The organism is Robinsoniella peoriensis (assembly GCF_000797495.1).
Lineage (GTDB): Bacteria > Bacillota > Clostridia > Lachnospirales > Lachnospiraceae > Robinsoniella > Robinsoniella peoriensis.
The window spans coordinates 411,201-468,871 of sequence record NZ_JTGN01000001.1 but is presented as its reverse complement, the minus strand read 5'-3'; the positions used below and the strand labels follow the sequence as shown (position 1 = coordinate 468,871).

50 protein-coding genes, 1 tRNA gene and 1 other annotated feature (2 of these 52 cut by a window edge) are annotated in these 57,671 nt (G+C 41.1%); of the genes, 45 read left to right on the top strand and 6 right to left on the bottom strand.

The genetic code is table 11. From position 1 onward, the window contains the following. The 16 genes from QR40_RS01995 to QR40_RS01920 all read left to right on the top strand — a co-directional run. Window positions 1-468: the 3' portion of an alpha-mannosidase gene (locus QR40_RS01995; protein ID WP_044293105.1), read on the top strand. It extends 2,667 nt beyond the left edge of the window; the window shows 468 of its 3,135 coding nt (coding positions 2,668-3,135); the start codon falls outside the window, past its left edge; its stop codon occupies window positions 466-468. A gap of 53 nt (window positions 469-521) precedes the next feature. Continuing rightward, a complete protein-coding gene (locus tag QR40_RS01990) occupies window positions 522-1,202 on the top strand; it encodes a hypothetical protein (RefSeq protein WP_044293103.1) in 681 nt (226 codons plus the stop codon). Window positions 1,203-1,318: 116 nt separating this feature from the next. Continuing rightward, window positions 1,319-3,058: a sensor histidine kinase gene (locus tag QR40_RS01985; RefSeq protein WP_044293101.1), complete on the top strand. Its 1,740-nt coding sequence runs from the start codon at window positions 1,319-1,321 to the stop codon at window positions 3,056-3,058. Continuing rightward, complete coding sequence (locus tag QR40_RS01980; RefSeq protein WP_242858433.1) at window positions 3,033-4,562, top strand: response regulator transcription factor; 1,530 nt, start codon at window positions 3,033-3,035, stop codon at window positions 4,560-4,562. Before QR40_RS01985 ends, QR40_RS01980 begins: the two co-directional genes overlap by 26 nt. A 141-nt stretch (window positions 4,563-4,703) precedes the next feature. Continuing rightward, window positions 4,704-5,648, top strand: a complete 945-nt coding sequence (locus QR40_RS01975) for an ABC transporter permease (protein WP_027293543.1) — start codon at window positions 4,704-4,706, stop codon at window positions 5,646-5,648. A gap of 12 nt (window positions 5,649-5,660) precedes the next feature. Next, window positions 5,661-6,620, top strand: coding sequence for a carbohydrate ABC transporter permease (locus tag QR40_RS01970; RefSeq protein WP_044293097.1), 960 nt, complete (start codon window positions 5,661-5,663; stop codon window positions 6,618-6,620). 74 nt (window positions 6,621-6,694) lie between these two features. Then, window positions 6,695-8,200, top strand: coding sequence for an ABC transporter substrate-binding protein (locus QR40_RS01965; RefSeq protein WP_027293545.1), 1,506 nt, complete (start codon window positions 6,695-6,697; stop codon window positions 8,198-8,200). A 193-nt stretch (window positions 8,201-8,393) separates the two neighbouring features. Beyond that, window positions 8,394-10,829 carry a beta-mannosidase gene (locus tag QR40_RS01960; protein WP_044293095.1) on the top strand — a complete coding sequence of 812 codons (2,436 nt, stop codon included), beginning with the start codon at window positions 8,394-8,396 and terminating at the stop codon, window positions 10,827-10,829. A gap of 129 nt (window positions 10,830-10,958) precedes the next feature. Further along, complete coding sequence (gene sigG / locus QR40_RS01955; protein ID WP_027293547.1) at window positions 10,959-11,735, top strand: RNA polymerase sporulation sigma factor SigG; 777 nt, start codon at window positions 10,959-10,961, stop codon at window positions 11,733-11,735. A gap of 45 nt (window positions 11,736-11,780) precedes the next feature. Continuing rightward, window positions 11,781-13,223 (top strand): FAD-dependent oxidoreductase, encoded by a 1,443-nt coding sequence (locus QR40_RS01950; RefSeq protein WP_027293548.1) that lies wholly within the window; start codon window positions 11,781-11,783, stop codon window positions 13,221-13,223. A 19-nt stretch (window positions 13,224-13,242) separates the two neighbouring features. Further along, a complete protein-coding gene (locus QR40_RS01945) occupies window positions 13,243-14,163 on the top strand; it encodes a tocopherol cyclase family protein (protein ID WP_044293093.1) in 921 nt (306 codons plus the stop codon). A 186-nt stretch (window positions 14,164-14,349) separates the two neighbouring features. Further along, entirely contained in the window at window positions 14,350-15,948 is a 1,599-nt protein-coding gene (locus QR40_RS01940) for an amidohydrolase (RefSeq protein WP_044293090.1), read from the top strand. Between the two features lie 304 nt (window positions 15,949-16,252). After that, window positions 16,253-17,593 (top strand): TrkH family potassium uptake protein, encoded by a 1,341-nt coding sequence (locus QR40_RS01935; protein ID WP_027293551.1) that lies wholly within the window; start codon window positions 16,253-16,255, stop codon window positions 17,591-17,593. A 13-nt stretch (window positions 17,594-17,606) separates the two neighbouring features. Next, window positions 17,607-18,260 carry a potassium channel family protein gene (locus QR40_RS01930; protein WP_027293552.1) on the top strand — a complete coding sequence of 218 codons (654 nt, stop codon included), beginning with the start codon at window positions 17,607-17,609 and terminating at the stop codon, window positions 18,258-18,260. Window positions 18,261-18,311: 51 nt separating this feature from the next. Continuing rightward, window positions 18,312-19,739, top strand: a complete 1,428-nt coding sequence (locus QR40_RS01925; RefSeq protein WP_044289292.1) for an ATP-binding protein — start codon at window positions 18,312-18,314, stop codon at window positions 19,737-19,739. After that, window positions 19,729-20,421 (top strand): response regulator, encoded by a 693-nt coding sequence (locus QR40_RS01920; RefSeq protein WP_027293554.1) that lies wholly within the window; start codon window positions 19,729-19,731, stop codon window positions 20,419-20,421. Before QR40_RS01925 ends, QR40_RS01920 begins: the two co-directional genes overlap by 11 nt. A 7-nt stretch (window positions 20,422-20,428) precedes the next feature. Here the strand turns inward: QR40_RS01920 and QR40_RS01915 are convergent, their stop codons facing one another. Then, on the bottom strand, window positions 20,429-20,686 hold the full coding sequence (locus tag QR40_RS01915) for a YlmC/YmxH family sporulation protein (protein ID WP_027293555.1): 258 nt from the start codon (window positions 20,684-20,686) through the stop codon (window positions 20,429-20,431). A 250-nt stretch (window positions 20,687-20,936) separates the two neighbouring features. On the opposite strand from QR40_RS01915, the gene nrdR reads away from it, so the two are divergent. Further along, complete coding sequence (nrdR, locus tag QR40_RS01910; RefSeq protein WP_027293556.1) at window positions 20,937-21,386, top strand: transcriptional regulator NrdR; 450 nt, start codon at window positions 20,937-20,939, stop codon at window positions 21,384-21,386. A 92-nt stretch (window positions 21,387-21,478) separates the two neighbouring features. On the opposite strand, the gene QR40_RS01905 is transcribed toward nrdR, so the two are convergent. Next, window positions 21,479-22,168: a phosphatase PAP2 family protein gene (locus QR40_RS01905; protein ID WP_044293089.1), complete on the bottom strand. Its 690-nt coding sequence runs from the start codon at window positions 22,166-22,168 to the stop codon at window positions 21,479-21,481. Between the two features lie 286 nt (window positions 22,169-22,454). Here QR40_RS01905 and QR40_RS01900 point away from each other — a divergent pair, with 286 nt between their 5' ends. The 12 genes from QR40_RS01900 (at window position 22,455) to QR40_RS01845 (ending at window position 38,956) form a co-directional block, all read left to right on the top strand. Further along, window positions 22,455-26,003 carry a DUF5717 family protein gene (locus tag QR40_RS01900; RefSeq protein WP_044293088.1) on the top strand — a complete coding sequence of 1,183 codons (3,549 nt, stop codon included), beginning with the start codon at window positions 22,455-22,457 and terminating at the stop codon, window positions 26,001-26,003. A 12-nt stretch (window positions 26,004-26,015) separates the two neighbouring features. Beyond that, a complete protein-coding gene (locus QR40_RS01895; protein WP_027293558.1) occupies window positions 26,016-27,185 on the top strand; it encodes a DUF5716 family protein in 1,170 nt (389 codons plus the stop codon). Window positions 27,186-27,200: 15 nt separating this feature from the next. Next, complete coding sequence (locus QR40_RS01890) at window positions 27,201-27,998, top strand: hypothetical protein (protein ID WP_027293559.1); 798 nt, start codon at window positions 27,201-27,203, stop codon at window positions 27,996-27,998. 698 nt (window positions 27,999-28,696) lie between these two features. Next, window positions 28,697-29,620: an amino acid ABC transporter substrate-binding protein gene (locus tag QR40_RS01885; RefSeq protein WP_044293086.1), complete on the top strand. Its 924-nt coding sequence runs from the start codon at window positions 28,697-28,699 to the stop codon at window positions 29,618-29,620. Between the two features lie 73 nt (window positions 29,621-29,693). After that, window positions 29,694-30,344, top strand: a complete 651-nt coding sequence (locus tag QR40_RS01880; RefSeq protein WP_044293085.1) for an amino acid ABC transporter permease — start codon at window positions 29,694-29,696, stop codon at window positions 30,342-30,344. A 103-nt stretch (window positions 30,345-30,447) separates the two neighbouring features. Then, complete coding sequence (locus tag QR40_RS01875) at window positions 30,448-31,203, top strand: amino acid ABC transporter ATP-binding protein (protein ID WP_027293563.1); 756 nt, start codon at window positions 30,448-30,450, stop codon at window positions 31,201-31,203. 133 nt (window positions 31,204-31,336) lie between these two features. Further along, window positions 31,337-32,041: a phosphoribosylaminoimidazolesuccinocarboxamide synthase gene (gene purC / locus QR40_RS01870; protein ID WP_027293564.1), complete on the top strand. Its 705-nt coding sequence runs from the start codon at window positions 31,337-31,339 to the stop codon at window positions 32,039-32,041. Between the two features lie 191 nt (window positions 32,042-32,232). Beyond that, the gene (gene purF / locus QR40_RS01865) at window positions 32,233-33,678 is read left to right on the top strand and encodes an amidophosphoribosyltransferase (RefSeq protein ID WP_044293482.1); all 1,446 of its coding nucleotides are present in this window, start codon (window positions 32,233-32,235) and stop codon (window positions 33,676-33,678) included. 42 nt (window positions 33,679-33,720) lie between these two features. Further along, on the top strand, window positions 33,721-35,154 hold the full coding sequence (gene purB / locus QR40_RS01860) for an adenylosuccinate lyase (RefSeq protein ID WP_044293084.1): 1,434 nt from the start codon (window positions 33,721-33,723) through the stop codon (window positions 35,152-35,154). Window positions 35,155-35,285: 131 nt separating this feature from the next. After that, window positions 35,286-36,602, top strand: coding sequence for a Na+/H+ antiporter NhaC family protein (locus QR40_RS01855; RefSeq protein ID WP_081820213.1), 1,317 nt, complete (start codon window positions 35,286-35,288; stop codon window positions 36,600-36,602). Window positions 36,603-36,680: 78 nt separating this feature from the next. Further along, on the top strand, window positions 36,681-37,586 hold the full coding sequence (locus QR40_RS01850; protein ID WP_044293083.1) for a LysR family transcriptional regulator: 906 nt from the start codon (window positions 36,681-36,683) through the stop codon (window positions 37,584-37,586). A gap of 92 nt (window positions 37,587-37,678) precedes the next feature. Next, on the top strand, window positions 37,679-38,956 hold the full coding sequence (locus QR40_RS01845) for an adenylosuccinate synthase (protein ID WP_027293569.1): 1,278 nt from the start codon (window positions 37,679-37,681) through the stop codon (window positions 38,954-38,956). A gap of 101 nt (window positions 38,957-39,057) precedes the next feature. On the opposite strand, the gene QR40_RS01840 is transcribed toward QR40_RS01845, so the two are convergent. After that, on the bottom strand, window positions 39,058-39,660 hold the full coding sequence (locus QR40_RS01840) for an HAD family hydrolase (RefSeq protein WP_044293082.1): 603 nt from the start codon (window positions 39,658-39,660) through the stop codon (window positions 39,058-39,060). A 291-nt stretch (window positions 39,661-39,951) separates the two neighbouring features. Between QR40_RS01840 and QR40_RS01835 the strand changes: the two genes are divergently transcribed. Next, the gene (locus QR40_RS01835; protein ID WP_044293081.1) at window positions 39,952-40,590 is read left to right on the top strand and encodes a VTC domain-containing protein; all 639 of its coding nucleotides are present in this window, start codon (window positions 39,952-39,954) and stop codon (window positions 40,588-40,590) included. A gap of 59 nt (window positions 40,591-40,649) precedes the next feature. On the opposite strand, the gene QR40_RS01830 is transcribed toward QR40_RS01835, so the two are convergent. After that, a complete protein-coding gene (locus tag QR40_RS01830) occupies window positions 40,650-40,877 on the bottom strand; it encodes a hypothetical protein (protein ID WP_027293572.1) in 228 nt (75 codons plus the stop codon). 171 nt (window positions 40,878-41,048) lie between these two features. Here QR40_RS01830 and QR40_RS01825 point away from each other — a divergent pair, with 171 nt between their 5' ends. The 4 genes from QR40_RS01825 to QR40_RS01810 all read left to right on the top strand — a co-directional run bounded on the left by QR40_RS01825 (window position 41,049) and on the right by QR40_RS01810 (window position 44,780). Beyond that, the gene (locus tag QR40_RS01825) at window positions 41,049-42,074 is read left to right on the top strand and encodes a threonine aldolase family protein (RefSeq protein WP_044293080.1); all 1,026 of its coding nucleotides are present in this window, start codon (window positions 41,049-41,051) and stop codon (window positions 42,072-42,074) included. Window positions 42,075-42,097: 23 nt separating this feature from the next. Beyond that, the gene (locus QR40_RS01820) at window positions 42,098-43,420 is read left to right on the top strand and encodes a sodium-dependent transporter (RefSeq protein ID WP_027293574.1); all 1,323 of its coding nucleotides are present in this window, start codon (window positions 42,098-42,100) and stop codon (window positions 43,418-43,420) included. Between the two features lie 109 nt (window positions 43,421-43,529). Further along, window positions 43,530-44,060: a hypothetical protein gene (locus tag QR40_RS01815; protein WP_044293079.1), complete on the top strand. Its 531-nt coding sequence runs from the start codon at window positions 43,530-43,532 to the stop codon at window positions 44,058-44,060. Window positions 44,061-44,273: 213 nt separating this feature from the next. After that, complete coding sequence (locus QR40_RS01810) at window positions 44,274-44,780, top strand: SEC-C metal-binding domain-containing protein (protein WP_027293576.1); 507 nt, start codon at window positions 44,274-44,276, stop codon at window positions 44,778-44,780. Between the two features lie 159 nt (window positions 44,781-44,939). On the opposite strand, the gene QR40_RS01805 is transcribed toward QR40_RS01810, so the two are convergent. Together QR40_RS01805 and QR40_RS01800 are read right to left on the bottom strand one after the other, a co-directional pair. Then, window positions 44,940-46,505, bottom strand: a complete 1,566-nt coding sequence (locus tag QR40_RS01805) for a response regulator transcription factor (RefSeq protein WP_044293078.1) — start codon at window positions 46,503-46,505, stop codon at window positions 44,940-44,942. Between the two features lie 9 nt (window positions 46,506-46,514). Next, window positions 46,515-48,251 (bottom strand): sensor histidine kinase, encoded by a 1,737-nt coding sequence (locus QR40_RS01800; RefSeq protein WP_027293578.1) that lies wholly within the window; start codon window positions 48,249-48,251, stop codon window positions 46,515-46,517. Window positions 48,252-48,521: 270 nt separating this feature from the next. Between QR40_RS01800 and QR40_RS01795 the strand changes: the two genes are divergently transcribed. The 11 genes from QR40_RS01795 to QR40_RS01745 all read left to right on the top strand — a co-directional run. Beyond that, entirely contained in the window at window positions 48,522-49,868 is a 1,347-nt protein-coding gene (locus tag QR40_RS01795; protein ID WP_044293077.1) for an ABC transporter substrate-binding protein, read from the top strand. Window positions 49,869-49,943: 75 nt separating this feature from the next. Further along, window positions 49,944-50,840, top strand: coding sequence for a carbohydrate ABC transporter permease (locus QR40_RS01790; RefSeq protein ID WP_044293480.1), 897 nt, complete (start codon window positions 49,944-49,946; stop codon window positions 50,838-50,840). Further along, window positions 50,837-51,709 (top strand): carbohydrate ABC transporter permease, encoded by an 873-nt coding sequence (locus tag QR40_RS01785; RefSeq protein ID WP_152614150.1) that lies wholly within the window; start codon window positions 50,837-50,839, stop codon window positions 51,707-51,709. Before QR40_RS01790 ends, QR40_RS01785 begins: the two co-directional genes overlap by 4 nt. A 261-nt stretch (window positions 51,710-51,970) precedes the next feature. Next, window positions 51,971-52,714, top strand: coding sequence for a YdcF family protein (locus QR40_RS01780; protein WP_044293076.1), 744 nt, complete (start codon window positions 51,971-51,973; stop codon window positions 52,712-52,714). 56 nt (window positions 52,715-52,770) lie between these two features. Beyond that, window positions 52,771-52,967 (top strand) — a binding site (T-box leader). Between the two features lie 214 nt (window positions 52,968-53,181). Continuing rightward, window positions 53,182-55,134: a threonine--tRNA ligase gene (thrS, locus tag QR40_RS01775; protein ID WP_044293477.1), complete on the top strand. Its 1,953-nt coding sequence runs from the start codon at window positions 53,182-53,184 to the stop codon at window positions 55,132-55,134. Window positions 55,135-55,211: 77 nt separating this feature from the next. Further along, complete coding sequence (locus tag QR40_RS01770) at window positions 55,212-55,526, top strand: DUF1540 domain-containing protein (protein WP_027293584.1); 315 nt, start codon at window positions 55,212-55,214, stop codon at window positions 55,524-55,526. A gap of 310 nt (window positions 55,527-55,836) precedes the next feature. Next, window positions 55,837-56,334: a translation initiation factor IF-3 gene (gene infC, locus QR40_RS01765; protein ID WP_027293585.1), complete on the top strand. Its 498-nt coding sequence runs from the start codon at window positions 55,837-55,839 to the stop codon at window positions 56,332-56,334. A gap of 51 nt (window positions 56,335-56,385) precedes the next feature. Then, window positions 56,386-56,583 (top strand): 50S ribosomal protein L35, encoded by a 198-nt coding sequence (gene rpmI, locus QR40_RS01760; RefSeq protein WP_027293586.1) that lies wholly within the window; start codon window positions 56,386-56,388, stop codon window positions 56,581-56,583. Window positions 56,584-56,608: 25 nt separating this feature from the next. Continuing rightward, entirely contained in the window at window positions 56,609-56,965 is a 357-nt protein-coding gene (gene rplT, locus QR40_RS01755) for a 50S ribosomal protein L20 (protein WP_027293587.1), read from the top strand. Window positions 56,966-57,095: 130 nt separating this feature from the next. Further along, window positions 57,096-57,167, top strand: a tRNA-Asn gene (locus QR40_RS01750). Window positions 57,168-57,535: 368 nt separating this feature from the next. Then, window positions 57,536-57,671, top strand: the 5' portion of a protein-coding gene (locus QR40_RS01745; protein WP_027293588.1) for a hypothetical protein. It continues 56 nt past the right edge of the window; only the first 136 of its 192 coding nucleotides appear in the window; its start codon is at window positions 57,536-57,538; its stop codon lies off the right edge, out of view.

Here is a 57,671-nt window from a genome sequence, read left to right as displayed (position 1 = left end):
TACGGTTACGATGTAAAGGATAATATTTTAAGAATCACGCTGCTTAAGGCGGCTACCCATCCGGATCATCTACAGGATCAGGGGTTGCATGAATTTACTTATGCACTTCTGCCTCATAGGGGTGATTGTATAAATGGCAGGGTGATTCAGGAAGCCCACCGGTTAAACCGTCCGTTAGAGTTAAGAAAAGGTACGGCAAAACTTCCCTATGAGAGTTTCCTTGTATTTGACTGTGACCATGTGGAGGCCGATGCCATTAAGAAATCAGAAGACGGCAATTACCTGGTGGTGCGTTTCCATGAATTCGCTGGTTCCAGATGCCAGGCAGCTATAAAGCCTGGATTCCAGTTTACCGCTTGGGCTGAAGGAGATCTGAGAGAACGACCGATTCAGGAATTTTGCAGTGAAACCGAAATCTCCATAATGTTAAAGCCATTTGAAATTAAAACAATTCTATTTAAATGTTAGAGTTTTTTCAGACACGCTCTAACTAAGGCATGCCGGTAAAAGGAGGAAAAGAAATGCAGCATGATATTTTTAACTGGGAGCGGATTATGAATTTTTTTAGCAGGATATATTATTTCCTGGGAATAAATTTTCTGTTTATCATATGTAATCTGCCGGTTTTGTTATTTTTACTATTTGTAGGTATCAGCCGTGCCGGAACTTTTCTGCCGCTATTTCTTTTGTGCCTCCTGCCGGCAGCACCTGCATTTTCAGCGGTACTCTATTCCATGGGCAGATTCGTATCCGGAATCGAAGCCGGTGCAGTCAGAGATTATCGGAAAGGATATGAAAAATACTTTAAAAAGGCAGTAAAATCAGGGGCTCTTCAGTTAACAGCCATCTTTATGATATGGACCAACCTGAATTTTTTCACCAGAATAGTTCCGGTGTTTTTACTGGCGGTTTTATTTATGCTGTTGTTTCTTGTTGTATTGCTGTTAACGCCAAATCTGTATTTTCTGACGGTAAATACTGAATTAACCTCCCCGGATGTGTGCAAACTGGCACTGGCTTATACATTGGGCAAGCCAGTGGCTGCCATCGGCAATCTGGCTGCTTTCGGTATCATACTTTTGGCTTTTGAACTTTCCCCGGGTACAACGGTTTTATTTATGGGCAGTTTCTACGGTTTTCTGGTTGCTTTTATGAACCGGCGGATTATATCGGAAATGAAAGAAAAATACGGTAAAGCCTAAAGCGTCCCTTTCGCGGGCAGCTGCCTGTGTATTAAGGAGTATAGAAGTGCGTTCAGGTCTTCTATACTCCTTTTTTTGCTGTATATTATATAATAATCATGGGGGTGATGTGAAATATGAATAAGAAAACACCAAAGCAGCTTTACCGGAAATTATTCCGTACATATACACTGATCAGTGTGGGCATAGCAGCAGCACTGGTCGTTTATTTTATTATAAATACCAAAGGACAGATACAGGAAAAGAGTTTGAAATACATGCAGAAAGTGGGGGAGGATGCTTCGCGGGAAATTCTGCGTTCTTCGGATAAAGCAGATAATATGCTGGCGGATTTGTATAAATCCAATACAGAACTCCAGGATGTGATATCTTATCTTACGGAAGATATTACTGCTTATTTAAAACACAGGCTGGATGCATTCTCGGCTTCTTCATCTGCCAGCTATAACGGGATTGATGATTTTGCATTTAATGCCATGGAAGAAAGCCCGCAGATCAAAAGCATTCGCTTCGTCAGCTACCCAAAAGAAGAACTGACCGTATACACCCCGGATGGCAAAGTTTCACGCCGGGAAGTGTCAGGGTATTTAAGGAATCAGTTAGATGAAAAACGAATGGAACAGCCCCTGCAGTATGAATTTTTAAAAGAAATCCGTGATCCGGTGACGCTGGAGAATATCGGATGCATGATTGTCTTCTTTCAAAATGCAGGGCTTGCCGATGCATGGGAATATTTTGAGCGGTGTGATCTGTTGGTTTTCAGCAATTTTGGAAATCTTGTGTTCGATTCCAGCGGCAGGGGTGATGCAAAGAAAATGCTGTTGTTGGAGGATACCAGGCAGATGGAAGAAGAGCTGAAAGCCTTTGTCAATTACCGCCAGGTCAAAGATTTCCATGTAGCTGCCTCCATCGGTAAGTCCCGGGCGGATAAAATGCCGGCGGGGCTGTGGGCTACTATTATTCTAATCGGGCTGTCTATTGTTACCCTTGGTATTGTGTTTATCCATTTTTATCTGATCAAGCTGACCGGCAGACTGGATGGGATATTAGATGGAATGGAACGGGTTACAAAAGGAGATCTGGATGTCCGGCTGAAAGTAGATGAGGAAAAAGATGAACTGGATGTAATTGCAGAGCATTTCAATGAAATGTGTGTGGAACTGAACCATTACATTCAAAAGAGTTATCTGGCACAGATTGAGCAGAAGAATGCGGAGATGGCGGCATTGCAAAGTCAGATCAATCCTCATTTTCTATACAATACGTTGGAGTCCATCCGTATGAAGGCCATATGCAACGGCGACAGGGAGGTGGGGAAGATGCTCTACGGTCTTGCCGTCATATTCCGCAGCCAGATTAAAGATACCGACATTATCACGCTGGCAAAGGAACTTCATTACTGTAAAAAGTATCTGGAATTATTTGAATTCCGATATCAGAATAAGTTCCAGTTTGAGATTGACTGTCCGGAAGCATTTGTGAATATACCGGTCATTAAATTTATCATTCAGCCTGTGATCGAAAATTACCTGGTACATGGTATCCGCCTGGAGGATAGTGACAACCGGATCTGTATTGAAATAAAAGAGGATAGCGATGATATGCTGATTGTGGTCTCGGATAACGGATATGGCATGAAGGATGAGGCAATTACAGATAAAAACAGGGAATTAAATTGTCTTTGTGAAGAGTCAAAGGGTTCAATCGGAATACAAAATGTAAATCTTCGCATGCGGGCGGCATATGGCAAGGGTTATGGGGTTCTTTTAGAGGCAAACCAGCCAGCCGGTCTGCGGGTAAATTTACGTTTTCCATTAAAAGGAGCAGGTTATGATGAAAAAAGTAATGTTAGTTGAAGATGAAGAATTTATTCTGCAGGGAATCAAAAATATAATAGACTGGGAAGCTTTGGAAATGACCATTGTCCATATGGCTCATGATGGTATTGATGCACTTGCCTGCTGGGAAAAGGAGGAAGTGGATATTGTGGTATCCGATATCTCCATGCCGAGAATGAATGGACTTGATCTGATGGAGCGGCTGAGGGAGAAAAGTAAAAGGGTCCGCTTTATTATTCTTACGGGATACGATGAATTTGAATATGCCAGGGCAGCAATTCACCTTGAAGTAGAAAACTATATTTTAAAGCCCATAGATGAAGAGCAGCTGGAAAAATCTCTGCAGTCTGCAGCAGCGAGGCTTAAGGAAAGAGAAGAGGCAGATATGGCGCAGATTGATGGTAAGACAGATTTTATGCGATTCTTAAACGGTAAAATGAATTACGATGAACAGGTACATTATATGACGCAAACCGGCTTATCTGCCACGAAACCCTATACATATGCGGCGGTAATGAAACTTAAGCTGGACAGCCTGGGTGAGTTTAAGATTACCGATGTAATGAGCTGGCTTGGGCAAATAGTGACAGAAGAAGAAATACGCGTATATCATTTACCGCCTGACAGCATTCTTCTGACTTTATCCAGCCAGTCAGATAGAGCAAGAGAAGTCAGAAGATATCTGACGGATATGCAGAACCAGATTGAGAAGAGATTTGGCATTCACATTTTTACCAGCATCAGTTCTCCTTTTATGGAATTTACGGAAATGCCCCAGGCGTACCGGGAAGCGCTTTCCAATCAGAAATATCTGGTTATTGATGGATATGGAAGCTGTGTTGATCAGGAGTATATCAATAACAGGAAATCTAGGGATATTTCCGTAGATGCAGAACGGTTTCAGCGGCTGATCATCCAAAAAGATAAAGCGAGTGCACTCAGTTATCTGGAAGAATTGTTTATAAATCATGTAAACAGGGATATGGAGGTAGACGTATTATTACAAATGTGCCTGAGAATAGCCGGTATCATTCAGGATATACGGGAAGAATACAAACTATTGGACAGCGGCGGAAAGCATCGCTTATATCATATAATTGAAGAAATTAATCAGGCAGAGGATATCATTTCCGTGAAGACCGTCTTTCGCGAAGAAATTATAAATATGATTGACAGCCTGCACACAGAAGAATCCTATTATACGCCTGTGATCAAGCAGATTCTTGCAGAAGTCAGGGAAAACTACAGGGAAGATATGAACCTGAAGACCCTCGCCCATAAATATCACATGAATACATCCTATCTGGGGCAGATTTTTCAAAAAGAGGTGGGGTGTTCATTCGCGCAGTACTTGAGCAATACAAAAAACAGCAGGGCGAAAGAACTGATTCTAAGTACCAACATGCGCATTAATGATATTGCAAAGGAAGTAGGGTATCCGGATACCAGTTACTTCTATCGAAAATTCAAGCAGTGTTATGGGGTGTCACCTGCCACACTGCGGGAAATGAAAAAATATTAACAGGGCAGACCACTGCGCCATATTTTTTTACTTGCTGTTTGTCCAGCTAGAAAATGTACAAGAAACCTAAAAGTTTTCAACTATATTCCAATTTTGTTAAATGATATAGTAAATGTATCAAATAACAAGGGAGGGAATAAAATGGGAAACAAAAATGGAAAATTTTTAAGCCGTTTAAAAGCGAATAAAGAACTGTTGTTTTTAAGTCTGCCGGGCGGCATATGGTTCCTGTTGTTTACCTATCTGCCGCTGTTTGGAATTTTAGTTGCTTTTAAAAAATTCCGGATAGCAGACAACGGCGGATTTTTCAAAAGTCTGATAGAGAGTGAATGGGTTGGATTTGACAATTTCAAATTCCTGTTCGCAAGCGGGGATGCAGCCAGAGTATTTTTAAATACAGTCTTGTATAATCTGGTATTCATCATACTGGGAGTGGCGCTTCCGGTTCTGGTTGCCCTGCTGCTCAATGAGATCCGGAACAAAGGCATGGCAAAGATCTATCAAAGCGCTATGTTTCTGCCATATTTTTTATCCTGGGTTGTGGTTAGTTACTGTCTATTCGCATTCTTAAACCCGGAAAAAGGTTTTGTCAATAATGTTCTGCAGCAATATGGAAAAGAGGGGATTTCCTGGTATACAGAAAAATCCTGGTGGCCATTTCTGATTATCCTGATGAGCCAGTGGAAAGGAATCGGTTATAATACGGTGGTTTATCTTGCCTCTATCTGCGGAATTGATAAAACATATTATGAGGCTGCAGTCCTGGATGGGGCAACAAAGTGGCAGCAGATCAAATTCATTACTTTACCACTTCTGAAACCGGTTATAACTATTTTACTGATCATGTCAATTGGAAAAATATTCAATGCAGACTTCGGTCTTTTCTACCAGCTGCCTAAAAATTCTGGTGCGTTGTTCGATGTGACGAATGTTCTGGATACCTATATCTTCAGGGCATTGCGTGCCAATGGAGAGATCGGGATGAGTTCTGCAGCAGCATTGTTCCAGTCAACGGTAGGATTTGTATTGATTATGGCTGCTAATAAAATCGTATCCAAAGTGGACAGCGATAATGCACTATTTTAAGGAGGGAATGGAATGTTTGCCGGATATAAAGAAGCAAAACTTGAGAAAAAGCTTCAGAAAATAGAAGCAGAACAGTGTAAATATAACAAGGTAAAAAAACCGACCAATGTGATTTTTAACATTATTTTAAGTGCACTTTCGCTGTTTTGTGTAATCCCATTTATTTTTGTTATGATCATTTCATTTACGGATGAAAAAATCCTGGCTGTGAATGGCTATCAGTTCTTTCCTGAAAAACTGAGCTTTTACGCATACCAGTACATTATCAATGCCGGAGATAATATAATCCGCAGCTATGGAGTTACCATTTTTGTTACTCTTACCGGAACGGTCATTGGACTCTTGCTGACAGGTACATACGCATATGCCCTTTCCAGAAAAACCTATGCCTACCGAAAGTTATTTACTTTGGTAATTACAGTGCCAATGTTATTTAGCGGAGGTATGGTTGCAAATTATTTAGTAGTTTCCAAATTCCTCATGCTGAAGGATACGGTCTGGGCATTGATTTTACCACTATGCCTGAACACCTTTAATGTAATTGTGCTTCGGACCTTTTTCAAAACCAGTATTCCGGATGCAGTCGTAGAATCAGCGAAAATAGACGGCGCATCCGAATGGAAACTTTTCTTTAAAATTGTAATTCCAATGGCATTGCCGGGGCTTGCCACGATAGGTTTATTTCTTACGCTTGCATACTGGAATGACTGGTTTTGCGCCATGATGTATCTGGACGGAAAAGAAATTTTGCCGCTGCAATACCTGCTAATACAGATAGAAAATTCCATTGACTGGCTGGCAAGCAATAAATCCATGATGGGCGTTGATGGGATACAGGCTGCGGCTAATCTGCCAAAAGAGACTATTAAGATGGCGATAGTGGTAATCTCCACTTTGCCAATTGTCTTTGCATATCCATTTTTCCAAAGGTATTTTATCAATGGGTTAACGATTGGAGCAGTAAAAGAATAGGTGAGAAAGAGAATATATGCATCTATTAAAAAAGTAACCGCAATAGTTGTGGAAATGAAGAAAGGGAACGGATTATGAAATTTAATAAAATAAAAAAAGCAGCAGCACTCATCACTGCAGGTGCACTGATTCTGGGAATGGCATCTGGATGCGGAAGTAAGGAGACGGCAAAGGGGACAGATGGGGAAGAGGTGGTAACACTTATTTGGTATCAGGATGGTGATGCGCAGAAAGATACCCCTCAGGTTCTGGAAAAAATCAATGAGTATACAAGAGAAAAAATAGGAGTGGAGATCAAAATTAATAATATCGGCTGGGGTGATTATAATCAGAAGATGCAGGTGGTAATTAATACCGGGGATAACTGGGACTTGGCATTTACAAGTTCCTGGGCAAATGATTACTTACAGATGGCTCAAAAAGGAGCATTCCTGCCTCTTGACGATTACCTTCAAAAAGAAGGAAAGGAAATGTATGAGAAAATTGACAAGCGTTTCTGGGATGCGGCGAAGATCGGAGGCGTGACCTATGGGGTACCAAATGAAAAGGAGATCGGCAGTTATCCAATGTGGGTATTTACCAAAGAATATGTGGATAAATATGATATTCCGGTTTCGGACATCCACACATTAGAAGATCTGGAACCATGGCTGCAGCTGATCAAAGAAAAAGAACCGGACGTAGTGCCCTTATATCTGATTAAGAGCTTTACTGCGCCAACCTATATGGATAAAATACAGGATCCCGTAGGAATCGAATATGGGGATGAATCATTGACGGTGAAAAACCTGTTTGAAACGGACCAGATGAAAAATACCCTGAATACCATAAGAAGGTATTATCTGGCTGGATATATCAATAAAGATGCGGCAACCGCAACGGATGACAAATCGGTGAAACGGTTTGTGACAAAAGGGGATGGACAGCCCTATGCAGATGTCGTCTGGGGAAAAGACCTTGGATACGAAGTGGCAATCTCTCCCATTATGGATATGCAGGTAACCAATGCTTCAGCCAGAGGTTCCCTGACTGCAATATCAAAGAACTGCAAAAACCCAGAGAAAGCGGTGGCGTTTTTAAATCTGGTAAACACGGATGAATATTTGAGAAATCTTCTAAACTATGGAATCGAAGGCGTACATTATGAAAAAGTTCCGGTATCGGCTGAAGAGAAAGAGGCCGTGAAAGGAAAGCCATATGTATATGACACTAAAGTGAAGCTGATTGAGGAAAAAAGAAAAGATTACTCCGTTCCGTACTGGATACAGGGGGGCTTGTTCAATACTTACGTGCAGGATACGGAACCGGCAGATAAATGGAGTACGTTTAAAGAGTTTAACGATCAGGCTGTTAATGCTCCTTCCTTTGGGTTTGATTTTAATTCCGAACCGGTAAGTACCGAGATCGCAGGTTTCCGGAATATTCTGGATGAATTCGGACCGTCCCTGTTTACCGGAAGTGTTGAACCTTCCGAATATCTGCCGGAGCTGCAGAAAAAACTGGAGGCGACAGGATTACAGAAGGTAATTGATGAGATGCAAAAGCAGATTGATGAATGGAAGGGGAAGGCGGCAAAATGACCCCATCTGCTCTCACCAAACACAGCCTCCATCTGCACAGCTGGTTTTCTCATCATGGCGGGCTTTAGAATTTATCCTGAATTCAAACAAAGTATCATTGAGGTATTAGTAAACTTGGTTTATAATATAAGTATTAGCAGGAACATAAAAGGGTTTCAGGGTTTACAAAATAAAATTCAGGAGGAGAAAATCTATGGTTACTCAGATGTTACAGGATAACTTCAGAATGCGCAGGCTGGAGGAAGGGGAATGGCTGCCAGCGATTGTACCGGGAACGGTTTACACCGATTTGCTCTTAAACGGGGAGATGGAAAATCCATTCTGGAAAGACAACGAGGATCAGGCGCTAAAGCGAATGGAATTTGACTATGAGTACAGTACCATGTTCCGGGTGGATTCTGTGGTGTATGAAAAAGAAAGGGTATTACTCCGGTTTGACGGGCTGGATACGATTGCCGACATCTATGTAAATGGAGAACTTGCGGGGCAGGCTTATAATATGCACCGGATCTGGGAATTTGATGTAAAGAAGCTTTTAAACCCGGGGCAGGATAATGAGCTGCATGTAGTTCTGCACTCTCCCCTGCAGTATATCCGGGAAGCATTTGAAAAGTCTCCTACCCGGGGATCGGAAGATGCCATGGATGGATTTGTTCATATTCGAAAGGCACATTGTATGTTTGGCTGGGACTGGGGTGCACACCTTCCGGATGCGGGAATATTCAGACCGGTCAGGCTGATTGGAATAGACCATGCCCGCATTGACAGTGTTTATATTACCCAGATACACGAGAATGGAAAAGTACGGCTTCAGATCCGGGTGGAAGAAGATAAGTGCGACAGCGTTTCCACTACCTATGAAGTAAAGGTGACCGATCCCGATGGCAATTGCTGGGACTATGAGAATTCACCGGATGAAATCACTATTGAAGAGCCAAGGCTCTGGTGGCCAAACGGATACGGCGCCCAGGATTTATATGAGCTGGAAGTAATTCAGAAAACCGGGGGAACCGAGACGGATTCCTGGAAACGCCGTATCGGGCTTAGAACCATGACCATGCATATTGAAAAAGACCAATGGGGGTCCTGTTTTGCACACCAGGTAAACGGGATATCTATTTTTGCCATGGGTGCGGACTATATTCCGGAAGACCATCTTCTTGGGAGAGTGAACAGCAAAACTACAAGAAATCTTCTGGAACAGTGCAAATCGGCAAATTTTAATGCTATACGTGTCTGGGGCGGCGGATACTATCCCGAGGACTGGTTTTATGATATCTGTGATGAATTAGGGCTGGTGGTATGGCAGGACTTTATGTTTGCATGTGCCGTGTATGATCTGACTCCGGAGTTTGAAGCGAATATCCGTCAGGAATTTACAGATAATATAAAGCGTCTGCGGCATCATGCATCACTGGGACTGTGGTGCGGAAACAATGAGATGGAACTGTTTGTCAAAGAAGGCAATTGGGTGAGCAGACACTCAGAAGTAAGGGATTATTTTCTGATGTACGAACGCATCATACCGGAGCTTTTAAAAGAATATGACCCGAATACGTTCTATTGGCCGGCAAGTCCTTCCTCAGGCGGATCTTTTGATGAACCAAATGATCCAAACAGAGGCGATGTACATTTCTGGGAAGTATGGCACGGAAATAAGCCGTTTTCTGAATACCGCCGGCATTATTTCCGTTATGCTTCGGAATTTGGTTTTCAGTCATTTCCAAGTGTAAAGACGATAGAGACGATAACAGATGATCCAAGAGATATGAATATTTTTTCATATGTGATGGAAAAGCATCAGAGAAATTTTGGCGCAAACGGGAAAATTATGAATTATCTTCAGCAGACCTACCGCTATCCTTACAGTTTTGAGTCAGTAATCTATGCGTCCCAATTACTTCAGGCAGACGCGATACGTTATGGAGTTGAGCATTTCAGGAGAAACAGAGGGCGCTGTATGGGAGCGATTTACTGGCAGCTCAATGACTGCTGGCCCGTGGCTTCCTGGGCATCCATCGATTACTGCCAGAGGTGGAAAGCACTTCACTATTATGCAAAGCGATTTTTTAGTCCGTGTATGATATCCTGTGAGGAAGAAGGACTTCTAACACAGGATGCAGATATGAACCGCCAGCATTACCATATTGAAAAATCGATTCATTTGAATGTTGCAAACGAAACCAGGGAAGATGAGAACGTAACAGTAAAATGGCAGCTGAGAGATGCCGGTGCCATGGTATTAAGAGAAGAGAGCAGAGAAATTATGGTTCCGGCATTGACCAGTGTATGGCTGGATAAGGAAGATTTGCCGGACGTGGATATGTTTACAGAATATGTCAGCTATCAGTTGATGAAAAATGGAGAACTTATATCAGAAGGAACCGTAATCTTTTCACTTCCCAAATATTTTAAATACCAGGATCCGCAGCTTACGTGCCGGGTAGAAAATGGAGAGATCATTATTCAGTCGAAAACATACGCAAAAAATGTAGAGATTTTAAATCAGAAGGAGGACCTTATTTTATCCGATAATTATTTTGATATGAACGCAGGAGAGAAGCGGATAAAGATAATCAGTGGAAAGCCGGATAAACTGCGGCTCAGGAGTGTTTATGACATTGGATGATGAAAAAACAACACCCCCATAAGGAATTTGTCAAGGGCTAAAAGTTGACATAATTTTTTTCATATTTGAATATTTGAGAGCCATAATGTGAATCATTCTATTAAACAAATTAATAGGAGGATGAACGTTATGGCTCTTAATAAAGTAGAAATTTGTGGTGTGAATACATCAAAGCTTCCCCTTTTAAACAATGAAGAAAAAGATGCACTTTTTGCCCGGATTCAGGAGGGCGATGAAGAAGCAAGAGAACTATACATCAAAGGAAACTTAAGGTTGGTATTAAGTGTAATTAAACGTTTTTCAAGCAGCAATGAAAATGCGGATGATTTGTTTCAGATAGGCTGTATCGGTCTGATTAAGGCAATAGATAATTTTGACTCAACCTTAAATGTAAAATTTTCTACTTATGCGGTTCCGATGATTATTGGTGAGATCCGCAGATACTTAAGGGATAATAATTCAATAAGGGTAAGCAGGTCACTGAGGGACACGGCTTACAAGGCGATTTATGCAAAAGAAGGCTATATGAAGAAGCATTTAAAAGAGCCTACCATTAATGAGATCGCAGACGAGATTGGTATCGCAAAAGAAGACATTGTATTTGCTATGGATGCGATCCAGAGTCCGGTCAGCCTTTATGATCCGGTTTATACGGAAGGCGGAGACACCCTCTATGTAATGGACCAGATCAGTGATAAGAAGAATAAAGAAGAGAACTGGGTGGAATCCATCTCTTTAAATGAAGCAATTAAAAGATTGAACGAACGGGAACGCCATATTATTGAACTGCGTTTCTTCCAGGGGAAAACACAGATGGAAGTAGCAAATGAAATTAATATATCCCAGGCACAGGTTAGCCGACTGGAAAAAAATGCGTTAAAGAGCATGAAGAACTATTTAAGATAACGTAGTGGGGAATATCCTCATAATATCAGGCATGAAGGTGAGCACATGGAATCAATTTGGAGTAAAACAGCAGAAGTAACAGCTATGCCATCCCTTGCGGATAACCTGGAAACAGAGGTAGCTGTAATTGGTGGAGGTATGGCGGGAATTTTAATTGCATATTTTCTACAGCAGGAAGGCAAGAAAGTCATTGTATTTGAGGCGTCCAGAGTAGGCAGCGGACAGACGAAGAATACAACTGCAAAGATTTCATCCTCCCATAACCTGATCTACCATAAATTAATACGCGATTGTGGTATCGAAAAGGCGAGACAATATGCCCTTGCCAATCAGAAAGCTATCAAGGCTTATCAAAACCTGATTGACAAATACCAGATCCCCTGTCATTTTCAGGAGCTTCCTTCGTATCTTTATTCCGTAACCAGATCTGATAGCCTGGAAGCAGAAGTAAAGGCAGCTCAGAAATTAGGAATACACGCAGAATTCACCACTCAGACAGAACTGCCTTTCCCGGTTGCAGGAGCAGCCAAGTTTTATGGACAGGCGCAGTTTCATCCGTTGGAATTTCTGGATAAGATGATTAAGGAACTGACGATTTATGAAAATACAAAAGTAAAAAGTGTGGAAGGGCAGGAGATCGTTACCGACTCTTATGTAATTCATGCGGAACAGATTGTATTTGCCACTCATTATCCTTTTATCAATGTACCGGGATACTATTTTATGCGTATGCATCAGGAGCGAAGCTATGTACTGGCGCTTGAAAATGCTGTGCAGTTAGACGGCATGTATCTGGGTATTGATAAAGAAAACAGTTTTTCTTACCGCAATTACGAAGATCTGCTATTGATTGGCGACAGCGGGCACCGCACAGGAGAAAATAAAGTGGGAGGCTGTTATCAGAAATTGTGGGAAGAAGCATCCAAATACTGGCCTGGGAGCAGGGTATCAGCTTCCTGGTCGGCGCAGGACTGTATGACGCTGGATGGGATTCCTTATATCGGACAGTATTCCAGCCAGACTCCGGACTGGTATGTAGCGACAGGATTTGGGAAATGGGGAATGACTTCTTCTATGGTTTCCGCAATGCTGATTTCTGATTTGATCATGAAGCGGGAAAATCCTTTTATGGAAGTATTCTCACCCCAGCGATTCCATTTGTCGGCTTCCGCTAAAAATGTGGTAACGGATGGGTATAAAGCAGCGAAAGGAATTCTGTATGAGAATTTAAAAATCCCAAAAGAAAATATTGAGGAACTTCCGCTTTCCCATGGCGGTATCGTAGAATATGAAGGGAAGAAAGCCGGTGTTTATAAAAATGCAGAAGGGGAAGTCTTTATCGTTGATACCAGATGTCCTCATCTGGGCTGTCAACTGGAATGGAATCCCGATGAACTGTCCTGGGATTGTCCCTGCCATGGTTCCCGGTTTGATTATAAAGGAAATCTGATAGATAACCCGGCACAGGAAAATCTGAACACGGAATAAAACAAAAAGGGGGAAAAAGATGAAAAAAGTCCGGCAGTATCTGACCATACCCAGGAAAAGTTTCCATGGGGAGAAGAAGAAAAAAAGTTTTTTTGAAGGATGGTATCTGAAGCACCAATCAGGGAAAGAGTCCTTAAGTTTTATTCCGGCTTTTCACATTGATGAAGAAGGAAACCGTTCGGCATCCATACAGGTAATCACCAATGATGAATCTTTCTACACAGAGTTTCCGGTGGAGTATTTTTATGCCAGTCCTCTGAATTTTTATTGCCGGATCGGAAAAAATACCTTTTCCGAAAAAGGGATCATTCTGGATATTAAAACAAAAGATTTAAGGGTTATTGGAAAAATAAGATATGGAGAACTGAAAGCACCCCGGAAAGATATTATGGGGCCTTTCCGCTTTGCACCGTTTATGCAGTGCAATCATGGGGTGCTGAGTATGCATCATGAACTGACTGGTACGGTAGTAGTAAATGGGCACAGATATGATTTTGCCGGCGGTACCGGATATATAGAAAAAGATTGGGGCAGCAGCTTTCCAAGTGAATATCTCTGGACCCAATGCAGCTGGAATGGAGGTGCCGGCGGTGACCTGATGCTGTCACTGGCAAAAATACCTTTGCTAAAAGGAAGCTTTACCGGTTGTATCTGCTGCATCATGCAAGGCGGAAAGGAATACCGGCTGGCAACATACCGCGGAGTCCGGATACTGATCTTTAACGAAAAGGAGGCACTGATCCGACAGGGAAAATACTGGTTTCATGCGGAAGTCCTGAAACAGAATCCCTCTGATCTGAAAGCACCTGTAAACGGCAGTATGGGCAGGGCAGTGAAAGAGAGCCTCTCCTGTGAAATGCGTTACCGTTTTTGGAAACGGGACGAATTAATCTTTGATGTGATCAGTCCACAGGCAAGCCTGGAAATAATGAAGGAATAATCATCGTCACATATCTAACGGGCCACTGCCTGCGCATATTGCGCAGGCAGTGGCTCCTTTCCGTTTGTCATCACCCCCTCTTTGACGCATCCGAAAAACAAGCTTTACGTCAGTTCATGGGGCAGGTATAATTGGAACATAGAAAGACAGCAAGAACGAATAAACAGTCTGGATGGTGAGTACAAAATGAATATGATGAAAATAACACAATGTCTCTACAAAGACGGATATTTCCATACCCTCAGGGCGGAAACGGAATGTTACCGCTATATGGGGGCTACTGATGGGAGAATCAGTTATCTTGGCGATGAGAAGCCCTATGGATATGAGAAAGAAGTTTCTTTAAACGGCAGGCATGTCTATCCGGCCATGATAGATGCACATCTGCACCTGATGTATACCATGGTGCTGGGCGCAAATAGTTTTTCGGTCTGCAAAATTGAGGATGGCAGAATATATCCGGATAAGCTAGAAGACGCAGCAAAGCTCATAACGAAAGAATGCCGGGAGAGAACCGGGAGGGATATCATTACAGCAAATCAATATATTGCTTCAGCAATTCCGGAAAAAAGGCTTCCCAACCGCCATGAGCTGGATGAATGGGCCAATGGTAAAAAAATTGTAATTTACAATATAGACGGGCATAGCAGCAGTATGTCAACAGCATTGCTAAAAGAACTGAATATTTATAAAGAGAACCATACCGGAATACTGACAGGCAGGGATCATGAAATTATACAGGGCAAAGTGATGGAGCTGATTGGAAAATCAGTAACACCCGCAGTATGGGCTAAAGGAATCGCAAGCTTTACAAATCTCTGTATAAAATACGGAATTGGCATTGTCTGTGCTATGGATGGAAATGGAGATGTAAATAAAGACAAGCAAACCAGAAGGTTGGCAAAAATAGCATCTCATATGGAGATTGGTGTGCGCCTTTTTCCACAATTTATGGATTTGAAAAAGGCCCGTTATTACCGAAAGTTTCAGAGGACGCCCAGGGTAGGAGGATGCGGCGACTGGGAAATAGATGGTTCTGTGGGATCTGGCAGTGCAGCATTTTACAGTCCTTATAAAGATACGAACGAGCTGGTGGACTGCTATTTCACATCAGAAGTAATTGCGGATAAATTAAAAGAAGCGGATGCGGCAGGGTATCAAATCAGCAGCCATGCAATAGGAGAGAAGGCAATAGACGTTCTGTTAGACGGATATGACCGCTTTTGCCCGGCTAGAATGCATCGCATAGATCATTTTGAATTTCCGGATAAAGGAGCCGTAAAACGGGTTATGGAGAAGAACCTGGCATTGGCCGTGCAGCCGGGCTTTTCATGGATTGATAAAAATTATCTGAAAAGTTATGAGCAGTCTCTGCCGGAGCATATGATCAGTCAGCAGATTCCTTTGCGTACACTGATGGATCATCAGGTATGTATCTGCGGTTCCAGCGATGCTCCGGTACAAAGCATCAATCCTTTTAACCAGATGCTTGGAATGATCGATTTTTATATACCGGAACAATCACTGACCATGTATCAGGCGCTCTGTACCTATACCAGGAATCCGGCGAAGATGCTGGGTGAGGAAAAGGAGCTGGGTACACTTGAAGTGGGAAAGCGGGCAAACTTTATGGTATCCGATAAAGATCTGTTAAAGATGGATAAAACCAATATAGCACAGGCTGAAATACAGTGCCTCTATCTGGATGGAATAAAGTGTAAAGAAAAAAAGGGAACGATTGGGGAGCTCATCCGGATGATGACAGGAAGAAAACGCAAAATTTAAAAATAAAATTCTATATAAATAGGAAGAAATATCGGATAAAAGTAAGAGATTTGCATTCATTTAAATTTCCAGGAAATAATGAATATATGAGGAAAAACAGAAAGGTTTGACAAGTTAGCATTTTACCACTTTATCTTAATACAATCTTAATGGTAAATCGAGAATTTAAATGCATTTTTAATATAGAAAACAGATAAATTATCACCGCCTTAACGAATAGTTTATTATAATTAGAACTTGCAGCAGGATGATTTTCAGTTAAAATTTTTAAAGTGCGTATGAAGGAAAGGACATAAATAAAATGCTGAAGCTATTGTATAAAAAATTAACTCAAACCCAGATGATTGCAGTTGGGTTTCTTACAATCATATTGGCGGGTGCGCTGCTTTTGACTCTGCCGATTTCAAGTAAGGATGGACAGATGACCAATTTCCTGGATGCTTTTTTTACAGCAACTTCAGCCTCTTGTGTTACCGGCCTGGTGGTTAGCAATACCGTGGAGAAATGGTCACTGTTTGGACAGCTGGTTATCCTTGGAATGATTCAGATCGGCGGACTGGGATTTATGACCATCGGCGTATTTTTTTCAATTATATTAAGAAGAAAAATAGGACTCCGAACCAGAGGTATCTTACAGGAAAGTGTAAACACCATGCAGATTGGCGGTATTGTCCGCCTGGCAAAGAAAATCATAATCGGCACTGTCTTTTTCGAAGGACTTGGTGCTATATTATTAAGTATCCGGTTTATACCTGAATTCGGAGTGCTGCGGGGCAGCTTTTATGGAATCTTTCATTCAATTTCCGCATTTTGCAATGCTGGATTTGATCTGATGGGGAAAGAGATTCCCTATGCTTCCTTTACCGGATATTATGATGACTGGATTATAAACCTGACCATAATGACGTTAATTGTAGTAGGAGGTATCGGATTTCTGGTTTGGGATGATATCTGGACCCATAAATGGAAATTCCGCCAGTATAAACTGCATACGAAAATCGTAATTTCAGCAACCCTGGTATTGATTTTCGGAGGGGCGGTATTATTTTACTTATTTGAAAACAGCCACATCATCAGTGATATGTCCCCAAGCGGTAAAATTTTAAGTTCGCTGTTCAGCTCTGTTACCGCAAGAACTGCCGGATTTAATACCGTGGACACAGCGGCGCTTCAGGACAGCAGTAAGCTGCTGACCATAGTACTGATGTTCATAGGCGGCAGCCCGGGGTCTACAGCAGGCGGTATTAAGACAACAACGCTGGTAGTCATGATCTTCTATTTAAGAGAAAATATTACACAGAACCGCTGCTGTAATATATATGGCAGGAGATTGAGCGATGACGTAATTAAAAAAGCAAGTGCGGTTTTGTGCACTAATCTCTTCCTGTCTGTGGGAGCCGTGATACTGATCACTGCTATACAGCCAATACCAATGACAGACGTTTTACTGGAGGTATTCTCAGCAATTGGTACCGTAGGTATGTCTACCGGAATTACACGGGATCTGAATGCTATTTCTAAAATAATCATTATCTTTCTTATGTACTGCGGACGAATCGGAAGTTTATCGTTTGCATTATCATTGAGAGGGAATAAAAAAACGACACCGGTAGTACAGCCGGTTGAGCAAATTACGATAGGATAAGAAGGAGATAAACATGAAGACGATATTAATTATAGGGATGGGGCGGTTTGGCCACCATTTATGCATCAATTTATCGAAAATGAATAATGAGGTTATGATTATCGATAAAGATGAAGAGAAGGTTTCTGACCTTTTACCCTATGCAACTACAGCAAAGGTGGGAGATTGTACAAATGAGGAGGTCTTAAGAAGCCTTGGAATCAGTAATTTTGACCTTTGTTTCGTCTGTATCGGATCGAATTTCCAGAGCAGTCTTGAAATTACCAGCCTGGTAAAAGAAATGGGCGGTAAATATGTTGTAAGTAAAGCAAACAGAGATATTCATGCTAAATTCCTTCTTCGGAACGGAGCGGATGAGGTAGTTTATCCGGATCGGGATATTGCAGAAAAGATAGCGGTACGCCATAGTGCCAATCATGTATTCGACTATGTAGAATTGACAGAAGGATATTCTATTTTAGAGATCCCTCCCCTGCCATCCTGGGTAGGAAAGAGTATTAAACAGGTAGATGTAAGGGCTAAATACCATGTAAGTATATTAGGGATAAAGGTAGAGAGGGATGTGAAATTACTTCCTCATGCAGATTATGTACTGACCGGAAATGAACATCTTATGATTATCGGTCAGCGAAATGACATCGACAAGATATTGGCAAATATTAAATAACATGTTAGAATAGGATGCAAGAAGGAATTAAACGATTAAAGAGGTTTGGAAATGGATAAAAAAATATATCTTCAGCATATGAAATATATTGGCAGAGTCGTGGCCATTGTAGCGGGTACGACTCTTTTTTCCGTTCTGTTAAACAGTGCCGGAATTGCAAAAGAAAATACGCTGATGATCTATATGATCGGGGTACTTTTGACAACGGCATATACCAATGGTTATCAGTATGGAGTGGCGGTATCCTTTATCAGCGTTATGTCATTTAACTTCTTTTTTACGGCACCGCTGCATACCTTCCGGATTGCAGATATTAATGATATTGTCCTGATTATCATATTTCTGATTGCATCCCTTATTTCTTATAATCTGACAGTTAAATTCCAAAAGCAGCTGTTGATCGCACAGAAAAATGAACAGGCGGCCAGACTTTTGCATGAGATGTCGAAAAGTTTTATTAATGTGACGGGAAAGGAAAATATCGTCCGCCTTGGAATCCGCTATATTTTTGAGCATACCAAATTCGAAAGTGAAGTGGAGCTGATCGGAGACAAGAGTACCGAAATGCGGGACAAAAACCACAGGCTGGGTGACTATATGATGGTGCCGATCATTGGATTAGAAAAACAGTTAGGTGTTTTGAAAGTATATAACCGGAACGAGGGTCTTTCCATAGAGCAGGAGCTTTTGATCAAGACCGCTGCGAATCAGATCGGGATTGCACTGGACCGGGAACTGGTGTACCAGCAGCAGGAGCAGATCAAGGTGGAAATGGAACGGGAACATATGAAAAGCAGGATGCTGCGCAGTATTTCCCATGATTTTCGAACACCGCTTACGGGAATTATCGGCGACTGCGGACTAATTCTGGATTCCGAAAAATTGGAAAAAGACAATATCCAGTTATTAGCAACGGATATTAATGAACAGGCACTCTGGCTGATGAAGATGATGGAAAATATTTTGAATATGACTAAGATAGAAAGCGGAAGCCTTCATATTAATAAACAGCCGGAAGTAATTGATGATATTATCTACGAGGCGGCAAGCCATATCAGAGATCTTCATCAGAAGCGGAAATTTACCGTCTCCCTTCCCGATGAAGTGATTGTGGCGAAGATGGATGGGAAGATGATGGTTCAGGTGATGATCAATCTTCTGGACAATGCCATGAAGCATACAAAAGAGGGCGGGCGAATATCGGTACTTGCCAGCTTCCGGAACAAAAAGGTCTTCATACAGGTTGAAGATGATGGCGAAGGGATCGCAGATGCAATGATGGGAAAGCTGTTTGATGAATTTGTTACTTCCGCAAGCGGGGATTCCAAGCAAAAGCAGGGCATAGGCCTTGGGCTGGCGATCTGTAAGGCAGTTGTCACAGAACACGGCGGTGAGATATGGGCAGAGAATAAACCGGGCGGAGGCGCCAGATTGACATTTTGGCTGAATGCGGAAAGAGTGAATGCAGATGGAAGATAAGAAAAATATATTGATTGTGGAAGATGATAAATACATTATTAACTTTATCTCAATGAGCCTGAAGAAAGAAGGTTACCGATTTTGTGTGGCAAAAGAAGTGCAGGATGCCGTAAGCCTGTTCTATGCAAATCGTCCGGATATGATCATCCTGGATCTGGGGCTTCCGGATGGAGACGGTATGGAGGTTATAGAGAAAGTCAGGGAAGTATCGGAAGTACCGATTATTGTGGTTTCCGCACGTCAGGAAGAACAGGAAAAGATCAGGGCATTGGATGCCGGAGCAGACGACTATGTGACAAAGCCCTTTTATATGGGAGAATTGATGGCAAGAGTCAGAGCTGCACTTCGTAAACGCACCGGAGGTGTGGAAAAGATTCCGGAAGAGATCTTCCAGTGTGATTATCTCACGGTGGATAACGAAGCACATAAGGTTCTGATCGACGAAAAAGAAATCCATCTGACTCCGATCGAGTTTAAGATACTGAATTTATTAATAGAAAACAGAGGCAAGGTCCTTACTCATAATTATATTCTTCATCAGATCTGGGGTTATACAGAGGGCATAGAACCCGGGAACCTCAGAGTATTCATGGCAACGCTCAGAAGAAAAATCGAAAAGGATCCTGCCGATCCCAGATTTATTCTGACAGAAGTGGGAGTAGGTTATCGTTTTACTTCGTAAAACGGCCCTATTCGCACTTCTTTCTTATTTTTTCTTCATCAACCTCTACCAGGATGATGTCAGTGCCGATTTGTGTAACACATTCCCAGGGGATGATAAATTCGGTATCGCGGCCCAGAAATGAGCAGATTTTTCCGGGTCCCGGTACAATTAAGAAGAGGATTCGGCCGGTACGGGGGTCAATATCCACATCGCTGACGCATCCAATACAGCCGCAGGTACATACATTAATAACTTCCTTTTGTTTTAAATCACAAATACGCATAAAAGCTCCCCGGTCAGAGGCTATTTTAAAATTATGCACCAATCAGAAGGTACTTCCTGGTACAAGCATCTTTCAAACATACTCTGGATATTTTTACATTATATTGCACCACCCCGGCGATTATTCATATTTTTACATAAAATTGATTGACAGGGATTAAGGGATTGGATATACTCAAAACAGAAAATGCAATCTACATAATATTGGCAGGGGAGATATGCTCAAGAGGGGCAGATAAGGAGGTAATAATATGAAGTGTCCATTTTGCAACCAGGATAATACAAGAGTAGTGGACTCCAGACCGGCAGATGATAATAATTCCATCAGACGGCGCAGGCTGTGTGATGAATGCGGGAAGCGTTTTACTACATATGAAAAAGTTGAGACCATTCCGTTAATTGTAATCAAAAAAGATCAGAACAGAGAACAGTATGACCGGTCTAAAATAGAAGCAGGAGTACTTCGGGCATGTTATAAAAGACCAATACCGGTTCTTAAAATAAATGAAATGATAGATGCAGCAGAAACAGAAGTTTTCAATCGGGAAGACAGAGAGATCGAAAGTACCATAATCGGCGAGATTGTCATGGACAAGTTAAAAGAACTGGATCCCGTTGCGTATGTCAGATTTGCATCGGTATATCGGGAATTTAAGGATGTAAATACATTTATGGATGAATTAAAGAAAATTTTAAAATAAGAATCAAAAGAATCCGAAAGGATGTAATCGCCGGACGGCGGTACATCTTTTCGGATTCTTTTTAGATCAGTTTATATCTTTTTCCAATTCACTCAAAAAATGTCTGAGTGAAAAATCTTCTTCTTCCTTTTCTCTCCCAGTGATTTTATAAATGCCAGTATAGACTGATATTTGTAGATTAGCTGGAAGCAGATCAGGTTCAGAACCAGTGCAGCTATAACATCGATGATTGTGTGCTGTTTCAGGAAAACGGTTGCCATTACAATGGAGACTGTCAGCAAAAATACGCAGGTCTGTAAAATTCTGTGTTTTTTCAGTGCGCTGTTGCTGCGGATTGCGATGCAGCAGGCCACGGAATTAAAGACATGGATGCTGGGGAAAATATTGGTAGGTGTATCAATTGTATAAAGATATCTGACCATGTCGACAAAAATATTATCCCGTTCAAAGCTTCTTGGGCGCAGCGTATGTCCGTTGGGCCATAACAGAGAGATTACTAAAAACAGTGTCATCCCAATTGCAAGTGTGGCAATGAGGTGATAGTAATCTTTTATGTTTTTTTGAAACAGGGCAAAATAAATTACAGTTGCGGCTATGTACAAAAACCACAGAAAATAAGGAATTACAAAGATTTCTGAAAATGGGATCAGGTCGTCTAAACGGGATTGGATAATTTCCCTGTGATCAACAACGTGATTTTCCAGAAAGGAAAACGACAGCATATAAAAAATGCCGTACACTGGAATAATCCAGAGATGTTTACTGTTCTTTTTTGTATTCACGTAAAAGGTTCCTCCCATTGAATAAAGTTTTTCATAAGCACCGTAGAATCAAAAAAATTATACCATAATGAGCAGTTTTGAACAATGTAGTTCACGTTAAGTTCACAAAGTTCAGAAAATCTTAAGAGGAAGGTGATGGAAAGTTGAGGAAAAACAACCAAATTATAACGGGCAGTAATTCCTTAAAAATGTCAAAAACAAAAACAAATTGTCGTTTAGACAGTTGCGCGTCATATACCTAAAGTGTTATACTCTTCATAGATTAAATAAAGTGCAGGTGATTCCTTTGAAAAGAAGAATTGAACAATTACTAAATGGTATTTTTGAATATAAAGCTCCCACGATGAACATTTCTGTTGATGAAATCAGGGTATTGGTCAAAAAGGGAGAGTCATACAGGGGCAGTTTTGAGATCGGCAATCCGGAAGAAAAGAAGATGAAGGGATTCATCTATTCTTCCAGCGCAAGAGTTGCCTATGAGCCATCTGATTTTTTTGGAAACAATGAAAAAATTGTATATGAGATCGATACGACAGGAATGGAAGAAGGCGAGGTATTAGAAGGCGCCTTTACGATTTGCTCCAATCTGGGAGAGTATCGTATTCCATTTCGTTTAGAGATAGAGTATTCTAAGGAGCAGGAACTGGCAGTGGCATATAAGAGTCTGGATGAATTTACGGCTTTGGCAAAAGAAGATTTCCAGAAAGCATATGTGCTTTTTATATCATCCGAGTTTTATCATATGCTGCCCAAATGGACGCCCTCCTTTGCATCGCTCTATGAAGGCATCCGTGGACAGAATTTCAGCTATCGCAGTCTGGAAGAGTTTCTGGTTGGCTGTGGAAAGAAAAAACCGGTAAAACTGCATATGTCTGAGTTGTCCAGAAGTTTTCCTGTTATGACCCAGTCTACGAAAGAAGTGTTGACACTTACCAAGGACAGCTGGGGATTTTTGCGTTTGGATATACAGGCAGATGCAGATTTTATAACAATTGATCATGAAACGGTTACCACGGATGAGTTCGTGGGAAGTACGTATTCACTGGAATATGTGATCGATTTGGAAAAACTCCATGGCGGGAAAAATTTTGGAAGGATTACCCTCTCTTCCGGATACGAAACACTTGTTTTTGAAATCGAGGCATTTAAGGCGGTAAAAGGTTCCGGGGAAAGGAAGGGATATAAGCAGCATCGGGCGGTTGCCAGGATGATGTCCGCTTATATGGACTTTCGGCTAAAGCGGAAAAAGCTGGGGGAATGGCTGGATGTATCCGAGAGGGCGCTGGGGGATTACCGCAACGCGGGAGGAAACCATGTATTTTTCGAACTTTATCAGGTGCAGCTTCTTTTCGCAAGAGAGCGGATGGTAGATGCATGTATGGCATTGGAAGAGATCGAGAATCATAAAGACAGGATAGACAGGCCGGAACTGGAGGGCTATTACCTTTATCTCACTACATTTTATAACCGGGATACGAAATATATTGATTATATAGAAGAGAAAGTGTATGAACTATATCTGCAGAATAAGGAAAACTGGATGCTTCAGTGGATTCTTCTTTATCTGCAGGAACCTTCTGTCTGTGGTCCTCTGGATCGGATGTCAGCGGTGCGGGATCAGTATATCTGCGGATGTACAAGTCCGGTTATGTATGTGGAAGGTGTACAGATTCTTCAGAAGGAACCCCTGATATTAAAGCGTCTGGATGACTTTGAAATCCAGCTTCTTCGTTTTGTGTGCAAGGAAGAAGTTATGAACCGGGAAATCGCTGAGCAGGCGGCAGAACTAACCCTGCGTCACCGGGAATTTAACGAAGGACTTTTCGCAGTGCTGACTTACTGCTATGAGAAGTATCCGGTTAAGAGCATCATAACGGCGGTTTGCAGTCTCTTAATCAAGGGGCATAAAACAGAAAAGAAGTATTTCAAATGGTACGCAAAAGGGGTGGAATATGAACTGCGCCTGACAGGACTATACGAATATTATATTGAAACGATGGAGGATGATACGGATAGAATCCTGCCTCAGATGGTGCGGATGTATTTTGCCTATAATAATACTTTGAGCTACAATAAAAAGGCTTTTGTGTATGCCAATGTAATCAGAAATCACAGTAAAGATCCGGAGACCTACAAGAGTTACCGCCCTGCTATGGAGCGGTTTATGGTTGACCAGCTGGCACTGGGCAGAATCAGCAGGGATCTTGCGTTGATTTACGATACCTTTCTGACAAAAGCGATTATGAATAAACGGATGGCGGATGGTCTTGCCAGAGCAATTTTTACTTATGAATTAAAGTGTGATATTGCCCGCATGAAGTCAGTAATTGTAATTCACAGCCAGTTAAAGAATGAGATACGATCTGTTATTCAGGATGGAAAAGCTTATGTTCAACTGTATACCGGGGATTACCGGATCTTGTTTGAAGACGAAGAGGGTAACCGGTATGCTTCAGAGATTCCATATACATTGACAAAATTGATGGATCGACCGGCTTTTCGGGAATATTGCAGAGAACTTTGTCCGGATAATGCGGGCCTTGTACTAAACAGCTGTTATCTGGATTCCAAAGAAATTCTCATAACAGCAGAAAATGCGGACAGCTATGGAAGGCTGTTGGAAATTGAAGAGATCAGGGAGACTTATAAAGAACAGCTCAGGTGTAAGATTCTGGAGTATTATTATGAGAATCCTGCCGCTGAGCAGCGCTATGAGTATCTTCACAGGATTGATTACCATGAGTTTGTGAAAACTGACAAAAAGAAATTAATTGAGCTTCTGACAGAGGAAGGCATGTGCCAGGAGGCATTCGGACTTGTGAGTATCTATGGCCCGGAAAATATAGATCTGATTCAGCTGGTCCGCCTGTGCAGCAGAACGATTCTGGAAAAGGAATATGGGACGGATGACATGCTGCTGTTCCTGTGCGCTTATTGTTTTGCCAGCCAAAAATACGATGAGACAATCTTAGCCTACCTTCTGATGTATTATGATGGTCCGATTGAGATTATGAAAAACATCTGGAAAGCAGGCAGGGAATTTGGGCTGGATGGATTTGAAATGGAAGAGAAGATCCTGATATTTGTACTGTTTATGAGAGTAGGGTCGGAAGATACGGAAGAGATTTTCGATTCATACCGCAAAAAGATGGGGAAAAAGCAAATCTGCCTGGCATACGTTATCCTGAGTGCTTATAACTATTTTGTAAAAGAAAAGCAGGTTGCCCAGCCGGTATTCGACTATATTGAGCGTCTGGCTGTGAAGCAGCAGGTTCCGGAACGCATATGTGAATTGGCGCTCTTAAGAAACTATGCGGAAAAGCCGGATCTGACGGATGGGCAGGAAACTGTAATTAACCGTATGATGGAAGATATCTCCTATGAGGGACTCCGTTTTGCATTTTTTGAGGAACTGCCGGATGCCTTCACAAGGCCATACCAGCTATCTGATAAAACCTATGTGGAATATCGCGCCAATCCAAAGTCCAGAGTTGTGCTCCATTACCGTTTGGGCGGGGAAGAAAATGGATTTAAAACAGAACCGATGAAGAATATGTACGAAGGTATCTTTGTGAAAGAATTTACGCTGTTTTATGGAGATGAACTGACCTGGCATCTGGTGGAGGAATTGGATAACCAGACGATTACAACAGAAGATCAGACCATTTATTATACCAAAAAGTCAAAACCGGAAGGAAACAGCCAGTATGATTTGATTAACCATATGATGGAAGCGATACAAACTGGTAATAAACAGGCGGTAGAAGACAATAAGCAGACTTATATAGAGCAGAATTATTTTATCGGCCGTTTATTCGGCGGTTACACAAATTAGATGGAGGCACCTATGATTAACGAAATAAATGAGGTCATTGTCGGATTTGATCTAGGCAGAAATTTTTCGCTGATTACATTTTATAACCACAAAATTTCAGATCCGATTACGATCAGCACGGAGGAGGGACAGGAAAAATACCTGATTCCCACCCCCAGGGACATCTTCCCTCTGGTGGAGGGGAAAAAGGAGCTGGGAGATGTCCTTTTAAGTAATTTTTTTAAGGAGTGCTTTGACATGCTGGGAACAGAGGAACCGGCAAAAGATATCAGCATTATGGTTACAATGGAAAAAATGGAAGAACCCTGGGTGAGTGCAATTCCATCTTCCCTTGCCATGCTGGGGATAGAGAGAAGCCATGTGTTTCTCCAGGATTACCGGGAAAGTTTTTTCTACTTTACCCTGAACCAGAAAAAAGAACTCTGGAATTATAAAGTTGCGTTGTTTGAATACGAAGATTCTAAAATTACTGCATTTGAACTGGATATAGATTATAAGACCAGGCCGGCACTGGTACGGGTTACTAAAATGGCGCAGCTTTCCCTTGACAAAAAAGTCAGAAGAGGAAAAAAAGATACGGATTGGGATTTGGAAAGAGATCGTCTTTTTCTTGGTCTGATACAGAAGATATTTGCAAATAAGATTTTCTCGTCCACCTATCTCATTGGTGATAATTTTGATAAAACCTGGGCGGTACGTTCCCTTCAATATCTCTGTAATAACAGAAGACATGCTTTTCAGGGCAGGAATCTCTATACAAAAGGAGCCTGCTATGGAGCCATGCAGAGAAAAGGGATTGGCAATATCGGAGACTTTTTGTATGTCGGTGAAGATATGGTGGAAGTCAATGTGGGAATGCAGATGCTGATCCGGGGAAAAGATAATTACTATCTCTGCCTTAATGCAGGTATGGACTGGTATGAGGCATATCATACTTACGAACTGATTCTGGATGACACGGATGAATTAATCCTTTACTTCAAACCCATCGATTCCAGTCCCGCCAGAACTCACAGCATTTTGCTGGAAGGGCTTCCGGTACGGCCGAATAAGACAACCAGACTTGAAGTTAACATATCTTTTCAGTCAGTTCATAAGTGTAAAGTCTTTATACGGGATCTTGGATTTGGAGGACTGTTCCCTTCCTCAGGGAAGACCTGGGAAGAGATTATAGATGTATAGAAAGGAGATAAAGCATTGAGCGGATACGTATTATGCCAGATAAAAAAGGCGAAAAATCCATATTATATCGAGAGTATCAGTACGAATATTTATTCTATCGAAGAACTGTGCTATTATCTTCAGCAAAATATTTATCTTATTGATAATACGATTATCAACGAAAAACTGTGTGACTGGATAAGGGATGAACTGGGGCTTGATAAGCTTTACCGGAAGCTCTACCAGCAGTTAGATAAAGACGAGAGTATCGGAAACTTTATTCTTCCTATTTTCAAGGAAATTGGATATCTTTCCCATCAGGAGTTTCAGCAGATACAGGAGGAAATTTCAAAAATTGAAATCCAGCCCGACGATTTAAGAAGAAAGATGAAAGCCGATTACCTTGTGGAATATGGGATGTATATCAATGGGATACAAGAATATTATCAGATACTGAAAGACCGCAATCCGGGAAATCTTGGAATTCAGTTCTACGCTTCCATACTCTGCAATATGGCAGGCGCATATGCAAAACTCTTTTTATTTGAAGAAGCAGCAAACTGCCTGTGGCAGTCCTACGGCATTGTGAAATCAAAAGATACGTTCCAGAAGTATCTTTCCCTTCTGCCGCTTTATCTGTCTCAGGAAGCATACGAAAAACGTCTTGAAGAAGTCAAGGCGGATAAGATCATGGTAGCGGAGCTTCAAAAGAGGAATGCGCAGATTTGTAAAGAAGCAGAAGACAGTGATCTGGCAAGGAGCCTGAAAGGGATGGAGCCGGAGGAAATTGTGGAGAAATTAAAAGCGCAGTATCATAAAAGTACTTGTTCTTAGTACTACAGCGAACAATTTCTTGAATTTGGGTTTAGCTGATTAAGGGACGCTTTGTAGATGGAGATGGTGCAACAGAAAGATGGGTGTGGAAAACTTGTATGGACTCCGTTAGCTGGCCGCAGAACTGGTATTTTCTAACCTTTCCGAAGCGCTTTTTGGCGGCACGCGGGCATTCACCGAGAAATCCTGATGCATTTCTCGGTTCAGTGCCCGCTTAGTATCCGATGGGAGCCAGTCGAATACTATCCGCCAAAAAACACTTCGAAAAGGTAAGTAAATACTCAGCTCTGCTCTACGCTTCCTCCGTCCATACCAGTTTCCCACTCCCATCTTTCCGAGATTCAGGTTGCCGCCACAAAGCTGGTTTTCTCAGCCTGGTGGAGACCCTTGGGTTGTGACGGGCTGTTCTTTATTGGATGCTGCGCAGTTTGTTTTGACTGTTTGTGTAAAAGAAGATGGAAGTTTGCCCCCTTCTCTTTCCGCACACTACATCTATCTACAAAGCGTCCCATAATCAGCAAAACCCAATTTTATTCGTAACAGCAGCCCGCATACAAACTGTCCGTTCCGGAACGGTATATTTTCACAATTGACAGTGATATCATTTTATGTTAGTATGATTTTACTGATTTACCAGAGTAGAGTGATCACTCGGTAAATATAAAAAGCGTTTGGTATAAAATGGAGGAATTGTTATTATGAAAAAGAAAATCTTAAGCGTTATGTTAGGGGCTGCTTTAGCAGCAGCTATGATGTCAGGATGCGGCTCATCCGGTACAGGTGAGACAAAGGCGGCGGCTGAGAGTGGAACTTCCAAAACAACAGAGGCAGCATCTTCCGAAGCAGCAACGACAGAAGCGGCATCTGAGGCGGGTACTACGGAAGCAAAGACAACGGATGCGGCATCTGCAGATGGAGCAGCAGAAGGAGGCACCTTTACCGTAGGATTCGACCAGGATTTCCCACCAATGGGATTTGTGGGAGATGACGGTGAATTTACAGGATTTGACCTGGCTACAGCAGCTGAGGTTGCAAAGCGTATGGGTAAAGAAATAAATTATCAGCCCATTGCATGGGATGCCAAGGATATGGAATTAAATTCCGGAACAATTGATTGTATCTGGAATGGATTTACCATGAATGGACGTGAAGATGATTATACATGGTCTGATCCATATATGAAAAATGATCAGGTAATTGTCGTAAAAGCAGATTCAGGGATTGAAGCGTTAACAGATCTTGCCGGCAAAGTAGTAGATGTGCAGACAGATTCCAGTGCCCAGGCGGCATTAAATGACAAACCGGATCTCTCAGGCAGCTTTGGACAGTTAATTACAGTAGCGGATTATAATACCGCATTTATGGATCTGGAATCCGGAGCAGTGGATGCAATTGCAATGGACAATGTAGTAGCAAGCTATCAGATCCAAAAAAGAGATGCAGATTTCAAAGTGCTGGATGAAGCAATTGCAGCAGAAGAATATGGAATCGGATTCAAAAAAGGAAACGACGCATTAAAAGATGCTGTTCAGAAAGCTTTAGAAGAAATGGCAGCAGATGGAACGCTTGCTAAGATTTCCAATGAATGGTTTGGCAAGGATATTACAATTATAGGAAAATAAATAAAGACGCAAAACAATCAGAGGGGAAGATTCCCCTCTCTTTTGCGATTGATACAAAATGGAGGAAGCAAACATGGATTATGCAATGATGTTAACAAAATTATCGGAGGGAATGCTGACGTCTGTTGCAATATTTGGACTGACCCTATTGTTTTCCATACCGCTCGGACTGGTAATTACATTTGGCCGGATGTCGAAGAACGGTGTCATTCGAAATATTGCAAAAATTTACATATCAATCATGCGCGGAACACCGCTGATGCTGCAGCTTATGGTGGTTTATTTTGGACCATATTACCTGTTCGGCATAAAGATACAGGCATCATACCGTTTTATAGCAGTTATTATTGGATTTGCACTGAATTATGCTGCATATTTTGCTGAGATATACAGAAGCGGCATCGAGTCAATGCCCGTTGGACAGTACGAGGCGGCAAAGCTTCTGGGTTATAGTAAAGTGCAGACCTTTTTTACCATTATACTGCCGCAGGTTATTAAGAGAATTCTTCCGTCTATTACAAATGAAGTGATTACATTGGTTAAAGATACTTCCCTGGCAATGGTAATTGCTGTATCAGAGATGTTTACGGTTGCCAAGGCACTCTCATCATCCAGTACAAACGTGATGCCCCTGGTGGCGGCTGGTATCTTCTATTACATTTTTAACTTCATTGTAGCATTTCTGATGGAGAAGGCAGAGAAGAAAATGAATTATTACCGATAAATATACCATAAGAAAATTAAGAATAGAAAGGAATGCCCGCAAGGATTCGATCCTTACGCAAACGGGCAGTGCTGCAGGTATTTCTGCGGCAAAGGTATGTCAGATGAATTATTTGGAAATTCATAACATAGAGAAGAAATTTGAAAATCTGGAAGTTCTGAAAGATATTTCACTTACCGTAAAACAGGGAGAAGTGGTGGCAATTATAGGTCCTTCCGGCTCCGGTAAATCCACGCTTTTGCGATGTGCAACCCTGTTGGAAACCATGGACTCCGGTGAGCTTTCTTATCTGGGGGAAAAAGCGGTTACTACGGGACCGGACGGAAAAGCAGTTTACGCAAAGGCAGACCAGCTGAAGAAGATTCAGCAGAACTTTGGACTGGTATTCCAGAATTTCAACTTATTTCCGCATTTTAATGTTCTGAAAAATGTGATGGATGCACCTGTCAGAGTACAGAAACGGGATAAAGAACAGGTGAAAAAAGAAGCAAAAGAACTGCTTGCCAAGATGGGATTATCCGAAAAAGAAGAGGCATATCCTTTTCAGTTATCCGGGGGACAGCAGCAGCGTGTGTCTATTGCAAGGGCACTGGCGCTGAATCCAAAGGTTTTATTTTTCGACGAACCAACATCCGCACTGGATCCGGAGCTGACAGGAGAAATCCTCAAAGTCATTAAAGATCTTGCGGCAGAACATATGACCATGGTCATTGTTACCCATGAAATGAATTTTGCAAAGAATGTGGCAGACCATATTATCTTCATGGAAGGCGGCGTGATAGTGGAACAGGGAAAACCTGAGGAATTATTTCGCTCAGACAATGCAAGAACTCAGGAGTTTTTGGGCAAATTCCACTAAAATGTAAATGCGTGTCGTATTTTAGAGAATTATTCTTGCTTTATAAATTACAATGTTATATAATTTTGTAGGTGATCGGTCGATTCTGGTCATGATACTGATAACTATATGAAGAAGGATAGGTGGATTCAAAATGGAAAAAAGAGAATTACTCTATGAAGGAAAAGCAAAAAAAGTTTACACAACGGAAGATCCGGATGTATTAATTGTAGACTACAAAGATGATGCGACAGCATTTAATGGCTTAAAAAAGGGTACTATCGTTGGTAAAGGTGTTGTTAATAACCGTATGACCAATCATGTTTTTAAAATTCTCGAAGCAGAAGGCGTTCCAACACATTTCGTTGAAGAGTTAAGCGACAGAGAAACAGCAGTTAAAAAAGTAGAGATTGTTCCATTAGAAGTTATCATTAGAAATGTTGCAGCAGGAAGCTTTTCAAAGAGACTTGGCGTACCGGAAGGAACGAAATTCTCAGCTCCTACTTTAGAGTTCAGTTATAAGAATGACGATTTAGGCGATCCGCTTATCAATGATTATTTTGCAATCGCATTAAACCTGGCAACAAGAGAAGAAATCGAAATAATTTCCAAATATGCTTTGAAAGTAAATGAAGTGTTAAAAGCATATTTCTTAAAAGCAAATATCGAATTAATCGACTTTAAGATTGAATTCGGAAGATATCATGGACAGATTATCCTGGCTGATGAAACTTCACCGGATACCTGCAGACTCTGGGATGCAGCAACCCATGAAAAATTAGATAAAGACCGTTTCAGAAGAGACATGGGAAATGTAGAAGAAGCTTACAACGAAGTTTTCTCTCGTCTTGGATTATAAGAAAAACAAAAGACACAGTGGATATTACATCCACTGTGATTTTCGTAAGAGCACTGTATTTTAAGACCCCGGACCATGTAACCTGAATGCGGGGCAGATATGCCGCAAAGCGGGGCGTGCAGACGGCGGGAATGACTTTTCAAACGGGATATGGTAACAAGGTAACGGGTGCATGTAGAAAGGCTAGACGGATGAACAATCATTTACATGAACAAGTGGAAGAGTTTGACGGATTAAAAGAAGAATGTGGTGTATTCGGTATCTATGATTTTGATGGAAACGATGTTGCGTCCACCATTTATTATGGATTATTTGCATTGCAGCACAGAGGACAGGAAAGCTGTGGAATTGCGGTAAGTGATACCCAGGGTCCAAAAGGCAGGGTACAGTCCTACAAAGGAATGGGACTGGTAAATGAAGTATTTACAGAAGACAGTTTTGACAATCTGAAAGGTGACATTGGGGTTGGACATGTCCGCTATTCAACAGCGGGCAGCAGCACGCGTGAGAATGCCCAGCCGCTGGTATTAAATTATATAAAAGGAACGCTGGCTCTGGCGCATAATGGCAATCTGATCAATGCGACGGAACTTCGCGACCAGCTGGCTTATGACGGAGCTATTTTTCAGACCACAATCGATTCTGAAGTAATCGCGTATCATATTGCCAGAGAACGGGTAAAATCAAAAACGGCAGAAGAAGCTGTGAAACGTGCTATGATGAAAATCAAGGGAGCCTATTCCCTAATAGTTATGTCTCCAAGAAAATTAATGGGAGCAAGGGATCCCTATGGATTTCGACCCCTGTGCATTGGTAAAAGAGATCATGCGTACATTCTGGCAAGCGAGACCTGTGCTCTGGATACGGTAGGTGCAGAATTTGTAAGAGACGTGCTGCCCGGTGAAATTGTAACTATTACGAAAGATGGCATACAATCGGATACCAGTATGTGCCTTCCAGAAGAACAGGAAGCCAGATGCATTTTTGAATATATTTATTTTGCCAGACCGGACAGCAGGATTGACGGAGTCAGCGTTTATCATTCCAGAATACTTGCCGGAAAATTTCTTGCAATCGATTCACCGGTGGAAGCCGACCTGGTAGTAGGCGTGCCGGAATCAGGCAATGCTGCGGCTCTTGGGTATTCTCTTCAGTCCGGTATTCCATACGGTACGGCATTTGTCAAAAACGGATATGTGGGACGTACCTTTATTAAGCCAAAGCAGAGCAGCCGTGAGTCCAGCGTCCGTGTAAAATTAAACGTATTAAAAGAAGCAGTAAAAGGAAAAAGAGTTGTCATGATCGATGATTCCATCGTTCGCGGTACTACAAGCGACCGGATTGTAAGCATGCTGAAAGAAGCAGGAGCGGCCGAAGTACATGTAAGAGTAAGTTCGCCGCCGTTTTTATGGCCATGCTATTTTGGTACCGATGTACCGGCAAGAGAACAGCTGATTGCTTATAACCGCTCTATCGAGGAGATCAGACAGGTGATCGGAGCAGATTCCCTGGCCTATCTGGCGATCAGACGCCTGGGTGAAATGATTGGCAACCGCCCCATCTGCAAAGGATGTTTTACAGGCGAATATCCAATGGAACCGCCGACAGAAGACATCCGCGGTGAATACACGAAATAGGGAATACCCCTTAAATTCTACAGATAATAGAGGAGATATAAAATGAGTACAGATAGATATCAAAGTCCGTTATCGGAACGTTATGCAAGCAGGGAAATGCAGTATATTTTTTCTCCGGATATGAAATTCCGCACCTGGAGAAAATTATGGATTGCATTGGCAGAGACAGAAAAAGAACTGGGTTTGAATATTACACAAGAGCAGATAGAAGAATTAAAAGCTCATGCAGATGATATCAATTATGATGTTGCAAAAGAAAGAGAAAAAGTAGTACGTCATGATGTAATGTCCCATGTGTATGCATACGGTGTACAATGCCCGAAAGCAAAGGGGATTATCCATTTGGGAGCAACATCCTGTTACGTTGGGGATAATACAGATATCATTGTAATGACTGAAGCTCTAAAGCTAGTAAAGAGAAAATTAGTGAATGTAATTGCAGAACTTGCAAGCTTTGCAAATGAATATAAATCTCTTCCTACACTGGCATTTACGCATTTCCAGCCGGCACAGCCAACAACTGTGGGGAAGCGCGCTACACTTTGGATGCAGGAATTTATGCTGGATTTAGAAGATCTGGATTATGTTATTTCTACCATGAAACTTCTTGGCTCCAAGGGTACTACCGGAACACAGGCAAGCTTCCTGGAACTCTTTGACGGTAATCAGGAAACAATAGACAAGATTGATCCTATGATTGCATCAAAAATGGGATTCAGTGAATGCTATGCAGTATCCGGACAGACATATTCCCGTAAAGTAGATACCAGGGTGGTAAATGTATTAGCAGGAATCGCTGCAAGTGCACATAAATTTTCCAATGATATCCGTCTGCTTCAGCATCTGAAAGAAGTAGAAGAGCCATTTGAAAAGACCCAGATCGGTTCATCCGCAATGGCATATAAGAGAAATCCAATGAGAAGTGAACGAATTGCATCTTTATCCAGATTTGTAATGGCAGACGCTTTAAATCCTGCTATTACCTCTGCGACTCAGTGGTTCGAAAGAACGCTGGATGACTCTGCTAATAAACGTCTTTCTGTTCCGGAGGGATTCCTCGCGGTTGACGGTATCCTGGATCTGTGCCTGAACGTGGTAGACGGACTGGTGGTATATCCAAAAGTAATCGAAAAACGCCTGATGTCAGAGCTGCCGTTTATGGCAACGGAAAACATCATGATGGATGCAGTAAAAGCAGGCGGTGACAGACAGGAATTACATGAGAGAATCCGTGAACTTTCCATGGAAGCAGGTAAGAATGTGAAAGTGGAAGGAAAGGATAATAATCTGTTGGAACTGATTGCAGCAGATCCTGCATTCAACATGTCTCTGGAAGAATTGAAGAAGACCATGGATCCTTCTAAATATGTTGGACGTGCTCCATTACAGGTAGATAATTTCCTTACGAAGAATGTAAAGCCGGTTTTAGAAGAAAATAAAGAAATTCTGGGTATGAAAGCAGAAATTAACGTATAATATAAGCAGGTGAAATGCCGCAGGGGCCGTCGTACATATGTCTTGTGCGGCGGCTCTTTCAGCATTGATTTTATTTGGGAGGATCCCATGAAAATCTGTAACATACATGGGCAAAAGACAGGAGAGAAGAGATGATGGTAAAAGAAAATAAAAAAGAAAATCAATCAGAAAATAAAAGAGGAAACCCGGGGGCACTTCTGCCTATTGGTGTGTTTTTAGTTATATTTATCGGAATGGGCTGTGTGACCGGAGATTTTTACAGTATGCCGGCAATCGTTGGATTTTTGATTGCTCTGTTAGTAGCCTTTGCTCAGAACCGTAAACTGCCGTATGCGCAAAAAATCAGTGTTATTACAAAAGGAATCGGAGAAGAGAACATTGTTACCATGTGCCTGATTTTTCTGGTGGCAGGCGGTTTCTCCGGAGCGGTTAAAGCGGCAGGCGGTGTAGAGAGCACTGTGAATCTGGGCTTGTCCATTCTGCCTTCCAATATCGCTGTTGTAGGGTTATTTTTAATTGGCTGCTTTATATCTATTTCCATGGGAACATCCATGGGAACCATAGCAGCTATGGCGCCAATCGGTGTGGGTATCAGTGATAAAACCGGGATTGCCCTTCCGATCTGTATCGGTGCAGTTGTGTGCGGTGCTATGTTTGGGGACAACCTATCCATGATTTCCGATACCACGATCGCCGCAGTACGTACCCAGGGATGTGAAATGAAGGATAAATTCAAGGAGAATTTCTTTATTGTACTTCCCGCTGCAATTATTACTATGGTGCTGTTCCTGGTTATCTCCGGGACAGGTGGAAAACAGGACTTTGGCAATCTGGAATATGATATTCTAAAGGTTGCTCCCTATCTCATAGTTTTGATCGGTGCATTAATTGGATTAAATGTATTCGTGGTGCTAATCAGCGGCATTGTATTATCTCTTGCAGTAGGTGTTGGTACCGGAACAATTCCCATAGGTGATATCTTTAAAGTGGTAGGTGAAGGTGTTACCGGAATGTATGACATAACAGTAATTTCATTAATTGTTGCGTGTATAGTGGCTTTGGTAAAGGCCTATGGCGGCATCGATTATATCCTGTACGTGATCAAGAGAAGTATTCGTGGTGAGAAGGGCGGAGAATTTGGAATTGCATTCCTGGCAGCAGCAGTAGATGCCTGTACCGCAAATAATACGGTAGCAATTGTAATGGCAGGTCCCATTGCAAAGGAAATCAGCGAGGAATACAATATTTCACCCAGAAGAAGTGCTTCACTTCTGGATATCTTTGCTTCGGTAGGGCAGGGACTGATCCCTTATGGAGCGCAGCTGCTGTCAGCGGCAAGTCTGTCGGCACTCACACCGTTTCAGATTATGCCATACCTTTTCTATCCCATACTGATGGGGATCAGTGCAATTATTTTTATCATTTTCAGGAAAGGCACAAACAGATAAGGCGCAAACAGATAAGGCACAAACAGAGAAAGCACGTTAACCCATTGAAATGAATACGTAAGAAAAGCAGGGACATCCATGAATATAAATTTGGAGTATTATAAGATATTTTATTATGTTGGAAAACTTGGAGGAATCACCCTGGCTGCGGAAGAGCTTTCTATAACCCAGCCGGCCGTCAGCCAGGCGATTAAACAGCTGGAAAAGCTGCTTGGCATCACCTTGTTTGTCAGAACCGGAAAAGGTGTGCGGTTAACATCAGCGGGGGAGATGCTCTATTCTTATGTTGCCAGAGGATATGAATATATGATGTTGGGAGAGCGCAAACTCCGGGACATGCAGAATATGGAAACCGGTGAAATAAGGATTGGAGCCAGTGATATGACGCTCCAGTTCTATCTTCTGCCTTACCTTCAGCAGTTTCATGAAGCATATCCCAAGGTAAAGCTAACGGTAACAAACGGACCGACTCCGGAAACCCTGCGCTATATGCAGGAGGGGAAAATAGATTTCGGAGTTGTAACGGATCCGCTTCCGGCAAAGACAGAGCTGGAAATCCGGCCGGTACGTGAAATTGCAGATGTATTTGTGGCAGGCAGCAAATTTATGGATTTAAAAGAGCGTGAAATTTCTTTAAAGGAACTGGAAAGTCTCCCTATTATCTGTTTGGAGAAAAAGACCAGTACAAGAGCATATATGGATAAATTTCTGCAGGAAAACGGAGTTGTCCTGAATCCGGAAATTGAATTGGCTACCAGCGATATGATCGTTCAGTTTGCAGCCAGAAATCTGGGAGTGGCTACAGTTATGCAGGACTTTGCCAGTGCGTATATCGAAAACGGAACATTGTTTCAGTTAAAATTAAAAAAAGATATTCCAAAGAGAAATATATGCCTGGCAATAGACCGGAGAAATCCATTGTCGGTGGCGGCTCAGTGCCTGATTGATATAATGTGGAGTTATACAAAGTATAATCAATATTAATTTTACTTATGCAAAGAAAAGTAGTATACTATATCCGTAACATTGATTTAATACGATAACTATTTAAAAAACAGATACAGGAGGATCTCATTATGGTACAAGCAGTTGTAGGAGCAAACTGGGGAGATGAAGGCAAGGGCAAGATCACAGATATGCTTGCCGAGAAAGCAGACATAATCGTAAGATTTCAGGGAGGCGCAAACGCAGGTCATACTATCGTTAATAACTATGGTAAATTTGCTTTGCATACGCTGCCGTCAGGAGTATTTTATGATCATACAACCAGTGTAATAGGCAATGGCGTAGCATTGAACATTCCTGTATTATTTAATGAAATAAAAGGGATTGTAGACAGAGGGGTTCCGGCTCCCAAAATTCTGGTTTCTGACCGTGCACAGATGGTAATGTCTTATCACATTCTATTTGACCAGTGTGAAGAAGAACGTCTGGGAGGAAAGTCCTTTGGTTCTACAAAATCAGGAATTGCACCGTTTTATTCGGATAAATATGCCAAGATCGGCTTCCAGGTAAGTGAGTTATTTGATGAAGAAGCTTTAAGAGAAAAAGTGGAGCGCATATGTGTTCAGAAAAACGTAATCTTAGAGCATTTATATCAGAAACCTGCATTAAACCCGGATGAAATCCTGGCAGAATTAAAAGGCTATAAAGAAATGGTAGAGCCTTATGTATGTGATGTATCTGCTTTCTTATGGGATGCAATTCAGGAAGGAAAGACTATCCTGTTAGAAGGCCAGCTAGGCTCTTTAAAGGACCCGGATCATGGAATCTATCCAATGGTTACATCTTCGTCTACATTAGCAGCATATGGTGCTATAGGGGCAGGTATTCCGCCATATGAAATCAAAAAGATTGTTACGGTTGTAAAAGCATATTCCAGCGCTGTTGGAGCAGGTGCGTTCGTAAGTGAAATATTTGGTGAAGAAGCAGATGAATTAAGAAGACGCGGCGGAGACGGCGGTGAATACGGAGCAACGACAGGACGTCCAAGACGTATGGGATGGTTCGACTGTGTAGCATCCAAATACGGCTGCAGAATTCAGGGAACGACAGATGTTGCATTTACTGTTCTGGATGTTTTGGGTTACTTAGAAGAGATCCCGGTATGTACCGGATATGAGATTAATGGTAAAGTAACTACAGATTTCCCTACAACTTCACAATTGGAGAAGGCAAAACCGGTAATCGAAGTTCTGCCAGGCTGGAATTCAGATATCCGTGGAATTAAAAATTATGAAGATTTACCGGAAAACTGCAGAAAATATGTAGAATTTGTTGAAAAACATTTAGGATTCCCAATTACCATGATTTCCAACGGACCTGGAAGAGACGATATTATTTATAGGAAATAATGGATTACCGGGAAAACAGCTAGATATAAACAGCAATATAAAACAGCCGGAATAAACGGGAGTATTTACTTTACTTCTGATTATTCCGGCTTTTATAATTATTAAATTTGCATCAATGATTGTAATTGTTCTACTGCCTGTGAGTAGCTGCTAAATGGAAAGGCAATGATTCCAAGATTTGCGGCAGCTCTGACATTATCCGCATTATCATCAAAGAAAACAGTTTCTTCCGGAATCAGATGGTACCGGTCCAAAATCGTTTGATAAATTCTGGGATCGGGTTTTATTAAATGATCCTGATAAGAGATCAGAGCACCATCCATTAATTCTAAAAAGTTCAATTCTTTCCCTGTTTGTGCAAACATCCGCTCTCCGTAATTGGAAAGTGCATAGATCTGAAGCCCTTTACTCTTTAAATCCTGAATCCAGGGTATTGCATAATCATACTGTTTTATGCATCCGCCTACAGTGGCGTAGACTTCTCTGATTTCTTTTTCATATTCTGGGGCATTGCTGATAAAAGCAGATAAAAGTTCCCGGTCAGAGAGAACCCCGCGATCGCATTCGATCCAGGTGGGGCTCAAAAAGACTGCATTTGCAACAGCCTGGTATGTTTTTTCATCGTAAGAAAAAGTTTGCAGATATTTGGGCCAGTTATAATCAGCTAAAACCATTCCAATATCAAAAATAATTGATTTGATCATGATGACAGATCCTCCTTGGTACGTCCGTTATAAGTAATAAAAAAGGTGCAGTCAGTATGCACATATTTATTTCATATATCATAATATGACAAGCATTTACTTGTCAATTCTTAATATAATTAAGAAACTTTTTAGAAGTCCGACATCATGTATTCACAATTAAATGCTATAATAAAACTATAAAATACGAATAAAAAATGTTCAGTCATTTTATACAGAAAAAGTTTAAAAACATGCATGTTGTAGGGACGTCATTCATATAGTATAAGGTGGAAGATAGGGGGATTTTTCATGAGATACACCACGTATTATGAAGAAAATGAAACAGTTAGAAAAGATAAGTACGAACAAATGAAACAGGCTGCGCTTACAGGCCAGCCGAAAAAGAAAATTGAAAAATACAGCCTGAAGAAACTTAGGTTTATGCAGACCGGAGTAGCAGGGGAGCTACACAATGACACGGTGCCAAAATACTATATCTGTATGAAGAACGACGACGAAACCCAGATTTATATAGAGAAAAAATATATACAGAATGAAATTGTATATAAGAGATGCGTAAAGATAACAAGAGAAGAAGCGCAGAGGATATTAAACCAGGATGTTGAATGGATGAAGGGACATAAAAAGCAGCTGCTATCTGATTTCTATCTGCAATACACACTTAATAGCCTGCGGCCGAAGCATATAACAGAATATCAAAGAGAAATGATGAATTATAAGAAAGGTTACATCACGTTTGCCCATCGAATCAGCCGAATTGCAGGCGGTGAGGTGGATATTTTTGGAAGTGATGGAATACCGATCCAGTGTCTTTCAGAAGACCGGGTTAATGTGAGTTATAAATGGGAAGTCACGCTTCCACAGATGATTATGAATTTGATCCAGACGGCGGAAGAACCGGCGGATGATTTAGCATTTGCATTTTAAAGGATAAGCAAGGAAAACGGGAACATAATTTCTCAATATCAGAGGAAAAACCAGATAACCTATTTTTTGTGGTTATCCGGTTTTTCTTTTTCTTTTCCCTTTTTTGAAATCCGGTAAAAAAGAATGTAGCCATACAGCAGGACTGGAACAATGATTGTACATGCTACAGAGATGCGGAACATGTCATAGGCGAAGTCACTTTTTAAGAGTGAGAATATAAGTGTGCTCAGGTAAAGGGCTACCAGCAGTACAATGCCGATCCAGGCCAGAATTTGTTTCTTTTTCATAGTTTAGATACCTCATAACGTTTTGAAATATTATACAACAGTTGGGGGGAAAAAGCAAATAGTTGGTATTTTGCCTCTTGTTGTATTTTTTCCTTGCTTTTTAGAGTAAAATTTTGTACAGTAAAGATATGCACGGAAGACATACATTAAAGAGAATTGAGGTTTGACAACATGATACGTTTTAATTGTGACTATGCAGAAGGTGCTCACGAGAATATTTTGAAGAAACTGATGGAAACGAATTTGGAGCAGACACCTGGATATGGGGAAGACAGATATTGTGAAGAGGCTGGCAGGCTGATCAGGGAAAAGTGCAAAAGAGAGGATGCAGATGTACATTTTTTAGTAGGAGGCACCCAGACAAATCTGACTGTGATTGATGCTGCACTGCGTTCTTACCAGGGTGTGATCTCTGCGGTATCCGGACATATTAATGTACATGAGACAGGAGCCATCGAAGCCTGTGGACATAAGGTACTGGTTTTGCCAAGTGATGATGGAAAAATTCAGGCACAGCAGATTGAAAAGCTTTATCGGGATCATGTGGAAGATGAGACACATGAACATATGGTCCAGCCTAAAATGGTGTATATATCCAACCCAACAGAGAATGGAACTATTTACAGCAAAAAGGAACTGACTGAGATTGGCAGTGTCTGCAAAAAATATGGATTGTATTTATTTATGGATGGTGCCAGACTCGGATACGGGCTTACGGCGAAAGGAAATGATCTGGATCTGCCAGATGTTGCCCATATCTGCGATGTATTTTACATTGGAGGGACAAAAGTAGGAGCTTTGTTTGGAGAGGCGGTTGTCATTACCAATCCGGCACTAAAAGAAGATTTTCGTTATCTGATAAAACAAAAAGGCGGAATGCTGGCAAAGGGACGTCTGCTGGGTATCCAGTTTGGTGAATTGTTTCGCGACGACCTCTATTTTAAAATAGCAGAGCATGCCAATGAGCTGGCAATGATGCTGAAGAATGCATTACTGGAAAAAGGATATCCGTTATTTATCGATAGTACAACGAATCAGCAGTTTCCGATTATGGAAGACAGCTTTTTGGAAACGTTAAGAGAGAAGTATAGTTTTGCTTATATTCAGCGTTATGATGATACGCATAGTGTTGTGCGTTTTTGCACTAGTTGGGCGACGAAAGAGGAGGATGTCCAAACATTGATTTCAGATTTATAGACTACGATAGGAGAAAAAGGGGAATGTCAAAAAGAGGTGACGAGAGCGCAAAGTTTGGAAGCAGACTGGGTTTTGTTCTGGCAAGTGTCGGATCAGCAGTAGGAATGGGAAATATATGGATGTTTCCTTATCGTGTTGGGCAATATGGCGGAGCTGCATTTTTAATTATTTATTTTTTATTTATAGTATTATTTGGAATGGTTGGATTATCGGGAGAATTTGCCCTGGGGCGTCTCACCGGTACCGGACCCGTTGGTGCATATGACTATGCATTAAAATCCAGAGGAAAAAAGGGCGGTAAAATACTGGGCAGTATTCCCCTTCTGGGATCTCTGGGTATCGCAACCGGTTATGCCGTTATTGTAGGATGGGTGCTGCGCTACCTGTTTGGGGCGGTAACCGGAAGTTTTTTAAATACAGAGTCAGAACAGTATTTTAGTGAGATCACGGGAACCCTTGGAAGTATTCCATGGCATACCGTTGTAATCTGTATCACCGTAATTATCTTAATTGGCGGGGTATTAAAAGGCATAGAAAAAGTAAACCGGATTATCATGCCTGCATTTTTTATTTTATTTGCGATTGTGGCAATACGTGTTTTTTTCCTTCCGGGATCTATGGAAGGGTACCGATATCTGCTGATTCCCAAGTGGGAGAAGCTTTTGGATCCTATGACCTGGGTGATGGCCATGGGGCAGGCATTTTTCTCATTGTCAATTACCGGTTCCGGAATGATTATATATGGAAGTTATTTAAGCAGAAAAGAAGATATACCAAAGGCATCCATGCAGACGGCTCTTTTAGATACCTGTGCAGCTCTGCTTGCGGGATTTGCAATCATTCCGGCAGTATTTGCATTTGGAATGAATCCAAGTTCCGGACCGCCGCTGATGTTTATCACTCTGCCGAAGGTATTTGCCCAGATGCCGGCGGGAAGACTGATTGCTGTATTATTCTTCATTTCCGTTTTATTTGCCGGAATTACCTCTCTGGTTAATATGTTTGAGGTATGTGCAGAAGCGGTAATGAAGCAGCTGAAAATGAAAAGAACGGCAGCAATCCTGATTGTGGGAGCCATTGCTCTTGCAGTTGGTTTATTTGTAGAAAACGAAGCATATCTTGGTACGTGGATGGATATCATTACGATTTATGTTGTTCCATTTGGAGCAGTGATGTGCGCAATTATTATTTATTGGGTACTTGGGACCAAGAAGATTGACGAAGAATTAAATTTGGGACGAAAGAAGCCGGTGGGTAAAATTTTTGATTTTACTGCGAAATATGTTTATATTTTTCTGGCTGTCCTGGTACTGATTTTAAGTGTTGTATACAAAGGAATCGGTTAAGTATGAAAGTCAATTTTAAATATAAGCTCTAAAAGGATACCGTAAGAGAAATCGGCAATGTCACCTGAAACGTGAAACTACTGGGAAACAATTGAAATGGAGGAATCTTATGGAAAATAGTACGGTATATTATGATGGACATAGTTTAAAAAGTAAGGAAATTGCAAAGATGTTTCAAGAAAGAAACGAGGGTGTACTGCTTGTAGAGGCATCTTCTGTTACAGAATCCATCGTTTATGAAGAGAATAAAACAGTCGGGTTTATATTTGCAAGTGTAAAGGGGCACCTGCCGGGTTGCATTAAGCAGATGCTGGGCCGCCTGGTGGTTGATAAACAGGCATATATTTACGCATTTGTCGTAGGCGGGAATCATGAAATCAGAGTTATCAAAGAAATGAATGAAATTCTGAAACACCGCGGCATGAAGCTTGCCAGTGCCTATGCGGAATACATTCTTCAGAGAATATCGGCAAATGAAGTAAAGCAGCTGGAAAAAATTGAAGAAGATGTAAAAAGCCAGCGAAGGCTGTTGGATGAATTTCATGACCAGATGGCAAAGGCAAATAAAGATGATGTGAAAAAGCAGTTAAAAAGAGATATCAGGGACTATATCAAGTTTAAGATTAAAAAGAAATTTTAAAAATACCGGGCCCGCCGCGCTGTTGCGGCCGGACCCGGTATTTGGGGGAGGATAAGTATTAATTTTCTCTTTTGTAGATGTTAGTAGTATGAGCAGAAATTTGGTTTCTATACAATTTTTTTATAAAAAATAAAATTCTTTTGAAAAATAATCAAAAGTGTTATATACTATACGTGTTATGATTACGAATATGAAACAAAGGATGGATTAGATATGGGATTATTACAGGATTGGAGAGACGTAGCATACTCTCAGGAAACAGATAAGAAGCAGCTTCAGAAGTTTTGGACTGATTATTTTTTAATTGAAAAAGGAATCTATGAGAAATTATTGGCTAATCCGGAAGAAGTGGTAAAAGGTACCGTTAAGGATTTGGCTGAGAAGTTTGAAATTCCGGTAATGACAATGGTAGGCTTTCTGGATGGAATTGATGAAAGTTTGAAAGTGAAGAATCCAATTGAAGAAATGGATGAGAACACTGAGGTAAACTTAGGTTTTGATAAAGAGCTTCTTTACAAAAATATGGTAGACGCAAAGGCTGACTGGTTATACGAGCTGCCTATGTGGGATGAAATCTTCGATGAAGAGAAAAAGAAAGTGCTGTATAGAGAAGCAAAGAAAGCAAATACGATTGTCAAAGGCAAGAAGATTGGAAGAAATGATCCATGTCCTTGCGGAAGTGGTAAGAAGTATAAAAAATGCTGCGGTAAAAACGCATAATAAAAACCGGGTGAAAGCGAGTAAGCTTTTCATCCGGTTTTGGAGTATCCGGCTGCATTTACCCTGTAGTTATGGGATGCCGGTTGTTTCGGATGAATAGATTAGGATAGAATCGAAAGGAGAAGCACAGCTGTTGAGGCCGCTGTGTTTCTCCTTTTTTTATGGCCGGTATTGAAGCCGGTATTGTTCCGGAGTCATGTGTTCATATTTTTTGAAGATACGGAAAAAATATTTTACATTATCATATCCGGATGCTTTGGCGATCTGATACATCTTTTTGTCTGTTTCAGAGAGCATTTGTTTAGCTCTGGCGATCCGTATGGTGTTCAGGCAGTGTACAAAGGTCTCTCCGGTACGTTGTTTGAATAAATGGCTGCAATAACTGCGGTTCAGGTAAAAAAGTGAGGACAGGAACTCTATGGACAGATTATTCTGGTAGTGGCGCTCCATGTAAATCTTCATCTTTTCTATGATATCATCTGTGGCATATATATTATCTGTTTTAAAAAGGGAGGCGATATTCTGGTAAAACTGCTGGTAGTAATCTTTTATTTCCGGCAGGCTGAACATATTGTTGAGAATATTCTGCATACTGCTATTAGCGGAGGACGGGTTTATCTGGTCAAAGTAGGTACTCATCATATAGCGTGTCTGGTCAGCCAGTGAAAAACAGAATACTTTTATATCATAGAGACTGCAGTCAGGTATTGTAAGAAAATAATTAAAAAGTTCTTCTAAAAGCGCTTCTGTCTGGGGAATCATTCCGGCTTCGATACGGAATAAAAATTCTTCTGTTTTATCCCAGCTAATAATAATCGGTTCCCGTTTCCTGTTCAAGGGGAAAAAAGCCGTTGAGCTGCCGGCTACAGTTTTTGTATTCAGAGCGGTTACTGTTTCCAGGAAAGCAGTATTCAGTTCCAGAAGAGAATGGTGTGTCCGGCTGCATCCGAATAAAACAGTTATTTGTGAAGAATATAAAGTGTTGTTTAGCTGCTGGATCAGCTGCCTGCACATTTCCTCAGAGCTTAAGACGGAATGTTCCGGTTTGAACAAAATAAAAAATCCCAGGTTCTGGTTGGTTGTGTGTTCCAGCAATAATGCCAGGTCTCCAAAAGAATTATCGGACAGGAAAGCCTCCAGCATAGTAAAATCAAGGGCGGTCTGAGAATAGACCGTGATCATAACCAGGTGGTGGATCTGGTTAATGAAGTTCAGGCGTTTGGAAGTAATGGAGAAATCAGAGGTATGGTAACCCATAATCATATTTTGCAGCATTTGTATATCGTATTTATAACGGGCCTGTTCTTTTTTCTCATCTGAGGAAACGAGACGGTTTTGTATGGATTGATGGTCGTTCAGCTGCTTTACGGCGTTCATGACAGCCTCGGTCAGGGCTTCCTTGCCAAAGGGTTTTAGCAGATAGTCAACAGCCTGGGCGGCAATGGCATGCTTCATATAGTCGAAGTCCTTATAACCACTGATGACAATTGCTTTTATATGAGGGAATCTTTGGGTAAGCAGTGTTAAAAAAGCTGTTCCGTCCATGAGGGGCATTTTCATATCGGTTATCACGATATCCGGATCGATGGACTCAATCAGTGAGAGAGCCTCCTCGCCATTAGAGGCCTCGCCGGTACATAAAACCGTATCCCGGATCGAAGATAATTTCTTGATAATTCCTTTGCGGATCAGTGATTCATCATCAATTACAATATAAGTGTACATAGAATCCTCCTAACAGTTTAGTTTGGGGAGCTTAATCAGTATGGAAGTTCCCTCGTTCTTTTGACTCTGGATCTTAAGTCCGTATTCATCTCCGTAATATAACTGTATCCGGGTGTGAATATTTTTAATACCGATACTTTGTTTGTTCCGGTGCCCCAGCTCCGTGAATTCAGCTTTCTGCTTTAAAACCAGGTTTAGCTGTTCAAGTTGTGGCTCATCCATACCAATCCCATCATCACTGACTGTAAAATAAATGAAGGAAGATTCCGTCCAGCAGTCAATGCGGATAAAACTCCCGTACTGGCAATAATCCAGGCCATGGTAAAAGGCATTTTCCACCAGAGGCTGTAGAATCAGCTTAAGAACCTGAAATTTGAGTATTGCTTCCGGAATATTTATGATCATACGAAAACGGTTTTCGAAGCGGATCTGCTGAATTGAAATATAATTCTGGACGTGCTTCAGCTCTTCCTCAATCGTAACCAGTTCACACTGTGTTTTAATACTGTAGCGGAACATGTCTCCCAGGGCAAGTGACATGGTTGCAATACTTTCCACTTCCTCCAGTTCCGCAATGCTGTTGATGGATTCCAGTGTATTGTAAAGAAAATGGGAATTAATCTGAGCTTCCAGGGATTTCATCTGAGAGTCCAGAGAGATTAATTTGTTTTGTAATTCTTTTTCTATGTATTCGCTCAATGTCTCGATCATGTGATTATACTCATTGTACAGGATCCCAATCTCATCGTTCCTGTTCAGGTAGTGGGAAGCGGTAAGAAGCTTCTGGTTTTTGGAGTCAGCCATCTTGCTGCTCAGGTAGGTGACCGGCCGGGACAGTGAGTAGGAAAAAAAGAAGGATAGTATGATAAAAACACCTGCGCAAATACCTGCAATTGTCAGGATCATTACTCTAGTCGCATCAAACTCTTTATAAAGAGATTCATAATTTACGGTAAAAATCAGCTGCAGATTGTCAGAAGGAAATTCTTTAATCAATGTATGGCTGTTTTTCGGTGTAAAGCTTTCTTCCGATGAAGCAGGATCGCTATAGACCACGTTATTGGTGTCTGATTTAACGGTAATCATTGATGTTTCATTCAGCGTATTTACCTTAGAAAAATCAAAAACAGCCGGGGAGCAGTCGATCAGAAGAACACCCAGAAATTTCTTGGAATATCCGTCATAAAGGGCTTTGGAAAAGGAAATGGAGGGTCTGCTGTTAATCAGAAAATCTTTCTTGGATATCCCGTCTATATAAAAGGAGCCTTCCAGACCTATCGTTTTTTCGTACCAGTCTTCCTTTCGTGGATCATAACCGGGGAATACATCAATATTACTGTTTAACCCATAACCCAGGGTAGGACCACTGGGCGTAAAGACAAATATACCGTTTATGAATTCGCTGCTATAGGTTATATTTTTCATAATGAAATGTATGTTCTGATTACTTTGGAATATGTCGTAAGTAGAATAACCTTCGGAATCTCCGGCATATTTTCGAAGTTCTTTATTTAAAGATATCTGATCAGATTCGCTGTGGAAATTGAAGAGATCTCCGATATGTTCCAGTGATTTGAGGTTTGTCTCCAGCTCTTCTCCGGATTTTTCAAATATGTTTTCAGTAATGCTGGTGATCTGTTTGTCAATCAGTTTGGTATACCGGGTATAAGTAAATGTGGTAATAAAGATAACCGGTATTATGGATATCAGAAGAAATATGATAAGAAACTTATGCTTTAGTTTCATTCCGCTCCCCTTTCCTTTATATAACGATATTAAATGTTGAAGTTTGTCAGATATGGTCTTTTGAAAAGAAGTATATCACAAATTATGTTCAGGGTAATGATAATTTTGTCATATTACCTGGAAAAAATTTTGAATAACAAAAGAACGAAAGAATCTCGATAATAGAGAAAAATTGATCCAACAAATGTGCACCATTACTTTGAACAAATGTATACCGGCAATATGGTATGATAAAACCATGAAAAAAGTTATTCATAGGAGGAAAACAAAATGAAAATAAAAAGATTTTTAGCTTTAGCCCTGACGGGAAGCATGATAGCCCTTTCCTTAGCGGGCTGCAAAGACACCAAAAAAGCAGAAAGCAGTGAGGGGGCAGAGACCGCCACCGTAAAGCAGGAGGAGAGCAAAGCATCGGGGGATAAGACCGTAATCACTATGATGTATTCCGGTACACCCGCTGATCCGGATTTCGAAACAGAAATTTTACCGGGGCTTGTGGAAAAGGAATTCCCCAATATAAAACTGGAAGTTACAAAGCTGCCGGATGACCAGTACTACACAGCTTTGAAGACGAAGCTGGCATCGGGAGAGTGTCCGGACATTATTCTTGTGCACCCTAAGTATGCGGGAGCAAATGGGGTAATCAATCTGGCAAAGGCGGGATATCTGGAACCGCTGACAGATCTGAAAGTGCTGGATAAGGTAGGAGAGGGAGCAAGAGATGCATTCACCTATGATGGAGAAATCTATGGAGTAGGTTCCAACGTATCTATGCTGGGAACTTATTTCAACAAAGATATGTTTGAAAAACACAATCTGGAGATCCCCAAGAACTGGGATGAATTTTTGAATTGCTGCAAGGTTCTGAAAGAAGCAGGGATTCAGCCAATTGTCATGGGCGATAAGGATATGTATGTGATGCAGTTTGGTCTCTATCAGATTGCAGCCAGCAAAGTATATGCCAAGAACCTCAAGTTTGATGACCAGCTCCGAACCGGAGAAACGAAGTTTACGGATAAGGACACCTGGGATGAAGTAATATCTATGTATAAGACGCTGTATGATGAGGGCTATATTGACAGCTCATCACTTGGACTGAGCGCGCAGCAGGCAATCCAGAAATTTGTGGACGGGGAGGCTGCTATGACATTTGACCATAATGGAGATAAAAAATCCTTGTGTGCAAAAGGTGCAGTCGATTTTGAACGGGGATACTTCCCACTGCCGGGAAACAGCGCGGATGAGGAACTCTGGGCATCAATGTCTATCGGAGCTACGCCGGCTATTTATTCCGGTTCCAAACACATAGAAGAGAGTAAAGCGATTCTGGAAAAATGGTTTGATGGAGAGTCTGAGATCTGGAAGAGCATGGTGGATATGGGGAATATTGTAGTTACTTATGGTTATGGATCTGAAAATGTGGATGAGTTCTGGAAACCGTTTATGGATTTGTATAATGAAGGAAAGTCCTCTTATTGGTGCAACCAGGGCTGGCCATCGGGAACCGAAAACGAGATGGAAGCATTGTTCTCTGAAGCGATCGGCGGACAAGGGACTACGGTAGATGATATTGTAAATGGAATGCAGGCGAAATTTGAGGAACTATATACAGAGTAATAAGCTGATTGAGATGTGGCAGAATTCCGGAGGGAGCCTGTAAAGCCTCCCTCTGACTTGCCGGAAAGGATAATTATGAAGAAAGCAAAACGAAAAACCCTTGTATTTCCCAACCGGATGTATGTATTTGTGATTCCGGCACTGATCTTGTTTGTGATCTTTTGGATCGTACCGGTACTTCAGCTATTTTACTATAGTGTAACAAACTTTAATGGAATTAATAGCGATTATGATTACGTGGGATTTAAAAACTATCAGACTTTGCTGAAAGATGGTTCTATGATAAATGCAATTAAGAACACGTTGATTTATGCAGTTGTGGTAGTTGTTCTGAATAATCTGCTGGGACTGGTGATTGCCATGGCACTGAACGTAAAACTTAAGGGAAAAGCATTATTCCGGACGGTATCCTATATTCCGGCACTGTTTAGTGCCATCGTGGTAGGTTTTATCTGGTCATATGTTTACATGCCGGATTCAGGTATGATTGCATCAGTAATGAAGGCAGTCGGATTAGACGGATCATCCTTTAATGTACTGGGCAATTATAAGACAGCCTTATATGCCATTGCTATGGTAGAAGTATGGAAAGGCTTCGGCTCTACCATGATTATTTATCTTGCGGGACTGCAGACGGTAGATGACAGCCTTCTGGAGGCCGGTAAAATAGACGGGTGTTCGGAATGGCAGCTGATTCGAAAAATTAAGCTACCGCTGATCTCGGCAACAGTCACTATCAATGTAATTCTGGCTGTAATCGGTGGTCTGAAAGCTTTTGATTATTCTTTTATCATGACAAATGGAGGACCGGGAAAATCAACCAATACCCTGATGTTTTCCATCTATAGAATTGCGTTTAATGATCAGATGATGGGAAAAGCCAGTGCATTCTCTGTGGCTGCATTTGCGGTCATCATCCTGATTACCGTGTTCATGCTGTTCTACATGAATAAAAGGGAGGTGGAATTATGATGAGAAGAAGGAGAAAAACATATAAAGAAGTGGAAGCAAAGGTTAAACTTTCACCGATGGTTTTCATTCTCTATATTATGCTGACCTTATTTTGCTGCCTTATTATTTTCCCTCTTTTAATCGTATTGTCCAGTTCCCTTAGAAGTCCCGACAATATGATTTCACCTTTGCTTTTATTTCAGGAGTTTTCGTTAGACAGCTATATAAATGCTTTTACAAAGATGAAGTATCCCAAGCAGCTGCTGAACAGTATCATGACAACAGGGGGATCAGTGTTTCTGGTTGTAATGTTTTCCACAATGGCGGCATATCCAATTTCCAGGATTAAACAAAAGACCAGCCGGTTCTTGTATTACTTCTTTATAGCAGGCTTAATTATACCATCCCAGATGGTCATCGTTCCAATTGCCCAGATGTTCGGACGCTTATCGCTGCCTAACACCAGGTTTACGCCAATGATCATGTTTATCACCTGCAGCCTTCCATTCTCTATTTTCTTACTGACGGGTTTTATGAAAGGGGTTCCTGTTGAAATTGAGGAATCTGCTTATATCGATGGATGCGGTCTGTGGAAACGTTTCATAAGTGTAGTTTTCCCTTTGCTAAAACCGGCTGTTGTATCGGTTGTGATCACACAGGGTATGTGGATTTGGAACGATTATTTTTATCCAATGATCTTCATATCCAAATCGGATCAGTACTCCCTGCCGGTAGGAATGATACAGTTTCTGGGAGATCGTGAAAATCCGGCACAGTGGAATACCCTGTTTGCAGCCTGCGTGCTGTGTGCGCTCCCGCTGATCCTTTTATTTGCAGTGCTGCAAAAGCAGTTTATCAATGGAATAGCAGCCGGAGCAGTTAAAGGCTGAGTACAGGTTTTTATATTTAAATAAAATACTGATTTGTATGCAGGCAGCTTCCGTTAAACCAGATTCCGGTTTGGCTTTAACGGGGGCTGCTTTTTGCGTGAAAGAACCCATCTTGCTGTATAAATATGAAAAATTTAAGAAATGTTTAAAATATATGGTGTATTGGTCAGATTGACAGACCTTGTAAAATACAGTAAACTGAAGAAGATATCGTAAATAATTATAGAAAATAATCATAAATAAAAGGAGGCATAAAAAACAATGCAGATTTTATGGTTGATTTTAGGAGCAGCATCATTGCTATATTTTGTGATTTTAGTCAGCGTAGGAATGGATTTTTCAATTATATGGCTTTGTGGAGCGGCCGTGTTTTTTGGACTTGCCTTTTTCAGTCATTATTGTAAAACCCATCCGGGTGTACATCTTTTTCCCTCGTGGTGCAAAGTGATTTTTGGCGGGGTATTGGCAGTGGGACTATTTGTGTTCTTGCTTGTGGAAATATTTATTTTTACCGGCATGTTTCAGCATGGTGAAAAGAATCTGGACTACGTGGTGATTCTGGGAGCCCAGGTGAAAGGGGAAGTACCCAGTAAAGCATTGACATTGCGTCTGGAAGCAGCAGCAGAATACTTGAAAGAAAATACGGACAGCAAGGCCGTTCTTTCCGGCGGAAAGGGTCCGGGGGAAAATATCACCGAGGCAGAGGCAATGAGACGGTACCTGTCAGCTGAGGGAATCGAAGAAAGCCGGCTTATTTTGGAAGATAAATCTACCAGCACGGAAGAAAATTTAAAATACAGTGCACAGGTAATTGGAAGTAAAGATGCCAAAGTCGGTATTGTAACAAATAATTTCCATGTGTTTCGTGCAATGCAGCTGGGGGAGAAACAGGGATATACAAATCTGTCCGGAATTGCGGCGGCTTCCGATCCAAGATTTCAAGTCCATTATCTGTTGCGGGAATTTTTTGCTTTGGTAAAAGAAAAACTGGTTGGAAATATTTAAATTAATTTCAGGTGTTGACAAATGAAGCTTAAATGCTATAATCAAGGGTAGATAATGTTAATACGTTGAAGAGAAGAGTAAAATGCGGAATAACCCAGAGAGGGATTGGTGCTGGAAATATCCTGTTAGGAAACATTTGAAAACTGCCTCTGAGTGACCCTAATCCGGTCCGGTGATCCCGTTATCATCAAAATGAAGTGGTTTCTTAGAAACAATCAGGGTGGAACCGCGAGTAAGAATACTCGTCCCTGGATTGTACCGGCAGGTATGGTCCAGGGACTTTTTGCGTGGAAATACTATCCCTGTACAAAAGTAAATCTGTGTAAATGATACTGTATATCTGGTATGCAGTAAAAAAGCCTGCGTGATACATGTTGTTAAAGCTGAAATAAAAAAGAAAGAAAGGTAACCACATTTTAATTTGTGGCGTGCTGCAGAAAAGCCTGCGGCATGTAATGGGTAGTAAAATGATTATTACATTAAAAGATGGATCAAAAAAAGAATATGAAGAAAGTAAATCCGTACATGATATCGCTTTGGATATCAGTGAAGGACTGGCAAGAATGGCATGTGCCGGAGAAGTAAATGGAGAGGTTGTGGATCTGCGTACAGTCGTAGACCGGGATTGTGAACTCTCTATATTAACTGCAAATGATGAAAAGGGATTGGCGGCGCTGCGCCATACTACGTCCCATGTGCTGGCAGAGGCTGTAAAGCGCCTTTATCCGGAAGCAAAACTGGCAATTGGGCCATCTATTGACACCGGTTTTTATTATGACTTTGATCATGAGCCATTCTCCAGAGATGACCTTGATAATATTGAAAAAGAAATGAAGAAAATCATCAAAGAAGGAGCAAAGCTTGAGAAATTCACTTTGCCAAGAGCAGAAGCGATTCAGTTTATGGAAGAAAAAGGTGAGCATTACAAAGTAGAATTAATCCGGGATCTTCCGGAAGATTCAATTATCTCTTTTTATCGTCAGGGAGATTTTACAGATCTCTGTGCAGGACCTCATTTAATGAGCACAAAGTCTATCAAAGCATTTAAACTGACGTCTTCTTCCGGTGCATATTGGAGAGGAAACGAAAAAAATAAAATGCTTGCACGTATTTACGGAACAGCATTTGCGAAAAAAGATGAATTAAATGCATATCTGTTACAGATGGAAGAAGCAAAAAAACGTGACCATAATAAACTGGGCCGTGAAATGGAACTTTTCACTACGGTAGACGTAATTGGTCAGGGTTTGCCCCTTATTATGCCTAAGGGAGTAACCATCATCCAGACATTGCAGAGATGGATCGAAGACGAAGAAGAAAAAAGAGGCTATGTGAGAACGAAAACGCCATTAATGGCAAAAAGTGATCTGTATAAGATTTCCGGTCACTGGGATCACTATAAAGATGGGATGTTTGTTCTGGGAGACGAGGAAAAGGACGACGAAGTATTTGCACTTCGTCCGATGACCTGTCCATTCCAGTATTATGTATATAAAGCAAGCCAGAAGAGCTATCGTGATCTGCCGCTGCGTTATGGCGAAACCTCTACATTATTCAGGAATGAGGAATCCGGAGAAATGCATGGACTTACCAGAGTACGTCAGTTTACCATTTCTGAAGGACATTTAATCATGACTCCGGAGCAGATACACGAAGAGTTCAAAGGATGTGTAAATCTGGCACTGTATTGCCTTAAGACTCTGGGATTGGAAAATGATGTAACATACCGTTTGTCCAAATGGGATCCAAACAATACAGAAAAATATATCGGAGATGCAGCATATTGGGAAGAATCCCAGGGTGTAATGCGTGAAATGCTATTAGAGCTGGGACTTCCATTTGTAGAAGCCGATGGAGAAGCAGCATTCTACGGACCAAAACTGGATATCCAGGCGAAAAATGTCTATGGAAAAGAAGATACCATGATTACGATTCAGTTAGATTTTGCATTGGCTGAGCAGTTCGATATGTATTATGTAGATAAAGACGGCGAAAAGAAACGTCCGTTTATTATCCACAGAACAAGCATGGGCTGCTATGAAAGGACACTTGCATGGCTGATTGAAAAATATGCAGGAAAATTCCCTACATGGCTGTGTCCGGAACAAGTACGTGTACTCCCGATTTCTGAAAAATATCATGATTACGCAAAAAAAGTGGAAGACCAGTTGAAATTAAACGGCATCCGCTGTACAACAGATGAACGTTCTGAAAAGATTGGTTATAAAATCCGTGAAGCCCGTCTGGACAAAGTGCCTTATATGCTGGTAGTAGGTGCGAAAGAAGAAGAAGACGGCGTAGTTTCTGTAAGAAGCAGATTTAAAGGGGATGAAGGGCAAAAAGCCCTGGATACTTTTATAGATGATATCTGTAAAGAGATCCGTACAAAAGAAATCCGTAAAATCGAAGTGGAAGATTGATCACGCTCTAAAATATTAACGAATAAAAAATCTAAAAAGGCAGATACTATCCCAAATAAATCAAAGGAGGTAGTATCATGCCATTATTAGTATGTTCCGCTCAAAGTTGTGTCTATAACGATGCAGAGTGTTGCTGCAAAGGTGATATCCAGGTTGGTGGAGACCATGCAGAAAAATGCCAGGAAACATGTTGTTCCAGTTTCAGGGAAAGAAAAGGTGACAATGCCAGAAGTTCCATGGGAACTCCATGTCAGAAGATTGATGTAGACTGTGAAGCACGTAACTGCACATTCAATGAATCCTGTAAATGCAGTGCAGATAAGATCGGTATAGCCGGTGCAGCCGCAAAGCATTGCGACCAGACAGAATGCGCAAGCTTCGAAGAAAAATAATTTGTGAAGTATAAGGAAAAGCGGCTCGGAAGTTAGAGCTGCTTTTCTGATGTATGTGTTAAAATAATAAATTAATAGTTGACAATAAATTTTGAATGTGGTAAAGTAAATAAGGTTACAAGAAATCAAAGTAGAGTATCCACTCTCACCATAGCACAGAGGTGACTATCGGTTAATATGTTACATAGGAACGTTCTATGGGAATATTATGTGGATAGTCTATCTATCCACTTTTTTTATGCGGATAATTAGCAGCGAAGTGGTATTTATTTCAAGCATTTTATGGAGGTGCAAGACAATTAGCGAATTAATGATTAACGAGCAAATCAGAGACAGAGAGATCCGTTTGATTGGTGAAAACGGAGAACAATTAGGTGTTATGCCTACAAAAGAGGCAATGAGACTGGCTAAAGAAGCAGAATTAGACCTGGTTAAAATCGCTCCGACAGCGAAACCGCCTGTTTGTAAGATTATCGATTACGGAAAGTATCGTTACGAACTGGTGAGAAAAGAAAAAGAAGCGAAGAAAAAGCAAAAGGTTATTGATGTAAAGGAAGTTCGTTTATCGCCAAATATCGATGTAAATGACTTGAATACAAAAGTAAGTGCTGCCAGAAAGTTTATTCAAAAAGGCAACAAAGTAAAGGTAACACTTCGTTTTAGAGGTAGAGAAATGGCACATATCCAGAGCAGCAGGCATATTCTGGATGATTTTGCAAAAGAACTTGAAGACATTGCAGTAGTGGATAAGCCGGCCAAAATGGAAGGCAGAAGCATTATGATGTTTTTAACTGAAAAACGTAGTTAAGAATTTTTTAGTTAAAATAGATAAGTCTAAATATAAGGAGGAACATATACAATGCCAAAGATCAAAACAAGCAGAGCAGCTGCGAAACGTTTCAAAAAAACAGGTACAGGTAAATTAAAAAGAAATAAAGCTTATAAGCGCCATATCTTAACCAAAAAATCTGCCAAGAGAAAAAGAAACTTAAGAAAAGCAATCATCACAGATGCTACAAATTTCAAAAACATGAAGAAGATTTTACCTTATTTATAAGAGTAGGCGAAGGAGGAAATAAGACATGGCAAGAATTAAAGGCGGAATGAACGCTAAAAAAAGACATAATAGAACATTAAAGCTGGCAAAAGGTTACAGAGGTGCCAGATCTAAACAGTATAAAGTAGCAAAACAGTCCGTAATGAGAGCATTGACAAGCTCTTATGCAGGAAGAAAAGAAAGAAAACGTCAGTTCAGACAGTTATGGATCGCTCGTATCAACGCAGCAGCTAGAATCAACGGATTATCCTACAGCAAATTTATGTATGGATTAAAACTTGCTGAAGTTGAAATGAATAGAAAAATCTTAGCTGATATGGCTGTTAATGATGCAGAAGGTTTTGCAACACTTGCAGAGCTGGCTAAATCTAAATTGGCATAATAGTGTTTTAGATACCCCGGGGATACTTAATCTTCGGGGAATTTTGTCGTAAAAAGACGATCAAATTCTTTGGAAAAGTGCGAAAACCCTCTTGACATATTTCATATAAGGTTTATAATATGATTTGTATTCCTCGATAGCTCAATGGTAGAGCATTCGGCTGTTAACCGAAGGGTTGTTGGTTCGAGCCCAACTCGGGGAGTTTTTACTGCTTATTTTTTGAGTAAGAGAATTTCATAATGAAGATTATTTGCGGAAGCCTAAACATTTTATGTGGTTGGCTTCCGTTTTTTGTACGATAAATAGTGGTCAGGCCGTAATCAGATCTAATTACAACCTGTTTTCCAGTTAAAAAACCGAAAGATTTACAAAAGAAGATAAAATATTACCACAAATCGATAAAAATTTCTATTTTAAATACAAAATAAGATTGGTAAAATAAGATTAAGAAGAAATAATACAGAATAGAAAAATAGAACACAAAATAAAGTACAAGATAAAGTACAAGATAAAGCACAAAATAAAGCACAAGATAAAGCACAAAATAAAACACAGACAGGAGGGCATCAGATGTACAGTCACGAAATTGATTCATATCTGCGAAGCAGAAACTGGGAGCTGAATCCCATAGAGTATATGAATATTATAAATGTTAATGCAAATCCTGAATTGGATCACATTACTTATAATCATAAAGATAATGACT

What these genes read in the sequence shown, in the direction of transcription:
- QR40_RS01880 (WP_044293085.1), top strand. Translation starts at nt 29,694, where the DNA reads ATGGATTATGCAATGATGTTAACAAAATTATCGGAGGGAATGCTGACG.
- QR40_RS01940 (WP_044293090.1), top strand. Translation starts at nt 14,350, where the DNA reads ATGAATATGATGAAAATAACACAATGTCTCTACAAAGACGGATATTTC.
- purF (WP_044293482.1), top strand. Translation starts at nt 32,233, where the DNA reads ATGAACAATCATTTACATGAACAAGTGGAAGAGTTTGACGGATTAAAA.
- infC (WP_027293585.1), top strand. Translation starts at nt 55,837, where the DNA reads ATGATTAACGAGCAAATCAGAGACAGAGAGATCCGTTTGATTGGTGAA.
- QR40_RS01805 (WP_044293078.1), bottom strand. Translation starts at nt 46,505, where the DNA reads ATGTACACTTATATTGTAATTGATGATGAATCACTGATCCGCAAAGGA.
- QR40_RS01930 (WP_027293552.1), top strand. Translation starts at nt 17,607, where the DNA reads ATGAAGACGATATTAATTATAGGGATGGGGCGGTTTGGCCACCATTTA.
- rpmI (WP_027293586.1), top strand. Translation starts at nt 56,386, where the DNA reads ATGCCAAAGATCAAAACAAGCAGAGCAGCTGCGAAACGTTTCAAAAAA.
- QR40_RS01945 (WP_044293093.1), top strand. Translation starts at nt 13,243, where the DNA reads ATGAAAAAAGTCCGGCAGTATCTGACCATACCCAGGAAAAGTTTCCAT.
- QR40_RS01790 (WP_044293480.1), top strand. Translation starts at nt 49,944, where the DNA reads ATGAAGAAAGCAAAACGAAAAACCCTTGTATTTCCCAACCGGATGTAT.
- sigG (WP_027293547.1), top strand. Translation starts at nt 10,959, where the DNA reads ATGGCTCTTAATAAAGTAGAAATTTGTGGTGTGAATACATCAAAGCTT.
- QR40_RS01960 (WP_044293095.1), top strand. Translation starts at nt 8,394, where the DNA reads ATGGTTACTCAGATGTTACAGGATAACTTCAGAATGCGCAGGCTGGAG.
- purC (WP_027293564.1), top strand. Translation starts at nt 31,337, where the DNA reads ATGGAAAAAAGAGAATTACTCTATGAAGGAAAAGCAAAAAAAGTTTAC.
- QR40_RS01770 (WP_027293584.1), top strand. Translation starts at nt 55,212, where the DNA reads ATGCCATTATTAGTATGTTCCGCTCAAAGTTGTGTCTATAACGATGCA.
- QR40_RS01795 (WP_044293077.1), top strand. Translation starts at nt 48,522, where the DNA reads ATGAAAATAAAAAGATTTTTAGCTTTAGCCCTGACGGGAAGCATGATA.
- nrdR (WP_027293556.1), top strand. Translation starts at nt 20,937, where the DNA reads ATGAAGTGTCCATTTTGCAACCAGGATAATACAAGAGTAGTGGACTCC.
- purB (WP_044293084.1), top strand. Translation starts at nt 33,721, where the DNA reads ATGAGTACAGATAGATATCAAAGTCCGTTATCGGAACGTTATGCAAGC.
- QR40_RS01815 (WP_044293079.1), top strand. Translation starts at nt 43,530, where the DNA reads ATGGAAAATAGTACGGTATATTATGATGGACATAGTTTAAAAAGTAAG.
- QR40_RS01980 (WP_242858433.1), top strand. Translation starts at nt 3,033, where the DNA reads ATGATGAAAAAAGTAATGTTAGTTGAAGATGAAGAATTTATTCTGCAG.
- QR40_RS01915 (WP_027293555.1), bottom strand. Translation starts at nt 20,686, where the DNA reads ATGCGTATTTGTGATTTAAAACAAAAGGAAGTTATTAATGTATGTACC.
- QR40_RS01855 (WP_081820213.1), top strand. Translation starts at nt 35,286, where the DNA reads ATGATGGTAAAAGAAAATAAAAAAGAAAATCAATCAGAAAATAAAAGA.
- QR40_RS01850 (WP_044293083.1), top strand. Translation starts at nt 36,681, where the DNA reads ATGAATATAAATTTGGAGTATTATAAGATATTTTATTATGTTGGAAAA.
- QR40_RS01920 (WP_027293554.1), top strand. Translation starts at nt 19,729, where the DNA reads ATGGAAGATAAGAAAAATATATTGATTGTGGAAGATGATAAATACATT.
- QR40_RS01975 (WP_027293543.1), top strand. Translation starts at nt 4,704, where the DNA reads ATGGGAAACAAAAATGGAAAATTTTTAAGCCGTTTAAAAGCGAATAAA.
- QR40_RS01885 (WP_044293086.1), top strand. Translation starts at nt 28,697, where the DNA reads ATGAAAAAGAAAATCTTAAGCGTTATGTTAGGGGCTGCTTTAGCAGCA.
- QR40_RS01830 (WP_027293572.1), bottom strand. Translation starts at nt 40,877, where the DNA reads ATGAAAAAGAAACAAATTCTGGCCTGGATCGGCATTGTACTGCTGGTA.
- QR40_RS01845 (WP_027293569.1), top strand. Translation starts at nt 37,679, where the DNA reads ATGGTACAAGCAGTTGTAGGAGCAAACTGGGGAGATGAAGGCAAGGGC.
- QR40_RS01840 (WP_044293082.1), bottom strand. Translation starts at nt 39,660, where the DNA reads ATGATCAAATCAATTATTTTTGATATTGGAATGGTTTTAGCTGATTAT.
- QR40_RS01835 (WP_044293081.1), top strand. Translation starts at nt 39,952, where the DNA reads ATGAGATACACCACGTATTATGAAGAAAATGAAACAGTTAGAAAAGAT.
- QR40_RS01965 (WP_027293545.1), top strand. Translation starts at nt 6,695, where the DNA reads ATGAAATTTAATAAAATAAAAAAAGCAGCAGCACTCATCACTGCAGGT.
- QR40_RS01990 (WP_044293103.1), top strand. Translation starts at nt 522, where the DNA reads ATGCAGCATGATATTTTTAACTGGGAGCGGATTATGAATTTTTTTAGC.
- QR40_RS01985 (WP_044293101.1), top strand. Translation starts at nt 1,319, where the DNA reads ATGAATAAGAAAACACCAAAGCAGCTTTACCGGAAATTATTCCGTACA.
- QR40_RS01925 (WP_044289292.1), top strand. Translation starts at nt 18,312, where the DNA reads ATGGATAAAAAAATATATCTTCAGCATATGAAATATATTGGCAGAGTC.
- QR40_RS01970 (WP_044293097.1), top strand. Translation starts at nt 5,661, where the DNA reads ATGTTTGCCGGATATAAAGAAGCAAAACTTGAGAAAAAGCTTCAGAAA.
- rplT (WP_027293587.1), top strand. Translation starts at nt 56,609, where the DNA reads ATGGCAAGAATTAAAGGCGGAATGAACGCTAAAAAAAGACATAATAGA.
- QR40_RS01785 (WP_152614150.1), top strand. Translation starts at nt 50,837, where the DNA reads ATGATGAGAAGAAGGAGAAAAACATATAAAGAAGTGGAAGCAAAGGTT.
- QR40_RS01895 (WP_027293558.1), top strand. Translation starts at nt 26,016, where the DNA reads ATGATTAACGAAATAAATGAGGTCATTGTCGGATTTGATCTAGGCAGA.
- QR40_RS01780 (WP_044293076.1), top strand. Translation starts at nt 51,971, where the DNA reads ATGCAGATTTTATGGTTGATTTTAGGAGCAGCATCATTGCTATATTTT.
- QR40_RS01820 (WP_027293574.1), top strand. Translation starts at nt 42,098, where the DNA reads ATGTCAAAAAGAGGTGACGAGAGCGCAAAGTTTGGAAGCAGACTGGGT.
- QR40_RS01810 (WP_027293576.1), top strand. Translation starts at nt 44,274, where the DNA reads ATGGGATTATTACAGGATTGGAGAGACGTAGCATACTCTCAGGAAACA.
- QR40_RS01800 (WP_027293578.1), bottom strand. Translation starts at nt 48,251, where the DNA reads ATGAAACTAAAGCATAAGTTTCTTATCATATTTCTTCTGATATCCATA.
- QR40_RS01825 (WP_044293080.1), top strand. Translation starts at nt 41,049, where the DNA reads ATGATACGTTTTAATTGTGACTATGCAGAAGGTGCTCACGAGAATATT.
- QR40_RS01875 (WP_027293563.1), top strand. Translation starts at nt 30,448, where the DNA reads ATGAATTATTTGGAAATTCATAACATAGAGAAGAAATTTGAAAATCTG.
- thrS (WP_044293477.1), top strand. Translation starts at nt 53,182, where the DNA reads ATGATTATTACATTAAAAGATGGATCAAAAAAAGAATATGAAGAAAGT.
- QR40_RS01950 (WP_027293548.1), top strand. Translation starts at nt 11,781, where the DNA reads ATGGAATCAATTTGGAGTAAAACAGCAGAAGTAACAGCTATGCCATCC.